Consider the following 57,671-nt stretch of genomic DNA (forward strand, 5'->3'; position numbering starts at 1 on the left):
ACTGGCATGGATCTCGCTGCTCTGCTTAAGGACATAGCTCGTCAGCGCCATAAAGCTGGCAGGCAAATGGATCGAGAAGATGATGTTGTGCTTGGCCTAGCCGACACGGATATCATTATCCGTGAGTTCGTCGATCACGCCTAGGTCAAGGACCGTGACGGCATCGGTGATCTTGCGAAGCATATCCCGTTTCTGCTTGCGTTCCGAGATGCCGCAGCCTCGGATAATCTCCGAGGCTCGGAAGCCCTGCACTCCCACTTGTACATTCATTGGGACACTTCAAACCGATCGTTTGAAAACGTTTCTCAAGCCGTTCTGTTAACCAGCTGCACAGAGGAGGGCTTCCCGACAATCGGCAAAAATGCTTTGGAAACAAAGAGTTTGGTGGCTCGGCTGACGACCAAAGGCCGTGATCGGCTTCCATGAGCGGATCCTGAACAAGGCAACGCCAGGTGCCGCCCGGTAAATCGTGCGCATCTATCTGTCAGATCGTAGGCAAGGCTCACTTAGCTTGCCTTTCTATAGCCGCGCTTAGCTATATCAATAACTTAGCAATTGCGCCGATGCGTGACTTTCGAGGTAAGAGGGGCAGATTAGAGAGCGAAAGATTCCTCCGGACCGGCATCCGTGCCTCACTTCGTGAATGACCGTGCTGCCCGGAGGCTCCGCCAAGCCCTTGTTCCAGAAAGCCCTGCGCCTGCTGGCCACCAAGCTCGAGCGCGTGGAGCAGGAGCTCTCAGACTTGCAGGCCCATAATCACATCCGGTCCCACAGGTGGTCGGAATGTTTGAACATCCGGATCTGCCGCAGGAGAAGATTGCTGGCCATCTCGAGCAGGTCGCGTTCCGCATCCTGCGCCCCGCTGCCCGGCTCGCATTCTCGCTGCACCATAACTGAGGCGCTTCCCGATTGATCTGTTCGCACTCCCAGAAAATGCCATTGTCGTGTGAGCTCTCTTGCTGAGGCAGGGGACTGGGACCGGGTTTGATGAGACGGCCCACACGCCGGGAGATTGCCGCACAGGAGCGCCAGATGCTGGACCGGCAGGCGCAGTTTCGCCGGGCGGCGGATGCCGTGACGGCCGCGCTCACTCGGGTGCCTGAGGTCGAGGCGGTGGCGTTGATCGGCTCGCTGGCCCGGCCGCTGTGGCGCGAGGTGCCACGGTTTCAGCCGTTCCGGCACTGGGGCATCCCGATCTGGCACGAATGCAAGGATGTCGATCTGGCCGTGTGGCTCGATCGCCTCGACCGGCTCGAGACCCTCAATCGGGCCCGCAGCATGGCCCTCCAGCAGCTGTTCAAGGACAAGCAGATCGGGGTGGCTCATCATCAGGTCGACATCTTCATTCTGCACGGGGAGGGGATCTATCGCGGCCGCCTCTGCCCCTTCTCGCAGTGCCCGAAGGGCAAGCAGGAGTGTCTGGTCCCGGGCTGCGGACGGGATCCGTTCCTGCAGCAGCACACCGGCTTTACCTTCTGGCCCGACACGCTGACACCGGACAGAATCATGCTCCTGTATGATCGCCGGCGCGGGATCCTGCGGCATGCCGCCGAGACACCGGCCGAGGGACAGGACGATCACGGCCAACTACCGACGACGTCTACTGCTTCTTGTGAAGGGCCCTCAGCCGTGGTCAGTGGGGAATGCGGCTGCTGTCAAACGGGCAGCGCGGATTGAACCATTGCGGAGTTCGCTCAACCACCATGCCTCGGATTCAGCTGCGTCTCACCCCGCGTGGCCACCTCCTGCTTGAGGAGGCCACCGACGCGCCCACCCTGGATGACACAGTGGCGGCACGGCTGGCCTGGGCCTTTGGCCGGAGCACCGGGGAGGGGCTGTTGCAGCTCGGCGCGGGTGAGGTCGGCCCATCCTTGCCGCCCATCCTCACCTGGTGGCGCGACTTCGCCGCACGCTATGTGGCGGCGGTCTGTCTTCGCGGGTCGGGTGGGGACGACGAGACGCCATCCGCCGCTCTCCTGTCCGCCATTGCCCCGCCGCCCGAGGCTGAGCTTACCACGCTCGTCCTGACGGCCCCGATGATGCCGGGGGCGGAATATCTGACCACAGAAATCATGCGTCGCCTGTGGGCCGATCTCGGCACCGCGCTTGCCGCGTCGTTCACTGCAGCCGGCCGTGATCTGCAAGCGTTCCTCAAAACGCTGAACCCGGCCTGGAATTTGGTCGGCCGGGTCCACTTCAATCTGGCCGAGAACCGCCGCGACCCGGAATGGCCGTTTGCTTTTCTCGCCACCTACACCACGCGTCTGTCGGCCCAGGCGCGGGCCCAGCATGTGCCGCTCAGCCAGGCCTTGCGCGACTACGCCGGCGCTGCCCATCGCGACAAGCTGCTGGCGCTGCTGGTGCCGGTGCAGCGGGCGGCGGAGCGCTGCGGCTGGCTCAAGGCCATGGTCGAGAGCGGGGAGATCTTTCATCCCTTGCGCTGGAGCCCAGCCGAGGCCGCACGGCTGCTGAACAGCGGGCCCGATCTGGAAAGCGCCGGCGTGGTCGTGCGCCTGCCCGCTCACTGGCACGCGGGCCGCCCGCCGCGCCCGCAGGTCACCGCCATGGTGGGCGCCCGTCCGCCCTCCGGGACAGGGCTCGACGCCCTGCTCGACTTCCACATGGAGATGAGCCTGGGAGGTGAACCGCTCACCGCCGAGGAAGTGGCCACCTTGCTCGCCGGCACCGAGACGCTGGTGCTGCTGCGGGGCCAGTGGATCGAGATCGATCGTCCGCGTCTGGAGCGTGCGATGCACCGCTTCCAAGAGGTGCAGGATCTCGCCGAGCGAGAGGGGCTCACCTTTGCCGCGGCCATGCGCCTGTTGGCCGGGACCGAGGCCACCGGGGATGACGAACCCGCCGCGGTTGCCGACTGGGCGCAGATCACGGCCGGAGCGTGGCTGACCGAGACGCTGCGGGCGCTGCGCAGCCCCGACGGTGCCGGGGTTGATCCCGGCCCGGCCCTGAAGGGACGGTTGCGCCCCTACCAGCAAGCCGGCGTCGCATGGCTTCACCTCCTCAGCGGCCTTGGGCTGGGTGCCTGCCTGGCCGACGACATGGGGCTGGGCAAGACGATCCAGGTCCTGTCGCTGCTGCTGATCCAGCAGCGGAAGGGAGCCGGAGGCAAGCCGAGCCTGTTGGTCGCGCCGGCGTCGCTGCTGGCCAACTGGGCGGCCGAGATCGAGCGCTTCGCCCCCACGTTGAACGCGAGGATCGTGCATCCCTCGGCGATGGCGGCCGAAGACCTCAATCAGACGACGGTGGAGGGACTGTCCAGCCTGGATCTGGTGATCACCAGCTATGGCGCGCTGCTGCGCCTGCCGGTGCTGAGCCAAACGTTCTGGCGTTTCGTGGTGCTGGACGAGGCGCAGGCGATCAAGAACCCCAACGCCAAGCAGACCCGGGCGGCCAAGGCCCTGCAGGCCGAGGCACGCATCGCCTTGACCGGAACACCGGTGGAAAACCATCTCGGCGATCTGTGGTCGATCTTCGACTTCATCAATCCCGGCCTGCTCGGCAGCGCGAAGGAGTTCGGCCGCTCCACCAAGGCCCTGGCCGCACGGCCGCACGACCCGTACGGCCCGCTGCGCGATCTGGTTCGGCCCTACATCCTGCGGCGGATGAAGACCGACAGAACCGTCATCGCCGACCTGCCGGACAAGACAGAGGTCAAGGCGCTGTGCCCGTTGAGCCGCAAGCAAGCCGCCCTCTATGCCGACACGGTGACGGGTCTGACTGAAGCATTGCAGGACGCGGAGGGGATGCGGCGCAAGGGCATCGTGCTGGCGACCCTGATGCGGCTGAAGCAGATCTGCAATCATCCCTCGCAATGGCTCAACGACGGCACCTGGGCCGAGGCAGACAGCGGCAAGTGGGCCCGCCTGCGCGCGATCGCCGAGGTGGTCGCCGCCCGCCAGGAGAAGATGCTGGTCTTCACCCAGTTCCGCGAGATGACGGCGCCATTGGCGGCCTACCTTGGGGGAATCTTCGGCCGCAGCGGGTTGGTCCTGCACGGCGACACCGCGGTCAAGAACCGCAGGGCCCTGGTGCAGACCTTCCAGGAGGATGAGACCGTGCCGTTCTTCCTCCTGTCCCTGAAGGCGGGCGGCTCGGGGCTGACGCTGACCGCGGCGTCGCACGTTGTCCACTTCGACCGGTGGTGGAACCCGGCCGTGGAGAACCAGGCCACCGACCGCGCCTTCCGGATCGGCCAGAAGACCAATGTGCTGGTCCACAAATTCGTCTGCCAGGGTACAGTGGAGGAGAAGATCGACGCGCTGATCGAGGCGAAGAAGGGTCTATCGGACGATCTGCTGGCTGGCGGAGACGAGATCAACCTGACCGAAATGAAGGATGAGGATCTGCTGCGGATGGTGGCTCTGGACCTGAAATCGGTCATGGCGGAGTGAGGCGGATGGCTCCAGGATTCGATGATGGATGGCCCCCGTACGTTCCGGTTGCGGAGCGGCGCAAGCAAGCCGCGCGCGAGGTGGAGAAGCTGCGCAAGAAAGGGCACCCGGTCGACCCCGTCATCCTCGAGGGGCGGATCATCGCCCGGACGTTCTGGGGCAGGGCATGGTGCGACAACCTGGAGAGTTATCAGGATCTCGACAACCGCCTGTCGCGTGGCCGGACCTATGTTCGCCATGGTGCGGTGATCGATCTTCAGATCTCGGCGCTGGAGATCAAGGCGAGGGTCAGCGGATCATCGATTTACAGGGTGTCGGCCTCGATCACGGCGCTGGCGCCAACGCTGTGGCGCTCGATCTGCGTCGATTGCGCCGGCGGCATCGACTCTCTGGTCGAACTGCTGCAAGGCCGGTTCTCCAAGGGTGTGATGGAGCGGCTCTGCCGCCAGGACGGAGGTTTGTTCCCCAAGCCGTCGGACATTCGGTTCTCGTGCACTTGCCCAGATGGGGCCTCGATGTGCAAGCACGTTGCCGCGGTGCTGTATGGCGTCGGCGCCCGGCTCGACGAGGCGCCTGAGCTTCTGTTCCGGCTGCGTGCGGTGGACGAGACGGATCTGATCGCCGATCTTGATCCGGCGCTGTCACTCTCGCGTCAGCCGCTCGATGTCGGAAAGGTCCTGGAGACCGACGATCTCTCGGCCCTGTTCGGCTTGGACCTGGCGGAGACTGGAGGCGCAATCTCATCTCATGGTGCAATCCCAGCCGTCGCCGAGTCAGTGACCCGCGCTGGACCGAAGCGGACGAGCCCACCGGTGGTGGGACGCAAGACAGCCAGTCGGTCTCGCCCGGGCCCCGCTGCGCCCAAAGCCAGCACGCGCGCCGCGTCGCCGGCAGGGCAGGCCTCCAAAACCGGCAGGGCCGAGAAGACGTCCCATTCCGCTGAGCCGAGCGCGCAAGGTCGTCCCCTTGACGGTTCCACATCTCAAGAGGCATCCAGGCGAAGCCACGAGGCCAAGGATGTGGAACGCAAGGGTAAGCGGGCAATGCCGAAACCCGAGATAGAACTGACCCCAGACGGATTCGTGAAGTGGTGGAAATGACCTCCCAACCCACCAGACCCAGGAGCGCTTGGGGTGCCCCTGATCACGGTGCAACGAACTCCCTCCACGCTTGGATCAAGGCGGCCGCATCCCCATATAAGTCCTATGCTGCACAAGGGATCTTCGCCTCGCACCCGCGACCTGTTCGAGGTCACACTCACTGTACCGACACCTCGGTCCGAACCGGCTCCTGTTTCGGCTGAGGTGTCGGGGCTTGCCGGGTTGTCTGATGCACAACTGGCCAAGCAACTTGGCCAACTCATAAATGAATTGCAGCGACGAATGGAGGCGGGCAGGGGGAGCCGGCCTGAGCTGAAGGATGCGGTCAGAGATGTCAGCGTATTCCTTGAGCGCCACAATCCGCACCCATCAACACGACGGGTCAAGTCCTCACGATCCGGCAAGGCCTCACCCGCGTTACAGGAGGGGCAGCGTAAGGCGGTGCGGGCTGCCCTCCTGGCGGGGGTGGCACCAGCACAAGTCGCCAAGCACTTTGGCCTGGCGCTTGCAGCCGTCCGAAAGGTGCTTGAGGAGGCCGCGTAAGCCTCCGAGCCGAGCAGGCATGCTCCAACCTCGGGTCACATCTGAGCATCCACTCCCCACCCTCATTTGTAACCGCTGCCTTTTAATCAGAGGGTCCTGGGTTCGAGTCCCAGCGCGCTCACCAAATCATTTCAAGCGCTTAGCTGCTGATGTGGTTTGGTCCCGCTTCCCAGAAAACCGGGTTGGGAAGCCTATGGGAAGCAAGCTCAACTAGGTGAGCGATTTCCTCCGCGATCGCATCGGTTCACCCGCAGCTCGAACTTTACTGCCAGAATCAACGAACGTCGGGAACCAGCCAAAGAGCGGACCTTTACACGGCCAAGCTGAATGGCCAAGTTTGATCCAATCCAGATCTTCAACGCTAATACGCAGATTGACTTAGGTAGTGCGAAGGCTTGAAGCTCCGAAAAGTGATCGAATAGCGCAAACGGTCCACGGCCGGAATGCTGTGCTCCCATTCCATTCGGGAGGGGCCCTGCAACAGATAGGCAGAGCGCGGCTCCGCGACCACTGATGCACGCTCCCACTTGAGACCTGCCTTGCGCCTGAAGCGGAACAAGCACGGTGATCCAAGCGAGATGCCGACCACCTCGGCGAACACGGGCTTGTCCCTGTGCCAGCCGATCCCAGCACCAGGGGCATATTCCGTCAGCAGGACGTGCTGCAGATCCGAGGCTTCCAAGCTGGCAATGCGGGCCGCTCGCTCCCGCAATTGGAGTAGGAATTCAGGCATGTCGTCCGTTCGCTGCAGTTCCATTCGGTTGAAGTCATACTGCCAGCCGAAGGACAGCACGCGCCGGTTGCCGCGGTAGCCCCGAAACTCGAACTCCTTGAAAGACAAGGTTGCAAACCTCCCTACAAGGTCGCTCTCCTCGTCTGCTGTGAGGAAGTCCGGTTGATAGCGGAAGCCGTTCGGCAGGGAAGGGGAAGCTTCAAAGAGATCCAATTGGCTCTGGTCCATAGGTCACTTCCCCGCTACGAGGCATCGAGTTCGCTGACTGATGAAGAACTCCAACCTTTGATCCGGCTCTCAACGCGCTTGCCGCCACATTCAGACGGCAGCAGGAGCACGCTGGTGACAGACGGCTCTTCGGGAACAAAACCTGGCCGGCGCTGGTTGGCGGCCAACGGCCCGACCAGACGGTGAATGGGGAGAGGGGACCAATGATCCGAGCCTCGGCTCAACGTGCATCAGAACGCTCGCAGCTGGTCTCTGCCTGATGACCACAGGCTCCGAGCGGCTGGCCGGCAAGGTGGCCATTGTGACCGGAGGCGGACGCGGCCTCGGCCGCTCCATCGTCCTCGGCCTCGTGCGTGCCGGCGCCAGCGTTGTTGCGACTGCCGCGCGTGAGACAGCGGAGGTCGAGCAGGTGGCACACGAAGCCCAGGAGATGGGCTATGCGGATCAGGTCGTTCCGCTCACGGCTGATGTAACGCGGGAGGAGGACTGTGTCCGAACGGTCGAGGCTGCTCTTTCGCGGTTTGGTCGTCTGGATGTTCTCGTGAACAACGCCGGGCGGGGCATGAAGTACGTCAGTGAGGCGTTCCTCACCGAGCCGACCCGGTTCTGGGAGGTTGCGCCTGAAACTTGGCGGATGGTGATCGACACGAATGTGAACGGGCCTTTCCTGATGGCCCGGGCTGCCGTGCCGAGCATGCTCCAGGCGGGCTGGGGCCGGATCATCAATATCTCGATGAACCATGAAACCATGCGCCGCCGGGGCTTCTCGCCCTATGGTCCGTCGAAAGCCGCGCTCGAATCCGAGACTGTCATCTGGGCTCAGGATCTCGCTGGAACAGGCGTGACCGTCAACGCCCTGCTGCCGGGCGGCGCCACGCTGACCGGCATGATCCCGCCAGGCGTCTCCAGCGCTGTGCGTGCGCACCTGCTGGATCCCGACATCGTCGTCCCGTCGCTGCTGTGGCTCGCCTCGACCGAGGCTGATGGGGTGACCGGCCGACGACTGGTCGCCAGCCAATGGCGTTCCGATCTCGATGAGGCCGCGGCCGCGGAGGCTGCCATGGAAGAGGCTGGATGGGGTCCGCCATAGGCTGGCTCTCACTAAGCAGAGGGGCGCTGCGGTGCTGACCGAAAGATGCGGCCTGAGCGAGAGTACCCGGTGCCGGATGCGTTCCTGTCGTCGCAACAAACTGGACAGTCGCCATGGATGTGCAAACTCTTTTCCAGCCGTTCAGCCTCAAATCCCTCAAGCTGAAGAACCGTATCGTCATGGCGCCCATGACGCGCTCGTTCTCGCCCAACGGAGTTCCGACACCCGACGTTGCGGCCTATTACGGCCGACGGGCCGGAGAGGTCGGGCTGATCGTGTCCGAGGGCACGGTGATCGACAGACCAGCCTCGTCGAACGACCCCAACGTGCCGCATTTCTACGGCGAGCAGGCGCTGGAGGGCTGGAGGAGCGTCATCGACGAGGTGCATGCGGCCGGCGGTGCCATGGCGCCGCAGATCTGGCACATGGGTGTCATGCACCCGCATGCCTCGGGATGGCAGCCTCCGGTGCCGTTCGAGGGCCCGTCCGGGTTCGTGATGCCCGGTGAGCGAACCGGCGTGGAAATGAGCGAGGCCGATATCGCTGAAACCATCGCCGCCTTCGGCCGCGCCGCAGGGGATGCCAAGCGGCTGGGCTTCGATGCCGTCGAGATCCATGGTGCTCACGGGTACCTGATCGATCAATTCCTGTGGGCCGGCCTGAACAAGCGCACCGATGGATGGGGTGGAGCAACTCTGCCCGAGCGAAGCCGCTTTGCCGTCGCGGTGGTGAAGGCGGTTCGTGAGGCTGTCGGTGAGGACTTCGTCGTGATCCTGCGACTGTCGCAGTGGAAGCAGCAGGACTTCGCTGTGAAGCTCGCCAAGACAACGGAGGAAATGGAGGCCTGGCTCACCCCACTCGCAGAGGCCGGGGTGGACATTTTCCACTGCTCGCAGCGGCGCTTCTGGCAGCCGGAGTTCGAGGGCTCGGACCTCAACTTTGCCGGCTGGGCCAAGAAGCTGACCGGCAAGGCGACGATCACGGTCGGATCAGTGGGCCTGTCGGGCGAGTTCATCGCTGCTTTCCAGGGCGAGAGCTCGCATCCCAGCTCTCTGGATGAACTGCTGCGCCGGTTCGGGCGAGGCGACTTCGATCTGGTGGCGGTGGGCCGCGCTATCCTGTCTGATCCGCAATGGCCAACGAAGATTCGCGAGAACCGCAGCGAGCAGCTGCGTGACTTCACGCGAGAGGCTCTTGCGAGCCTCTACTAGGCGTTGGCGGTTGAACATACCGCTCCCGCACGTCTGCGGGCACGAGGCAGCGGCTCTGCTCGCCCGAACGGTCAAACGACGGATCGAAACGGAAACCGGCCATGAAGGGGTTCACACTGCACGCACCGGGCGGATTGGATCGACTGGAGCTGACCGAGATGCCCGATCCCGGTGCTCCCGGGCCAGATGAGGTTCGGGTTCGGCTTCACGCGAGTTTGCTGAACTGCCACGACTATGACGTCGTGAGCGGACAGATGCGGATGCAGGACGGGCGTATTCCGATGTTGGGCGGGGCCGGCGTGGGCGAGGCGAGCCCCGCCGACAAGGCCCGCCGCTCTGACGAGCATCAGGATCGTCATTCAGGCTGCTTTGCCGAGGGATGTCAGCACGTGCCGGGCGACGAGTTCGGAGGATTGCGGGTTCTGGCCCGTGATCAGGTTACCGTCCTGAACCGCGAACGGCTGCCAGTCGGGCCCGCGCTCGAAGCGGCCGCCCAGCTCCTTCAGCCGGTCCTCCAGCAGGAACGGTACCACCTTCGTCAGCCCAACCGCTTCCTCCTCGGAGTTCGTGAAGGCGCTCACCCGGCGACCATCGACAATGGGTTGTCCATCCTGACGCCTGGCCTTTACCAGCCCGGCGGGACCATGGCAGACCGCAGCGACAACCTTGCCCTGATCGAACATCGACCCGATGACCCGAGCCAGCGTCTCGTCATTGGCCGCGTCCCACATTGGCCCATGCCCTCCTGGTAGGAACACTGCGTCGAACGAGCCTGGATCGACACTGCCAAGGGCAGGGGAGTTGCGGGCCGTCTGCATAGCCTTCTCGTCTGCCAGGAAGCGGTGAACCGAGGCCGGGACCTCCTGCTGCTCCTCCGGCTTCTCGCCCGGTCCCTCGCCGGCTTGGGCCGGGAGGCTGCGAGGATCCCACGGGATGGCACCGCCCTTGATCGAGACGAGCGTGACTTCCGCGCCTCCATCGAGCAAGGCGTAGTAGGGCGTGGCGAGTTCCTCCAGCCAGACACCGGTGCGATGGCCGGTGGATCCCATCTGGTCATGCGAGGTGGCGACAACGAGCACTTTGGGAGCGGGCATGGCGGTTCTCCGGGTGAAGGCGTTACGTCGTCAACTCGAAGCTGCGGGGAGAGGTTCTGAGGGGACGGAGGAAAGGCCACAACCTGGCCCGCCCCGCCTCGATGGGTCTTGCGAACTGGATTTCACTCCCCATATCAGGTTTACCCTAGCGGACATCGTATGTGGACTTCGAGGCGGCGGGCGTCACCGCCGGCTCCGATGCGGCCGTGCCAGGACGGATGTACTCCGGCCCGGTCTTGATCCTGTGCTCGCCTGACGATGCGAGCGCCCGTCTGGTACCCCATCAGCCCAGGCCCGTAGTGCGCGAGGCAGAGATGCGAAGGCATCCTGTCCGTTCGCCCCGGAGCCTGGGCTTTTCCATTTGGGCATGCTGTGGGCCGACAAAGTGACCGCAGATCCGAATGAATGCCCATGGCCGCTCCTGGCATACCCGAGACCAAAGCCGTGGGGTCGTTCACGTTTCAAAAATGCACCTTGCGAAGGGTAGTTTCCTGGACGTGGGCCAGAGCGTCGGTTTCATCGTCCAGAACGATGTGCAGCGAAGGATCTCGCTCTAAGTTGGGTCTGTGACTTCTGCCAGACGCTGCGAGTTTGCCTTCGCGCGAACCCGCACAGGTCGGAGAACCGCAGTCCAAGGGAGGCAGACATGAAGATCGGCATCATCGGCGCAGGCAACATCGGCGGCAACCTGACCCGTCGCTTCACCACGCTCGGGCACGAGGTCTCGGTGGCCAACTCCCGCGGACCTGAGACGCTCGCCTCATTGGTGCAGGAGACCGGCGCCAAGGCGGTTTCGGTCGCGGAGGCCGTCCGCGACCAAGCTGTCATCGTCGTCACGATCCCGGAAAAGAACATCCCCGACCTGCCAGCGGGATTGTTCGACGGTGTCGGTCCTGACGTCGTCGTCATCGACACCGGCAACTACTATCCGCAGCAGCGTGATGGTCGCATCGAGGAGATCGAGAATGGCATGCCGGAGAGCCGCTGGGTCGAGCGGCAGCTGGGCCGTCCGGTGATCAAGGCATTCAACAACATCTATGCCCGGCACCTGCTCGAGCGCGGTCAGCCGCGAGGCGCCCCCGGCCGTATTGCCCTGCCGGTTGCAGGGGACGATCCGAAGGCCAAGGCAGTCGTGCTTCAACTCGTCGACGAACTCGGGTTCGACGGCGTTGATGCCGGGGGACTGGACGAATCCTGGCGGCAGCAGCCGGGGACACCTGTGTACGGGACCGACCATGATGCCGAGGGCGTCCGACACGCCCTGGGGGAGGCCAGCCCGGAGCGTACGCCGGAATGGCGCGCCAAGTAAGGCTGCAAAGTCCGCTGCCTGTTTTCACGAGGGGGCGCCGCTGTGTCGTTGGGTCCGGCCCCCTATGCTTTCGCGAGTCGATAGGCGCCGCCCAGAAGATCAATGAGGTCGAGCAATCGTGCCACGTAAGGATCGCAGGCGGTAAAACCCGATCCTTCCCGCTCCGCTTGCCACTGACGTTTTAGGGCATCGATTAGGCGCAGCAGACGGCGCTGATGCAGCCCCAGCTTCCGCTGTGCCGGGTGGGCGAGGATGCTGGCAAAGGCTGCCGCGATGGAGCTGACCGCCAGGAGCCCACCGGCCACGCCGACCAGGACCGAAGAAGCGGCAGCCGGGAACACGCCCTACCACACCCTCCCCACGCTGGCTCCCAGCGGGAGAGAGGCGACCGCGGCCTGCTGCGTCAGCGCCGCCGCGAGGGCTGATCCGCGCGTCATGACGCTGGGGGTAGCCTGCTTCACGACGACGGCACCGGTCCCAACCGTGGGCAAAGCGGTGATAATCCCGGCGGCCCGCGTGCCGGCGTAGGTCTCCATGGCCGCTTCAAGCCGATGCCGGAAGAATTTTCTCGCGGGAGTTCTTTCGGTCTCGGCCACGTCTCATCATTCATCACTCTTGCCTGAAGCGCCCAGCCGGAAGTCCATTGGTCATATCAGCGCCTATTCCGCCGGGGTCAACAAGGGCATTCCCCCGCGGCTGAGGGTCTCGGCGCGATCCTGTCACGAAATCGAGGTCTGGTTGAGGAGGAGTCTGTGGTGGAATGTATTCTCGTTGACACCTGCACCCGCATTGGTCCTTATGCCGTGACGCAGATGGGGTGAGGGCTTGGTAAAGCCACGCGTTCACGTCTTCCATTTGCTCAACGTTCATCGGCACGTGAGCCGATCCGGTCGCAGCCTACCCGGTCAAAACAAGGAGCTCTGGTGAAGACTCTCATCATCTGTTCCGGCGGATTAGACTCCGTCACGCTCGCGCACAAGGTTGCGGCTGAGCAAACCCTCACGCGCCTCGTGTCCTTCGACTATGGCCAGCGCCACAGGAAGGAACTGGCCTCGGCCCATGCCTGCGCCGTGCGGCTGAGCGTGCCGCACGACATCATTGACATCTCCGCCATCGGGCGCCTCCTGACTGGATCAGCTCTCACCAGCGGAGAACCAGTGCCGGAGGGCCACTATGCGGAAGACACTATGCGGATCACTGTAGTGCCCAACCGCAACGCCATCATGCTGGCGATTGCCTTCGGCGTGGCAGCGGCCGAGCAGGCCGAGGCGGTGGCGGCCGCGGTGCATGGCGGCGACCACTTCATCTACCCGGATTGCCGTCCCGACTTCGTCGAGAGCTTCGACATCATGCAGCGCCATGCGCTGGAGGGTTTGGCGAACGTCACCCTCTACACGCCCTTCGTGCGGCAGAGCAAAGCCGACATCGTGCGTGAAGGTGCCCGGCTGGGTGTGCCCTTTGCTGATACCTGGTCCTGCTACCAGGGTGGTGAGCGGCATTGCGGGCGCTGCGGCACCTGTGTTGAGCGGCGAGAGGCGTTCCATCTCGCGGGCGTAGCGGATCCAACCTCGTACGAAGACCCGGACTACTGGATCGAGGCTTGCCGCGAGCATCAGGCCAATTTGGCCTCCTAGGTTCGGCTAAGGATCATCATCGTTTCTTTGGAAGTTACACACATGACCTCTGATCTTCGTCGCCGCATTGAGGGCATTGCATTCCTTGTGGGCTTTACCGCCTGCATCCCGGCCGCCAACTGGCTCGTCGGCCATGTCGGAACCGTCTGTGTTCCGGACGGCCCCTGCCTGATCCCCGTGGCGCCAGGTCTGGCGGCCCCCAGCGGTGTGCTGGTGGTCGGCCTTGCTCTCGTGCTGCGGGATCTGGTGCAGCGGCGTCTGGGGCGGTACTGGGCGCTGGCTGCCATCGGGGTAGGGGCAATCCTCTCGGTAGTCTTTGCCCCCCCGGCGCTTATCCTCGCCTCGACGGCAGCTTTTCTGCTGTCCGAACTGGCGGATCTGGGCGTCTACACGCCATTGCAGCAGCGGGGTCTGATCCTAGCGGTGCTCGCGAGCAGTGTTGTAGGGCTGGTTATCGACAGCGCGGTGTTCCTGTTCCTAGCCTTCGGGAGCCTTGAGTTCCTGCTGCCGCAGATCATCGGCAAAGCTTGGATGGCGCTGCTGAGCATCCCGGTCATGGCGTGGCTGCGCGAGCGCGACGCGCGGATCGGCATGCCTGTGTGCACCTGACCTGCACGAGGCACTGCGAGATCGAGGATAGGCCAAGTCGTCTTTGGCACTGGGTCGAACTAGCGCGAACGTCAGCTCAAGGAGGAAACACCAGACCTTCGGAAAGGGCCGCGGACTTCGCAGTGTAATCTCGAGGCGGCCCTTGATGATTGTCAGTTAACGAGCGCCGCATTCCGGACCTGTCGCTCCGGCAGCATCTGCCCGAGTGGCCAGCCTATTTCCAGTGACTATCCATCGCGAGGCTCCACGCGCAGAAGTGGAAGTTATTCCTCTGGCGGGAGCGTTGGATCACCCTAGATGTTCGCGGATCCGACATTTCATCAGGCTGTCCGATGCAGAAAGATGTTGAGCCCACTTCACCGACGGCTGTGCAGGAACGAATGGGATTTGTCCGTGTCCGTGGGGCCCGCGAGCACAATCTCAAGAACATCGATCTTGAGATCCCGCGCGATGCTCTGGTTGTTTTCACGGGCGTGTCCGGCTCCGGAAAGTCTTCGCTGGCCTTCGGAACCCTTTATGCCGAGGCGCAACGGCGATATCTCGAGTCGGTGTCGCCCTATGCCAGGCGACTGTTCCACCAGATGCCCGTTCCGGATGTCGACGATGTCGATGGTCTGCCGCCTGCCGTCGCGCTGCAGCAGCAGCGCGGTTCACCGACCACGCGCTCCTCGGTGGGCAGCGTCACAACCTTGTCCAACCTGCTGCGCATGCTCTACTCCCGGGCAGGTGACTATCCGCGTGGGCAGTCGATCCTCTATGCCGAGTCGTTCTCGCCCAATACGCCCGAGGGGGCCTGTCCCCAGTGCCATGGGCTCGGCCGGGTCTATGAGGTCACCGAGCGATCGATGGTGCCAGATGACACCCTGACCATTCGCGAGCGGGCAATAGCCGCCTGGCCGACCGCCTGGCATGGCCAGAACCTGCGCGATATTGCGACCACGCTCGGCTTCGACGTGGATCGGCCCTGGCGGGACCTGCCCAAGAAGGACCGGAACTGGCTTCTTTTCACCGATGAGCAGCCGACCGTTCCCGTCTATCCAGGGTACACTCAAGCGGAGGTTCGGCGCGCGCTCAAGCGCACGGAGGAGCCAGCCTATCAGGGCACATTCACGAGCGCCAAGCGCCACGTGCTGCACACCTTCGCCAACACGCAGAGTCCATTGATGAAACGGCGCGTAGCGCAGTACATGGTGAGCGCTGAATGCCCGCTCTGCCACGGCAAGCGCCTTCGGCCCGAGTCCCTGTCCGTCACGTTTGCGGGACTGGACATCGCCGACATCTCCAGTCTGCCACTCGTCCGTCTCGCCGATATCTTCCGACCCTATGCGGACGGAACCGCCTCGCGGCTGGCAGAGATCGAGGCGAAGCATCCGGAAAAGGCGGTGGTCGCTCAGCGCATCGCGCAGGATCTTGTCGCCCGGCTCAGTGTCATGCTCGATCTCGGGCTCGGCTATCTCGCCATCGACCGCAGCACCCCGACCCTTTCGCCCGGCGAGCTCCAGCGGCTGCGGCTGGCCACTCAGGTGCGCTCCAATCTCTTCGGCGTCGTCTATGTGCTCGACGAACCGTCGGCTGGGCTCCATCCGGCGGATACCGAGGCGCTGCTGAAGGCGCTCGGGCAACTGAAGGCATCCGGGAACTCGCAGTTCGTGGTCGAGCATAATCTCGATGTCATCCGTCATGCCGACTGGATCGTCGATGTCGGTCCTGGCGCGGGAGAGCAGGGCGGCCGCGTGATCTATAGCGGTCCCCCGGACGGACTCAGCCAGGTCGAGGCCTCGCTGACCCGGCGTTTCCTGTTCGGAGAAAGCTCTCTCCCACCCCGGAAGGTGCGCCCACCGAACGGCTGGCTGCGCCTCGCCGGGGTTACACGCAACAACCTGGACGGGCTCGACGTCGCATTTCCCCTGGGCGTGCTCACGACCGTGACAGGCGTATCCGGCTCAGGCAAGTCGAGCCTGGTGAGCCAGGCATTGGTCGAACTGGTGGCGGATCATCTTGGTCACGATATCCGCGAGCCGGAAGAAGAGGGCGAGGAACTGGAACGGGCAGCGACAACGGCCAGCGAGGGCCGGATCATCAGTGGCATGGAAGGCATCAAGCGCCTGGTGCGGGTCGATCAGAAGCCGATCGGGCGCACGCCACGTTCGAACCTGGCGACCTATACCGGCCTTTTCGATCATGTCCGCAAGCTGTTTGCCGCCACCAAGCAGGCCCGCGCCCGCCGCTACGATGCGGGACGCTTCTCGTTTAACGTCGCCAAGGGCCGCTGCCCGCATTGCGAGGGCGAAGGCTTCGTGATGGTCGAGCTGCTGTTCCTCCCGAGCGTCTACGCCCCATGCCCGACCTGCCACGGCACTCGGTACAATGCCGACACGCTTAAGATCAAATACCGGGACAAATCCATCGCCGACGTGCTCGGAATGACGGTCGATGCAGCCTGGGAGTTTTTCGCCGACGAGCCGCCTTTGCACCGGTCGCTCACGATCGTGCGCGAGGTGGGGCTGGGCTATCTGCGGCTGGGCCAACCCGCGACCGAGCTGTCCGGAGGAGAGGCGCAGCGGATCAAGCTTGCGACCGAGCTTCAACGGATCCAACGCGGCGATACGCTCTACGTCCTCGACGAGCCGACGACCGGACTGCATCCCGCCGATGTGGAGAGGCTCGTGGCTCAGCTCGATGGGCTGGTCGAAGCCGGCAACACGGTCATCGTGGTCGAGCACAACATGCGCGTTGCCGCGAGAAGCGACTGGATCATGGATCTCGGTCCGGGAGCCGGCGACGAGGGCGGGCAGGTGGTTGCATCGGGGCCGCCCGTCGAAGTAGCAAAAGCATCAGGCAGCCGTACGGCGCCTTATTTGTCGCGAACTCTCGTTTGATGCACTTCAAGCCATCAGACGCCTTGGACAAAGGCCGACCCAAAGCGTGACGTTTTCGCAATCCGACTTTGAGATCCAGCGCGATCATACCCCCAATTCATAGGCTTGGCCGAAGCGTGCTGTCATGTCGGTGAGCTTGAACGTTTCCTCGTGGCAAGTTCGGCCATCGCTCCCGCCACTCGCCGGATCAAAGACCTTGGTCCGCTTTAGGAAGCTGACGTTCAGCGAAAGTTCGGAACGTGAGTAATTGACTTCATGTGGACATTCACAATCTATACCTGAGGCAGCGACCGCGGCACACAGCCCGCCGCCTGCTCAAGTCTGGAGCTCACTGGAAGTTCGTCCATCGCGTACTCAGAGTACATGACAACGGTCGGGAGCATGCATCCTGTATCCCGATAGCTCCAGAGGCCTGAATGTTATTTTGGGGATCGCTCCCGGTTGGGACACGGAGGTGGCCGACCCGGCCGCGGTCGAGCGTATCATGGCTGGTCTCGAAACGCGCTACCGTCTCCTGCGCCGGAAAGAGCGCGAGATCGTGGCCTAGCACGAGATGGGCCGAGCCCCGGCTGCGTCTGACTCGGTGCATCGCAGTAACGAGCGGGCGGGAGCGCTGGAGCATAGTCCGGAAACAGACTGTCTAGGCACTAGGAGACCTGGATCAGGGCGTCAAAGGGTGCTGCGGGTATCTGCGATGTATCGTTGTAGGTATGATTGGCCAGGGAAGACGCGTAGGCGTAGTTCCTTTTGGCAAACTGCCCTCACAACCGTAAGGATCTGTCGGAGGGCCGCTCATGATCTGTTTCCAAAGAGAATGAAATGAGCACCGCGGAAGCCTTTCCCGACGGCGGCAGCATGGGTGAACGCGTGCGAACCCACGACTGGGCTGCTACGCCTCTCGGGCCAGCCGAGACTTGGCCGCAGTCGCTCCGCACTGCCTTAAGCATCATGCTGAGCTCCGCCTTTCCCACTTACCTAGCCTGGGGACAGGAACTGACGAGCTTCTACAATGACGCCTACATTCCGATCATGGGTGACAAGCCGAACAGCCTTGGGCGGCCGTTCCCTGAGGTCTGGTCGGAGGTGTGGGACACCATCGGTCCGATCACCGAGCGGGCCATGCGAGGGAAGGCCAGTTACTTTGACGACCGGTTGCGTCGCAAATTTGGAGCAGAGACGCGAAGATGGCCGACGCTCCGTTACAGGTCAGGCGGCAAGCAAATCGAACTGCTCTGCCAGTGAAGGCTGCGGACTGCAGGTATACTTCGCCTGTCCTTTCCGCATCATGTGTACCATCTCAATGCCATCCAAGATCGCCCGAGCGGACGCCATCGATTTGAATCCGAGCATCGGTCGAACCCGCCGCTTAATAGTGCGATGATCCTGTTCGATACGATTGTTGAGGTAGCGACTCTGCCGGATTCGGATTGGCTTCAGTCCGCGTCTTGACCGATCCTGGAGCCGGTCAGTGGTATCGCAAGATAGGATCGCCTCCTGGTTCGTTTGGCTGCCATCGATCACGATCTGCCCGGGCCGGCCGTGGCGCTTGAGCGCCTTGCGCAGGAAATGCTTGGCCGCCGTCAGATTGCGTCGTTCGCTGAACCAGAATTCCACCGTGTCGCCGTTGCTGTCGATGGCCCGATACAAATACCGCCATTGGCCACGCACCTTGATATAAGTTTCGTCGACATGCCACCTTCTGGTGACCGGGCGCTTGCGCCATGACGGCAAACGGACCTACGACGGCACCGTTGCATTAACCTTGGCCTTGTAGCGAACGATGGCTGAACGAGGAGCCATCCTGTTGTCGATCTTCAAGCCGCCTGGATCGAAGGCCTCCCCCGCGTCCTAGCCGTAGGATGGCAACTTGCAGCGCAAGAGGGACCGTTGAGATCCCGGTCAGTCCCCCTTCAGCACCTTATCGGCTTTGGCATTGACCTTCTTCTCGTCAGCCTTTGACATTTTTCCGGCCTTGACCTGCTGAGAGGCCCGCGCCTTCGCATTTCGCGCGTGAGCAGCGTCCTCGACGGGATACTTGTGCCCAGGGAGCGCGAACTTGCTGTCGGGCAACTTGTCGCGTTCCTTCGTGGTGAGTTTCGCCATTTGAGTCTCCTATGAGGACGGAAACGGCAGCCCTTGGCAAAGGTTCATGCTCACGATGCAACAGATGGGGTATTCGGCTTAGCGCCATCTTCATCGACTGTCGGAGGTGCTGCGCTTCAGGCTGATGGTACAACGTGGTCTGGATAGGACCAGCCACAAGCCTCAGTGGGAGAAGCGCAGCATGAAGCATTATGCCGGCCTCGATGTCTCGGTCAAAGAGACTTCTTTGTGCATTCTGGACGAGACGGGCAAGGTGTCGCGAACTGAAGGTGACCAGCCATCCAGACGACCTGGTTCAGGTGCTCCGGGATCCAGCCTGGCGGCTCGAGCGGGTCGGGCTCGAAGCCGGCCCATTGTCTCAATGGCTCTACAGCGGGCTGGCCGCGGCGGGATTGCCGGTCATCTGCATCGAGACACGCCACACCAAGGCGTTCCTGAAGGCGCAGGTGAACAAGACCGACCGCAACGATGCTCGCGGCATTGCTCAGATGATGCGCGTCAACCTGTTCCGGTCCGTCCATGTGAAGACCCTGGCGAGCCAGCACCGCAGGGCTCTGCTGACCGCCCGTAAGTTGCTGCAGGAGAAAGCCATTGCCATCGAGAATGACATCCGCGGGCTGCTGCGCAACTTCGGGCTCAAGGTCGGGGTCATTGGCAAGATCAGGTTCGAGGACCGGATCCGCGAGCTCGTGGCCGACCTACCGGAACTGGCTGAAATCATGGCCTGCCTGCTCGAAGCCCATCAGAGCCTGCGGGAGCGCTTTGCTACTCTTCACCGCAAAGTGTTGGCGACCGTCCGGGACGATGACGTCTGCCGGCGCTTGATGACCATTCCCGGTGTCGGTCCCGTGGTATCTCTGGCCTTTAGCGCCACGATCGACATTCCGGCGCGGTTCAAGAATTCCAAGGCCGTTGGCCCAGCTCTCGGGCTCACGCCGGTTCTCAACCAGTCCGGCGAGAGCAATCGGATCGGGCGCGTCTCTTTGTGCGGCGACGCCATGATGCGAGCGCTGCTCTATGAGGCCGCTCAGGTGCTGCTGACCCGGGTGCAGAAATGGTCCTGGCTGAAGGCCTGGGCCATGAATGTGGCCCGCCGGCGCGGCCTGCAAAAGGCCATCGTGGCTCTGGCACGCCGGTTGGCTGTGATCATGCACCGCCTCTGGAGCGACGGCACCGAGTTCCACTGGACGCGGGAGAGCACCGTGACAGCCGCCTGATCACTCACCGCAACAATCTATCACGCGAACAGAAGGATCGACGAGTTCCGCCAGCCGGTGGAGAGACGTCCCTCGCGGGACGATGGATGAGGTGAGTTCGCTAGGGCACTTGTGTCGGTCGCGTTTTGCGCGATCAGAACGCGCAACAGATTGGGCTGCCTCGTTCTTCTGATCCCATACTGGGAGAGCCACAGAGCTGATCCCGAAGAGAAGCAAGGGCCCGCAAGTGACGTCAAACATCGGGAATGTGGAAGGCCTGAAAGCGCTTGACCTCAAACCGCCGCATAGAGAAGCCTCCTATGCCGCACCCTGTGGGCCTTCCCAACCCCTCGAGGCGACACCCACACCCCACCAGCCGCGACCATCCCCACAATGAAAGCGTGAAGGGCTAATCCTCGGGGAGCCGTCCTCACTGACGGATGATGGTGCAGATGGTCAGGAAGGAACTCGCTGGCCGGGGATGGGTTAGGCCCTTGACTGTATCTCAATTGAGATACATATAGGGCGAGCTAGCAAGGAGCTTGATATGGCTGCTACCAAAATGATCCACGTCCGGGTCGATGACGACATTCGGGAAGAGGCTTCTGCCGTTCTCGGGTCGCTTGGCCTTTCCGTCTCTGAGGCCGTCCGGGTGTTCCTTCACCGGGTTGCCGCAACCCACAGCTTCCCGCTCGAGCTCAAGGTGCCCAACGAGGAGACCCAGGCCGCAATCGAGGAGGCTCGTGCGATGAGGAAGGCCCGCAAGGCGCGTTTTGCGACACCGGACGAGCTCTTCGAAAGCCTCGGCGGAAGCAAGAAGTAAGCGCCGAGAGGAGCCATCTTGAAGAAATCGAGCGACGAGAGGCGGGCACCGCTCCCGAGGGCATCGGACTACACCAAGCAATTCAAGAAGGACTGGGACCGATACTACAAGGCCGGAAAGGTGGACATGAACCGCGCCACCGAGCTGATGACGTTGCTCATCCTGAAGAAGCCGCTCGGCGCGGAATGGGCCGACCACGAGCTTTCCGGCGAATGGAAAGGGACGCGGGAGGCGCATATCGGAGGCGACTTCCTCCTCATGTACACCGCCGATGACGACTCTATCGAGTTCGTCAGGCTCGGGACGCACTCGGAGTTGTTCGGCCGATAGGCTCCAGCTCCCCAGGACGACCAAGGAACCCACCCTCGCGGTGGATTTTTCTTTTCATGAGAGTCTTCCCGTCGGTTCGCCATTGCGCCGACAGAGTTTTGCCTACACGCTTTCACTGTGGGGCTAGCCCACGAAGGAGGAGTGAGCGCATGAACCAGTCAGCGCAGGAGAAGTCGGACGGGTTCCCGTTCAAGGAGTTTGTGGTCTTACAGGTCTTGGCGGTGGCGTTCCCCCGCTATTCGCGGCCTTCGCACGGCAGCACGCCTGGTTCTTCGATCCCATCATGGCGTTCATGTCCGATCCGTTCGGCCTCACCACGGTCCTGAACCAGTTCGCCAGATCGTTCGAGGGCTCTGATGAGGTGGACGCCCCCAACGGCCTCGGTGTGCCACAGTGGAGGTGTTGAAGAGCACCACTTGAGGGAGGCGTCCATGAGAGAGGTTAGTACGATTGGGTTGGATCTGGCGAAGAGCGTGTTCCAGGTACACGGCGCCGATGCATCGGGAGCGGTCTTGTTCCGCAAGAAGCTGCGGCGGCACCAGGTGCTCACCTTCTTTGCTGGCCAACCGCCCTGCACGGTGGCCATGGAGGCCTGTGGCAGCGCCCACCATTGGGCCCGCGAGATCGGCCGCCTCGGGCATGCGGTCCGGCTGATCCCACCCGCTTATGTGAAGCCCTTTGTGAAGCGCCAGAAGAACGATGCGACGGATGCCGAGGCGATCTGCGAGGCGGCCCAGCGCCCGACCATGCGCTTTGTGGCGCCCAAGAGTGAGGAAGACCAGGCTGCAGCTCTCGTGTTCCGGGCCCGCGATCTCCTGGTCAGGCAACGCACCCAGATCATCAATGCCCTGCGGGGACATCTGACGGAATTCGGCATCGTGGTGGCGAAAGGACCCGCTCACGTTCCGCACCTCGTGCGAACTGTTGAGGATCTGGACGGACCAATCCCGGAACTCGCGCGACCAGTTCTCCAGATGATCTTCCCCCGATTGAGTGGACACCGGGTTAGCTCGCTGTCCGCTCGGCCTGTTCGGGCGTGAGATACCCGAGAGCCGAATGAATGCGCTGCCGATTGTAGTAGCCCTCGATGTAGCTGAACAGGTCGCGCCGCGCCTCTTCGCGGGTCGCCCAGCTCCGCTGATGGACCAGCTCGACCTTCAAGGAATGGAAGAACGACTCCATCGGGGCATTGTCGTAGCAGCAAGCCGTTCGGCTCATTGACGCCTTCGCCTTCATCAGAGCCAGTTGTTGGGCGTAGGCCTCGGCCGCGTATTGGACAGATTCAAACGGTCGTCGCAACATGGATTCTGTTGATCTCCCGCAGCCATTCGTCAAGCGCCTCTGCAGGGGTTTTCCAGCCCAACGTCTTTCTCGGCCTTGCGTTGAGGGCGGCCGCCACCGCCGCAATCTCCTCCGCGCTGTGCGCGCTCAGATCAGTGCCTTTCGGGAAGTACTGACGCAGCAGCCCGTTCGTGTTCTCGTTGGTACCACGCTGCCATGGGCTTTGCGGATCGCAAAAGTAGACCTGGACGCCCGCATCGATCTTGAGACGGGCATGCTGAGCCATCTCGGCGCCCTGATCCCAGGTCAGGGATCGGCGCAGCTCTTCGGGTAAGGTGATGATGGTGCGCGTGATTGCGTCGCGTACAGCCTCGGCCCCATGGCCAGCCAGCGCAGGCCCGTTCTTGATGCGCGGCCAATCACCGTGGCCTGCCAAACGGGGAAGATGAAGCAGCATCGTGAAGCGGGTTGTGCGCTCGACCAGAGTGCCAATCGCCGAGCTGCCAAGGCCCAGGATAAGGTCTCCTTCCCAATGACCTGGCACCGCCCGATCGGCCGCTTCGGCAGGACGCTGGCTGATCATGATCTCGGGTGAGACAAAACTCTTGCCGCGCCGGCGGACGCGTGCCCGCGGCACCCGCAACACCCGCCCGGTTCGCAAGCAGGCCGTGAGTTCGCGGCGCAGCGCTCCTTTGCCTTGGACGAAGAGGGCCTGATAGATCGCTTCGTGGCTGATGCGCATGGTCTCGTCGTCCGGAAAGTCGATCGGCAGGCGTCGGGCAATCTGCTCCGGGCTCCAGGCTCTGGCCCACCGCCGATCCTGTCGCTTGCCATGCCGGCGGCTCTTCCAGGCGACAGTAGGACCGGGAACGGAAACACCGTTCTGCCGCGCGGCGATCAGGCTGGAAGTTGAGCGGCAATCATCTTGAGAGGTGACGCCGCTGCCGCTCCGCAGGGAGGGCCGAGGCCCGACCGGAGGGGCGGCAGCGGCGACGGCACGATCCGTCAGGACCGCGCCGTCTGGCTGTCGTGGCCGACCGGATAAGGATTGGAGTTCTTCACGTCCAATGAGGAACACAGCCTTTGCCCGGCCGCCACATCACCGACTGCCAGATGAGACTCTACATGAAGCTTCGTCACACCGACACCACCCCGATCGCCGCCGCCAAGGCCGGCTTCAGTCCCTCCACCGGCTATCGCATCGACAAGGACCCGCGTCTGCCCTCGCAGAAGAAGGCCCCACGCGGGCGCCGGCGCCCCGATCCGCTTCAGGCCGTCTGGGACAGCGAGATCGTCCCGCTGCTGCAAGCCGCCCCGAGCCTGCGCCCCGTGGCTCTCTTCGAGGAGATCGTCCGCCGCCATCCCGAGCTCGGCACCGGCATCCGCCGCACCCTCGAGCGCCGTGTCCGCGCCTGGCGCGCCCTGCACGGCCCCGAGCAGGAGGTCATCTTCCGCCAGGTGCACGAGCTCGGACGCATGGGGCTGTCCGACTTCACCGACATGGCTGATCTGGCCATCACCATCGCCGGCCAGCCGCTCGATCACCGGCTCTATCACTTCCGGCTCGCCTATTCCGGCTTCGAGCATGCCCATGTGGTGCTCGGCGGCGAGAGCTATGTCGCTCTCGCCGAGGGGCTGCAGAACGCCCTCTGGGCCTTGGGTGGGGCTCCCCGCGAACACCGCAGCGACAGCCTCTCGGCTGCCTTCCGCAACCTCGATCGCGACGCCCGCGAGGACCTGACCCGGCGCTATGATGCCCTGTGCACCCATTACGGCATGGAGCCGAGCCGCAACAATACGGGCATTGCCCACGAGAACGGCGCCATCGAGAGCGTGCATGGACACCTCAAGAAGGTGATCGAGGATGCCCTGCTGCTGCGCGGCTCACGCGACTTTGCCGATCTTTTGGCCTACCGCCGCTTCATCGACGAGGTGATCGGTCGCCGCAATGCCCGCGTGGCGCCGCAGATCGCGGTCGAGCGCGCTGCCCTGCAGGAGCTGCCGGACCGGCGCACCGCCGATTACGAGGATGCCATCGTCACCGTGACCTCGACCAGCGGCTTCGTCCTGCGCAAGGTGTTCTACAGCGTGCCCTCGCGCCTGATCGGCCACCGGCTCCGCGTGCGGCTCTTTGATGATCGCCTCGAGGTTTATCTCGGCGGCACGCATCAGTTCACACTGCCGCGCGGGCGGGCTCATCCCGACGGCAAACACGGGCATGTGGTCGATTACCGGCACGTGATCCACTCGCTCAGACGCAAGCCCATGGCCCTGATGGGGCTGGTCTACCGCGACCAGCTGTTTCCCCGGCAAGCCTATACCCGCGCGTTTGAGGCGATGATGGGCCAGCTTCCCGTCCGGACCGCCTGCCGCACCATGGTCGACCTGCTCGCCTTGGCGCACGAGCGCGCCTGCGAGGCCGAACTCGCCGCGCGCCTCGATGCAGATCTCGATGCCGGCCGGCTGCCGGATCTCAAGAGCTTGCGCGTGCTCTTCAGTCCGGATGCCGGTGCGGTGCCCGACATTGTGGTCTCTCATGTGCCGCTCAGCGCCTACGAGGAACTCGCCCGCGTGCATCAGGGAGAGGTCGCATGACGAGTCCCGATGCCATCGATGTCGGTCGCCTGACCCTGGCGCTCAACGACCTGCGGCTTCCCGCCATCAAGACGATCTGGCCGGACTTCGCCGCCCGTGCCGACAAGGAAGGCTGGCCGGCGGCCCGCTTCCTGGCGGCTCTGGCCGAACACGAGATGGCCGAGCGCGCCAGCCGGCGCATCCAGCGCCATCTCGACGAGGCCCGTCTTCCGCCCGGCAAGACCCTCGACAGCTTCGACTTCTCCGCAGTGCCGATGATCAGCAAGGCGCAGGTGATGGCGCTGGCGGCCGGTGACAGCTGGCTCGAGAAGGGCGCCAATTTGCTGATGTTCGGCCCGCCGGGCGGGGGCAAGTCGCATCTGGCGGCCGCTCTGGGCCTGGCCCTGGTGGAGAATGGCTGGCGGGTGCTGTTCACCCGCACCACCGATCTGGTGCAGAAGCTGCAGACGGCTCGGCGGGATCTGCAGCTCGAGGCGGCGATTGCCAAACTCGACAAGTATCATCTGCTGATCCTCGATGACCTCGCCTATGTCAGCAAGGATCAGGCCGAAACCAGCGTCATCTTTGAACTGATCGGCGCCCGGTACGAGCGTCGCTCGCTCTTGATAACGGCCAATCAGCCCTTTGGAGCCTGGAACTCGGTCTTTCCGGATCAAGCGATGACGCTCGCCGCGGTGGATCGCCTGGTGCACCACGCGACGATCTTCGAGATGAATGTCGAGAGCTATCGCCGCAGAGCCGCTATTGAGCGCAAGCGTGGACCAGGTCGTCCGCCGACGCGCGCGACAATCAAAACCTCATCCTGATTGACGCCCACAGCGACAATCAAGAAAGCGCTTGCATCTCTGTCGCGGCGCGACAATCATCGTTATGCCGCGACAGCAAATCACCATTCTGATCGCCGCGCTCCTCTGATCCAGATCGTCGCGCAATAAACATAGGTCTCATCCACTCGCCACGACCCGGAACGAGATCCCTGGAAGCGGCGGACCCTCTTCTCGATTTCTGGCGCGTAGCGCTGCACCCATCGGAAGATCGTGCTTGGATGGACGCTGACACCGCGCTCAGACATCATTTCGGCTAGATCGCGATAGCTGATCCCGTACTTGCAGTACCACCGCACGCACAGCAGGATGATCTCAACTGGAAAGCGGCGGCGTTTGAACAGAGACAACAGGGTGGCTCCTCAGATGGCCGCCACTCCCTATACCGCCAAGGTTAATGCAACATGGGGTTATTCCGGGCCTGGTGCCCTTCGACGGCAAAGTAAGGTCTGATGCGATCAGGCCAAACTGGAAGCCAACGGAGAGTATCCTCATGAAGCAGTATGTCGGGTTGGACGTCTCGCTCGAGCAGACCGCCGTCTGTATTGTCGACGAGCAAGGGAAGGCACTCTGGCGTGGCAAATGCGCCTCGACGCCAGAGGCCATTGCCGCAGTCATCAAAGCGAGAGCCCCGTATGTGGAGCGGATTGGCCTGGAAAGCGGCCCGTTGTCGACCTGGCACTGGCATGAGTTGAAGAAGCGCGGCTTGCCTGTGATCTGCCTGGATGCGCGCCATGCCAAGGCAGCGCTGTCGCTGCAGGTGAACAAGACCGACCCGAATGATGCGCTTGGGTTGGCGCAGATCGTGCGCACGGGCTGGTACCGGGAGGTCACGGTCAAGAGCCTCGACAGCCAAGTGATCCGCAGCTTTCTCAGCTCACGCGCCCGTCTGGTCGAGGTGCGTGTGGACCTGATCAACCAGATCCGAGGCATGCTCAAGCCCTTTGGTCTGGTCGCTGGCAAGGGAGGCCGTCAGTCCTTCATCGACCGCGTGCGCGAACTGGTGGCCGATGGGCCCCTGAAGGATGCGGTTGAGGCCCTCCTGACAGCCTTGCAGGAGGTCAGCCGGCAAATCGGCATCCTCTCCCGTCGCCTCAGGGGGCTGGCGCGCCAGGATCAGGCGGCCCGACGCCTGATGACGGCTCCCGGTGTCGGCTCTCTGGTCGCGTTGGCCTATATCAGTGTCATCGACACACCAGACCGGTTCTCGAGCTCGTCCAGTGTAGGGGCTTACCTGGGCCTGACCCCACGACGGTATCAGTCAGGCGAGATCGACCGGAGCGGTCGGATCTCCAAGTGCGGCGATCCGCTCCTCCGAACCTACCTCTTTGAGGCGGCGGGCATCATTCTCAACCGGGTCTCGCGCTGGTCGCCGATCAAGGCCTGGGGGACGCGGCTTGCCAGGAAGGTCGGTGGAAAGAAGGCCATGGTGGCGGTCGCCCGTAAGCTGTCGGTCATCCTCCACAGGATGTGGCACGATGGCACCGACTTCCGCTGGTCCAACAAGGAGGGGCTGCCGGCATGAGATTGTAGCTCACGAGATCCGCCGCCTGGCGGAGTGATGTCCCTTGTCGGGACGAGGCAGCAGCCATCGCGTGGGCACCGTTGCGGCCTGAGACCTGAACCTCAGGGAGCAGATTGACCGCGTATGCAACATGGCGAGGCTGAGGCTTCCGACCCCATCATGCGGCGGTGTCTGCCGACCGCGGAGAGAACCATGACCCGACAGGTGACATCAGCCGAACTGACGGAAAGGGCCGCTCAAAGGGCTTGACCAGAATCCCCGGAATAAGAGAACGGTGCCGTCGCGGCGGCATAAGCCGTCGCAGCTGAGGGGCTGTTGGGGCGTGGGAAGATCGAAGGAGAGAGATGGCGCAACGGTCACGAGACGGGATCAGGAAAACCAACTTTGCGACAGGTGCTTCAAGCACGTGGTTCTGATTTGGACCTGATCCGCGAACTTCCATCCGGGTCTGCGGCGTATTGAGTCAGTCCGCAGGCGTTCTTGTAAACGTTGATACATTCAGCGCCACACTCTCAACAGCAAGATGGACAAGGGTTGGCTCTGTCAAAGGCCTGATGACAAAATGTTCCATCGGAGCGGCTTCAGGAGCGCACGAAATCAAAACTAAGTTACCTTTAGCGAGATCGTCTTCGTAGATAGGTAGAGGCAAGAAAGCTACGCCTATATTTGCAGAAACAAGCCTCTTCGCAATTACAAATGTGTTGCAAATGATTGGTTTTTTGATTCTTAGCTGATTAGACGTTGCCCACTCAAGAAGGGTGCCACGGAAATTTTGCTCTCTAGATGTTACCACAAGAGGCAAATCTCCAATATCCTTCGCCGTCACTTGGCGTGGAACATCTAAGTCCGGACTACACATCCACCGGAATGGGATTTCGCCAACCGAAGTGTGTGCAAAGCGCGCCTTGGACATCGAACATGGAGCCAATATCACATCCAAGTTGCCACTATAAAGCTTTTCTTCAAGTATATGGGAAAGAGCAACCTCTACTTCTACCTGGATTCCGGGAAAATCCTTTCCAAGATTATGGATCAGGTCAGCCAGCCAGGTCATGGCAATCGTTTCGACTACGCCGAGTCTAACGTAGCCGGAGACCGTCCCTTGCCCTTGCTTAAAGCCCGTCATCTTCTCAGCTGCGTCGAGCATCTGTTCTGCGATGGGTAACAGGTGAAAACCATCCGAGGTGAGCTTTGCGGCTCTCTGCGATCTATCAAAGAGCTTCGTTCCGAGGCCTGCCTCAAGCTCCTGTATTCGCATTGAAACAGCAGAGTGCGTTGCATTGAGCTTCTGGGCAGCCTTTGTAAAACTGCCGAGACGCGCAGCCCAATAGAATGTCTCAACTTGTTTGAGGCGCATAGCACATCTCACTTGGCACATGAAAAGTCCGAGCGTGGCGACGAGATGTTGAACGAGCGTTGATTAAGACGCTCCAATCAAGCAGCCACACTACCTTTAAACTCAACATGCATTATGAATCAATCGAGCCTCCGATCTCGGGTGCCCGCCCACGCGGTGCCGCGTACCACTGAGCCACAGGGAAGGCACTCCTTCGCTCAAGTAACAAAACCGTTGATTGTGTTGCATTACTTGGTTGAGTGGTTCCGGTTCGCTTAGCGGTCCTCGAGCTATTCCCCGGTTTCATGGTTTGGATAGGTTGCAATCCATCCAGTGGGAAAATACCCGCGCGCAGCTATCCCATCCGGCGGCGAGAATGAAAGCGCTGCCAGGCAGGCAATCACTCATGCGTACGTGGCTGAGAGGCAGATAACCCAAAGTTCGGCCACCGTTCGAGGTAGCGTTCAGAATCCGTGACCTCGGTTGGGAAGGGCGGGGGATCGAAAATCTTCCATTCGATCCCCAAATCAACCGCGATCGGACACGGCGACCACGCCGAGCGACGCGCGATCCAAATACCTGACGCCGTCGAATAGGCGACGTTAGACAGCCGCTTCCTTCAGAATGCTCCCGGCAGCGGAGGCAAATATTCTGCCGCCGAGAATGATATCGTCGTCTGACGTATTCTCCGTCCAATGGTGACTGATCCCACCAATGCTGGGAACGAAGAGCATGCTCGCTGAGAGACGTTTTGCGAAAATCTGGGCATCGTGCATCGCACCGCTCGGCATGCGAACTGCCTTGCCCGGAGCAAACCGCTCGGCTGCGGCTTCAAGGTGATTCTGGAGCGATGGATCCATAACTTTGGGCACGGCCTTATCCACGATGTGAAGCTCGTACTCACAGGGGCCCGCCGCATTCAGCTTCTCAATCAGACCGACGAGCTCACGCTCAAACCGCTCCAACTGCACAAGACTTTCGTCCCGGAACTGGAACAACATTTCGGCTCCTCCTGGGATGATGGACGGAGCCCCCGGGTCGAGTTCGATTTTGCCGACGGTCCAGACAGACCGCTCGCCCGCAATTTGCGGAAACCGCTCCTCAATCATCGCGAACAGTCGCATAAGAGCGACACCGGCGTCCTTTCGAGCCACCATGCGGGTTGCGCCGGCATGATTTTGTTGCCCTTTGACGGTGATTCTGTATTGCCAAAGTCCAACGATACTGGTGACGATCCCAGCCTTCAGATCGTGACTGTCCAGATAGTCTCCTTGTTCGATATGAGCTTCAAGGTATCCGACATACCTTGAAGGATCGATCAGCTCACGCGGACGTCCTTCAAGACCTACCCGACGCAGCGCGTCGCGAAGCGGCTCTCGAGTGTCCTTATTCCGCGCCACGTCGATCTCATGGTCTGCAAGATCGTCGCAGAATGAGCGGCTTCCGAGAAACTGGAGGTAGTGGCATTCTTCGTCAGACCAAGCCCCGACATCAACAGCAAATGGTAAGCCTTGTTCGTGGATGCTCTGCGCCAATTCCAATCCGTAAATAACTCCTAGAATCCCATCGAGCCAGCCAGCATAATTTTGCGATTCTGAGTGAGATCCGACCAAAAGGACCGGCCCGTTATTGCTCGACCTGCCAATGACATTCGCAACGCCGTCGATGGAGGCGGAAAGCCCGGCTTGTTCCATCCGTTGGATCAACCACGCGCGTGCGTCCATGTCCTGAGAGGAAAACGTCGGCCGATGAACCCCTGTTTTATAAGCGCCGAATTGCGCAACCTCCCGTAACGTCGCAATGAGTCTGTCGCCATTGATCTGGACCATGTCAGATGCTTCCCAAATTAAGTCGTAATGTCCTTAGCCCGGCGCACCTTGTTGCTCGATGGCGCCGCTGCTAGAATGTTTTGACCAGCACTCGCTGACAAACGGAATATTCTGACACCCTGAGTTCAATAGATTTGATCATTCCTACGAACCGACAGTCCTTCGCCAAAGACAAGTCCGAACGCCATAAGCGGTCCGCTGATCGAGCACCCGCAGACGTGCTGATTGAAGCAGTGACTGCCGCAGATCGCCCTCCAAGATTGGCGCGACGCCATTAGCATTGCGAAGGAAGCCCGCTCTTAGAATCTGACGGCACTTTCACCCACCAAATGCCGGAACCCGCAGCGGCCACGCTGCGGAGGAGACCCTTACTCTGCTTAGGGAGCGAACGACATTGCTCTCTGATCTGGCAGGGGCAAGAGCACCAGTCCTGCATGCGCCAGGCGCTGAATCTCGTTCAAAGAGGCGGGGACTCTTCACAAATTTAGACACTTCCAGTTCAAATCAATTCACTTGTCCAAGTTTCTTTCTAGCATCATCGTTCGAGGTAGGCGCCGGTAAGAAATAACCATGGAGCGCTCGGTCAAAGGTGGGAAAATATGGACAAGCACGTCAAACACGCCGTACTATCTGCGATATGCCTCGCTGCATTCTGTGTTGGATCCTCTAGTGCAAATGCGCTCGATCTAGAGACGATCAAGGCTGAAATTGCCGCTCACCAAAAGATTCCAGAGTTCTCGGCGCCGGGCGAAGCCTTCGATGCCAAGCAATGCATGAAGGACAAAAAGATCCTTTCGGTCCCATTCTCGAACAGCATCGCATTCGTCAACACGGTTATGGGGGCTATGGAGACGGCCTCCAAGAAGGTTGGCTTCCAGTTCAACCAGTATAAGAACTCGGGGCAGCGTTCTCAGTGGATCCAGGGCATTCAGCACGGTGTGAACCAGAAGTATGACCTTATCGACCTGTTTGCGCCTGACCTCCTGGCACTCGTTCCCCAAGCTGCGGAAGCTCGGAAGGCTGGCATTCCGGTCGTCGCCTCGCACGACGGCGGCTTCGATCAAAAGCGCCCGGAGCCATTTTTCTCGGTGCCAGCCGACTATGAAAAGGCCGGTGAACTCGAGGCCATGTGGGCCATTGCCAAAACCGAAGGCAAAGCCAACGTTCTGGTGATCACGGCCCTCGATTCCTTCTCGTCCGAAGCGATTGTGAAGGGCGTGAAGAAGACGTTCGAGAAGTGTGAGACCTGCAAAGTCGAATATGTGAACGTGGCCGTCGGGGATTGGGCATCGCGCATTCAGCCGCTTGTTCAGGCTGCTCTTTTGCGCAATCCGGAGATGAACTTCATCATTCCGACTTACGACGACATGGCTCGATATGTGGTTCCTGCCGTTGAGCTCACCCAATCAAGCAACCGGGTGAAGATTGCGACGTTCAACGGGACGCCAGCCATTCTCGATCTCGTCCGTCAGGGCAAAATCGATATGGATATTGGTGAGAACCTCGACTGGATCGGGCATGCCGTCATAGACGCGGAAATGCGAATTCTCTGCGGTCTTCCGCACGTCAAGAATCCCAAAATTCCCCTCTATATCTTCGATAAAACGAACGTGGAGAGCGCCGGCGTCCCGGCGAAAGCGTCTGCCGGCTATGGTGACGCCTACGTCGATGGCTACAACAAGCTGTGGAAGCTCCAGTGATGATATTGTCGAAACCGACGGGCGAGGAGCATCCTCGCCCTAACCTGATCATCAAGGGTCTCAGCAAATCCTTCGGCGGGGCCCAGGCTCTTTCAAACGTCGATCTTACCGTAAATTACGGTGAGATCCATGGCCTGTTGGGACAAAACGGTTCCGGCAAATCGACCCTCATTAAGATCCTGAGTGGCTTTCATGCTCCTGACGGCGGCGGCTCCATCGAGTTGGGTGGACGTCAAGTCCCGCTTCCAGTTCCACCCGGGGAGTTCAGCTCGTACGGAATTGCTGTTGTCCACCAAACCCTCAGTCTCGTCCCAAGTTTGTCCGTGACAGAGAACTTGTTCGTCAATCGCTTGGTGCGGCGGTCGAACTGGGCAATCGACTGGACGAAAGCACGGCGCGACACTCGGGACTTACTCGACAAGTATGGTCTTGATATCCATCCGGAATCGCTGATTGCGGACATTCCCCCTGTCGAGAAAGCTCTTGTCGCCATTATCCGCGCGTTCGATGAGTTAGGACAGACGACCCAATCAAGGAATGGCTTGCTAATTCTCGACGAACCAACACCCTTCCTGTCAGCCGCCGATGTTGATCGCCTTTTTGGACTTGTCAGGGCGGTGGCTCAGCAGGGAGCGAGCGTAATCTTCGTGTCCCATGACATCGATGAGGTGAAAACCCTAACCGATCGAGCGACCGTCTTGCGGAACGGTCGCGTTGCCGCGACGCTTGACACCAAATCCAGCTCCCGCGACGAGTTCATTCGAGCGATCATTGGCCGCAGCGTCGAGTTCGGTCAGCACGCCGCAGTGCAACGCTCCGGGCCTCCGGTTTTCACGATCAAGGGGCTGACCGCACCAGGCTTGGCGCCACTCTCGTTAGAGGCAACCCGAGGCGAGGTAATCGGTTTAACGGGCCTCATTGGATCGGGTTATGACAAAGTTCCCTACCTTATTTATGGTGCGGAGCAGGCATCAGGCGGCGAGCTTACGCTCCATGGCACGCGCGCGCCTCTACAAACGTTGACACCCGCTGGCGCAATGTCTTTAGGCATCGCCCTTATTCCTGCGGACCGCCAGAAAGACGGCATCGTTCCGAGCTTTTCTGTCGCCGAAAATCTTGCGCTGCCAGTTCTTGGCACCACGATACCGGCGTGGGCCGTTACCAGCAGGCGAGTTGCGGCGAACGCCGAACCGTTGATTGGCGACTACGATGTACGCCCCGCGGACATGAACCTTCCACTGAGCGCCTTGAGTGGTGGTAATCAGCAAAAAGTCGTCCTCGCCAAGTGGCTGCAGACTCGACCACCCCTCATCTTGCTCGACGAACCGACACAAGGCGTCGACATCGGAGCGCGCGAGCAGATCTTTGGTATGATTGCAAAGGTGGCTCAGGATGGGGCCTGCGTCGTCTGCGCAAGCTCGGATCATGAACAGTTGGCCGCAATCTGCGACCGGGTTTTGGTTTTTGCGCGCGGTCAAGTCGTCAAGAAACTCACCGCCGGCGAGCTTACGAAAGACCAGATTACCGAGAGCTGCTTCCACAGCCTCGAGCTCGACTTGCGCCGTGCCTCCTAGGCAAAATGAATTGGAACTTTGCGATGACAGATATAGCGATAAGAGTTAACTCGATGCCGAGCCATAGACGGAAAAACGCCCTTATCCAGCTTGAACGCTTTGGATTGGTCATCGTTTGGGCTGCCATTACGGCATTGTTTGCAATTTTGCTCCCCAATATCTTTCTGACCTGGCCCAATTTCTCAAGCATGTTTGGTTCCCAGGCTGTGCTGGTGATCCTGACACTTGGGCTGATCATCCCGCTGACTTCTGGCGACATGGACGTTTCAGTGGCGCAGGTCATGACACTATCTGCGATGGTGTTTGCGGTGCTGAACGTAGATCATGGATGGTCGATCTGGCCGGCACTGCTTGCTGCAATTTCAGTTGGCATCGCTGTCGGGATCGTGAACGCGTTTTTCATTCTGTTCTTCAGGATCCACTCGCTGATCGTGACGCTGGGAACAGGTACCTTCCTGCATGGCGTTACTCTCTGGATCAGTGACTCTCGGACGATCAGCGGAATCGATCAGCGCGTGGTCGACGCAGTTCTCACTGTTCGACTGTTCGGCATATCCCTGAGCTTCTATTACGCAATCGTGCTCTGTCTGCTCCTCACGTACCTCCTGGGCTTCACGTCGATCGGGAGAAAGGCGCTGTTTGTCGGGAAAGGCCGGGACGTTGCCCGACTGAGCGGCATTGCCGTTGATCGCGTACGGTTCGTCTCTCTCCTGGCTTCCGGCGCGATCGCTGCGGCCGCAGGGATTGTCTTTGTCGGCACATCTGGAGCAGCGGACCCGAACTCCGGCACGGCATTGCTCCTGCCAGCATTTGCTGCGGCTTACTTGGGCGCGACGACGATCTCTCCCGGTAGGTTCAATCCCATTGGAACCTTCATCGCCGTGTACGCACTTGTGACAGGGATTTCGGGCTTATCTCTGATGGGCATCGACACGTTCGTGCAGGATCTCTTCTACGGCGGAGCCTTGGTGATCGCTGTTGCTCTGTCCCAGCTGGTTCGCGGCCGGCAGGAATCTCTGACCTGATACGCGTAGTCCCTAGATCCCTGACGTCCAACCGACTTTCTCCGTTAAGAAGAGTTTCGATATGATCGACCGCCTGCAAGTGAACGCTCGTATGAGCCAGATCGTCACCTTCCCCTTGTCCGGCACAATGGTGATGTTGGCTGGCCAAGTTGCAACCACCAGGGAGGCTGATACCGAGGTGCAGACGCGGGAGGTGCTCGACAAGATCGACAGTCTTCTGTCCGAAGCGGGAGCGACCAAGGAACAGGTCGTCTCGGCCTGGATATGGCTCAAGGATATAGCGGACTTCGAGATCATGAATTCCGTCTGGGATCAATGGGTCGTCCCGGGGCATGCGCCGGCCCGCGCGTGTGTCGAGGCGAGGCTTGCGCATCCAGACCTAAAGGTGGAGATCCAGGTATTTGCGGTTAAGGCGTAGGCCTTGGAAAATCACATGGTAGATTCAACCTACGAACGGTACAGCGCCGGCGAGCTGATTGCCTTCGGCGCCGGCCTGATGCACCGCGTCGGAGTTCCAGAAGACAGGGCGGATCGAACAGTATCGATACTCGTTGAGGGTGATCTCCTCGGCCACACGACTCATGGGCTGGCCCTCCTGCCGGCGTACCTCGACGAAGTGGTGAAGGGGTCGATGGCGACGGACGTGGATGTCGAGGTCATCAACGACTTCGGAGCAAGTGCCGTGTGGGATGGCAATCGCCTGCCAGGCCCTTGGCTTGTCTCGACCGGGATCGAGCTTGGGCTTGAGCGCGTCAAGCAACATGGCTCCTTTGCGCTCGCTATCCGCCGTAGTCATCATATTGGATGCCTGGCCGCATATCTCACTCTGGCGACCGACCAGGGTTGTGTCGTGATCGTCTCGAGTTCAGATCCGTCTGTTGAGAGCGTCGCGCCGTTCGGTGGAACGGCTCGCATGATTACGCCGAACCCAATTGCCGCAGGCTTCCCTACGAGTGGCCAGCCGATCCTTCTCGATATCAGCATGTCGACGACGACAAATGCGATGGTAACGAGAGCCCATAGGGAAGGCCGAGACCTTCCGTTCCCATGGCTTCTCGACGCACGGGGCAACGCTACGTCCGATCCATCGGTATTCTTCGCTGAGCCCCCCGGCAGCATTCTGCCCCTCGGGGGAAAGGATCTCGGTTACAAGGGCTTTGGATTAGGTCTTCTGATCGAAGCTCTGACATCCGGCTTAGCAGGTCGCGGGCGTGCGGATCCCAAAGAAGGGTGGGGCGCTTCGGTGTTTATCCAGCTTTTTTGCCCAGAGTTCTTTGGGGGAAGCGAAGCGTTTCGGCGGCAAATGGACTTTCTGGTGACGACTGCGCATGCAAGTCCCACCGCAACCGGTCATGAACGGGTTCGGCTTCCCGGCGAGCGTGCCCTTGAACACCGGCATGAACAGTTGCGAGACGGCGTAGCATTGCACCCGAGCATCATGCCGGCCTTACATTCCTGGGCGGGTCGGCTCGGCGTCGAATCCCCAGTCCCCGTTACTATGTGACCATACGTTATTGTTTATGTCCCGCGAGGGCACTCATCGGAGATGGAAGATCATGGATACGATCATCAAGAACGGAATCGTTGTGACGGCCGCGAGCCAGTCCCGGGCCGACGTCGGCATTAAGGACGGAAAGATCGTCGTGATAGCCGAGTCTCTGGGGCAGGGGGAGGCTGATAATGTCGTGGACGCCACTGGCTGTTACGTGGTTCCGGGCGGGGTCGACGTTCATACCCATCTCGATACGCCAGTCTTCAACTCAGTGACCGCCGATGATTTCCGTACCGGCACCATTGCTGCGGCGTGCGGTGGCACAACAACGATTGTCGATTTCTGCCAGCAGGAGATTGGACAGTCGCTTACAGGCGCCTTGGACGACTGGCATGCAAAGGCACGGGATAAGGCCTGTATCGACTATGGATTCCACGTCATTGTCGTCGATCTCAACGAGGGCGTCGAAGAGGAATTGCTGCGACTGCCCAAGGAGGGGGTGACCAGCTTCAAGCTGTTCATGGCCTATAAGGGCATGTTGGGGATTGACGATAGCGCGCTCGTGAGGGCCCTCGACGCGGCAAAACAGGGCGGAGCCCTCGTCATGGTGCACGCCGAAAATGGCGACGCCGCCGATTATCTACGGAAGAACGCGCTTGCGGCAGGGCTTACGGAGCCAAAGTACCATGCCGCTACGCGTCCGCCGCGAGTAGAAGCTGAGGCGACGGCACGAGCCATTGCATTGGCCGAGATTGTGGGAACGTCGATCTATATCGTCCACCTGACGTGCGAGGAGGCACTGGACGAGGTGCTTCGTGGTCGCCTTCGCGGTGTCGATGTGCTGGCGGAAACTTGTACGCAGTACCTGTACACTACGAAAGAGGACCTTGCCCGCCCAGACTTCGAGGGGGCGAAGTTCGTCTTCACGCCGCCGGCTCGGTCTGTAAAGGACCAGGAGATTCTATGGCGGGCATTGTCCCTTGGTGCTCTGCAAACCGTGTCGTCGGACCACTCGACGTGGAACTTTGTCGGTCAGAAGGACATGGGGCGCGACGACTTCACAAAGATTCCGAATGGAGGCCCCGGAATCGAAGAGCGGCTGATGATGGTCTACCAAGGCGTCAACGAAGGCAGACTGAGTATGCCGCAGTTTGTCGATTTGGTCGCAACAAAGCCAGCGCGGGTGTTTGGCCTATTCCCGCAGAAGGGGACGATTTCCGTCGGGAGTGACGCTGACCTGGTCATCTGGGATCCCTCGGCAACTGTTGAGCTCGGGTCACAAACGCTTCACCACAATGTGGACTACTCTCTTTACGAGGGCAGGAAGATCCAGGGCGCGCCGCGAGACGTTTTCCTGCGAGGCGAAAAGATCGTGACGGATCGCCAGTATGTCGGGCGTGTTGGTTCCGGACAGTTTCTCAAGCGCAAGCAGTTCCGTGGCTCTGGCTCCATGTGACAAGAATTGTTCCGTACGGATGTAGAATGAGTGGGTACCATGAGCGACAGACAATTGTATCGCGATCACGCCGACCATTGTTTACCGGCTGACGGCTGTCAGGGAGCCCTTGCCGGGCGCGTCTGGCGCCCCGGCATCGGGCCGTCGATCGTGGCGATCCGCCAGGACGGGGTATTCGACATCTCCTCTTCCGCCTCCACCATGAGCGCGCTCGCCGCCATGGACGATCCCGCGCGGGTGGTGAAGACCGCCGAGGGCGAGCGGATCGGCTTGCTGGAGGAGATCGCAGCGAATACGTCGCCCGACAGGCGGAACGCCTTGAAACCCTGGCTTCTCGCCCCCATCGACCTTCAGGTCGTCAAGGCGGCCGGCGTGACCTTCGCGGTTTCCATGCTGGAGCGTGTCATCGAGGAGCGGGCAAGGGGCGATGCCAGCGCTGCGGCGGCCATTCGGGCCGAGGTTCTGCGCCTCGTCGGCGACGATCTGAGCCGGCTCAAGCCTGGGTCGCCCGAGGCTATGGCCCTGAAGGAGGTTCTCGTCGCGCAAGGGGCCTGGAGCCAGTATCTCGAAGTAGGCATCGGTCCCGACGCGGAGGTCTTCACCAAGGCTCCGACCCTCTCGTCCGTCGGGGCGTTCATGGATGCGGGCCTGCATCCCAAATCCACCTGGAACAACCCTGAGCCCGAGGTGGTGATCATCGTCACGGCCGAAGGCAGGATCGTCGGCGCGACGCTGGGCAACGACGTGAACCTACGCGATTTCGAGGGCCGCTCGGCGCTGCTCCTCTCGAAGGCGAAGGACAACAACGCGTCCTGCTCGGTCGGTCCGTTCATTCGGCTTTTCGACGAGACCTTCTCCCTCGACGATGTCCGCCGGACCGACGTGACGCTGACTGTCGAGGGCGAGGACGGTTTCAAGCTCGAAGGCTCGTCGTCGATCACGAAGATCAGCCGCGATCCCGAGGATCTCGTTGCGCAGACACTCGGCGCTCACCATCAATATCCGGACGGGTTCGCCCTGTTCCTTGGGACGATGTTCGCTCCCACACAGGACCGTGACGATGCCGGCATGGGCTTCACGCACAAGCGCGGCGATATCGTTACCATTGCCGCTCCCAAGCTTGGGGCACTTGTGAATCGCATGAAGCCGAGCTCCGAATGCGAGCCTTGGACCTTCGGCATCGGCGCTCTCATGTCCAACCTGGCCCAGCGGGGCCTCATCAATACCAGACAAGCAGGTTAGTGATGACAAAGAACTATATTGCAGGCGAGTGGCTGTCGGCGACGGAAGCCTCGGCCAACGTCAATCCATCGAACACCAATGATGTGGTCGGTGAGTATTGCCGCGCTTCGGCCGCCGAGGCCGAGCGCGCCATTGCTGCTGCTTACGATGCCTTCCCGGCCTGGTCGCGTTCCACGATCCAGCAGCGCCACGACCTCCTCAAGGCCGTCGGCGACGAGATCCTGGCCCGCAAGGACGAGCTTGGCCGCCTGCTCTCCCGCGAGGAAGGCAAGACCCTGCCCGAGGGCATCGGCGAGGTCACCCGCGCTGCTCAGATCTTCCTGTTCTTCTCCGGCGAGTGCCTGCGCATGGCCGGCGACAAGCTGGCCTCCGTGCGCCCGGCCGTCGATGTCGAGATCACCCGCGAGCCGGTCGGCGTGGTCGGCCTGATCACGCCCTGGAACTTCCCGATCGCGATCCCGGCCTGGAAGATCGCGCCGGCGCTCGCCTACGGCAACACGGTGGTGTTCAAGCCGGCCGATCTCGTGCCTGGCTCGGCCCATGCGCTGTCCGAGATCATCATCCGGGCCGGCGTGCCGGCAGGCGCGTTCAACCTCGTCATGGGCCGTGGTTCGGTGGTCGGTGAGGCCATGCTGAAGAGCCCGAAGGTCTCCGCCATCTCCTTCACCGGTTCGGTGCCGACGGGCCGCAAGGTGGCGCAGACCTGCATCACGGCCGACCCGATGAAGAAGGTTCAGCTCGAGATGGGCGGCAAGAACCCGATGGTGGTGCTGGACGACGCCGACCTGAAGGTGGCGGTTGAATGCGCAGTCAACAGTGCCTTCTTCTCCACCGGCCAGCGCTGCACCGCGTCCTCGCGCCTGATCGTGACCGAGGGCATCCATGACAGGTTCGTGGCCGCCATGCAGGCGCGCATGCAGGGGCTGGTGATCGACGATGCGCTCAAGAGCGGCACCCAGATCGGCCCGGTGGTCGACCAGAGCCAGCTCGATCAGGATCTGAAGTACATCAAGATCGGCCAGGACGAGGGCGCCCGGCTGGTGGCCGGCGGGGAACTTCTGAAGCGCGACACGCCCGGCTTTTATCTCGCGCCGGCCTTGTTCACCGAGGTCGACAACGGGATGCGGGTGGCGCGCGAGGAGATCTTCGGGCCGGTGGCGACGGTGATCAGGGCCAAGGATTATGACGAGGCGCTGGCGATCGCCAACGACACGCCGTTCGGGCTGTCGTCGGGCATCTGCACCACGAGCCTGAAGCATGCCGGCCACTTCAAGCGCCATGCCGAGGCCGGCATGGTGATGGTCAACCTGCCGACCGCGGGCGTCGACTATCACGTGCCGTTCGGCGGCCGGAAGGGTTCGTCCTATGGTCCACGCGAGCAGGGTCGCTATGCGCAGGAGTTCTACACCACAGTGAAGACCGCCTACACCTTCGACGGCAACGGACCTTACGTGCCGAAAACGAAATCAAGTGAGTGAGGCCGAGCATACATCCCTCGTTGAGTTGCACGATCAGCTGAGACCAAACAGAGCAGAATTTTAGTCATGCGAATATTGCTTACTGGAGCGGCAGGCTTTGTCGGCTGCGCTACGGCTAGGGCCCTTCGGGACGAGGGGCACGACGTTCTGGGCATCGACGTACGCGTAAGCGATAACGGCGGTATCACAGAAATCTGTGACTTGCGGAATATCCACGGCCTGTACCGAGTTGGCCGTAACTTCTCCCCTGAGGCCATTATCCACTGCGGCGGGGTGTCAGGGCCAATGCTGTTCCGCGACGACCCGACGTCAATCACGGAACCGAACATCTCCGGGACGGTCAACCTCCTCGAATTTGGCAGAAGCCAAGGCATCGACAGATTTATCTTTTGCTCCTCGATTGCCGTATATGGACGGCAGCGGAACCCAGTAGCGCCGCTGTCGGAGGAAGTTTCACTCCACCCGACCTCCGTTTACGCCGCGACGAAGGTGGCAGGAGAAGCGATTACGAACTCTTACGGTCTCAGCTTTGGAATACCAGCCGTAAGCCTGAGGATCGGAAAAGTTTACGGACCGGGCCGCGAGACGGACTGCGAAATTCGCGAAATGATCCTGAATGCTATTAACGGCAAACGGACCGAACTCCCGTACGGAGCAAAGACGCCACAACATTATATTTTCATCGAGGATGTTGTCAGGGGAATAACAACAGCTCTGTCAGCTCGCTCCTATTCGCAACCTTCCTACAATGTTGTGGGGGCAGAAACGGTCACTCTCGCTGAGGTTGCCAAGATCGTCGAAGAACTCATCCCGTCCTCGATAATCACAGTCGGCGAAGAGAACCCGCCCTTGGACGATATTCTGCCGCCACTCAGCTATGACGCCGCTCGCCGAGACTTCGGCTTCAAAGCAAACGTCAGGTTGAAGGATGGCATCGGGAAATACTCCAAGTGGCTTTCAGAGGCTCGGGGAGCCTCGCGTGCCAGCCGACTACATGGTTAGGAGAAATCCCAAAATTGGATGGACAAAATGGGAAGATTAAAGGGCAAGTCCGCGCTCGTAATTGGGGCTAGTACTGGCATCGGCGCGGCCGTCGCAAAGCTTATGCTTGCCGAAGGGGCTAATGTCGCAGTAGCTGACTTGGCCGTAGGAGGCGCGGGACCTGATTGTCTGAACACATCATCGACCAACGTACTCCAGATGCAATGCGACGTTACCGAAGAAAGCAGCGTTGCGGACGCAATCGACAAGACTGTGTCTTCATTCGGGAAAATGGATATTCTTGTCAATAATGCGGGGGTCGCCGGCTCAGGCAATACGTTCGTTGATGTGTCATGGCCTGAATGGCACAAGATAATCGACACCAACTTACAGGGTGTTGCTCATGGGTTAAAGCAAGCTCTTCCTCACATGGTCGGGCGAAAATACGGCCGTATAATAAATACGGCCTCCCAGCTTGCCCATAAACCTGCGCCAAGGAATGCAGCCTACTGCGCAGCAAAGGCTGCGGTTGTAGCACTGACAGCCTCTGTGGCTCAGGAAGTCGCCGAGTTTGGGGTAACGGTCAACTGTGTCTGCCCGGGGCCGACCGATACTCCCATGTGGCGCGCAAGTGACGAAAAGTGGAAGGCGTGGAAGATTTCAAACCTCCCAATCAAAAGGATTGCGACCCCTGAGGAAGTGGCTTGGTCCTATATCTTCCTGGCATCCGATGAAGCGAGCTTCATGGTCGGACAGAGTATTTCCCCGAACGGGGGAGACGTAATGTGGTGACCACAGCAACTGGACCATTGCGGGGATCGCACCCAGGATCAACCGGAAAGCTGGAGAGCATGAGGATCCGTGGGGGTACTGTCAACTTGACGCCGAGGAGACAACATAGGTAACTGGCTCCTTCCAGCTTAGCGTGCGCACGCTGCACCGGTCACATCACGCCAGGTGTTGATACCGGAGTGAAACGGTTCCGTCGCAAATCCGGAGGGCTTCGTTGCATTAACCTTGGCAGTGTAATGAGGTGCGGCCTATCAAGGAGCCGCCCTGTTGTCTCTGTTCAAGCGCCGCCGTTTTCCGGTGGAGATCATCCTGCTATGCGTGCGCTGGTACTGCAAATATGGCATCAGCTACCGCGATCTGGCCGAGATGATGCAGGAGCGTGGTGTCGAGGTTGACCCAAGCACCATCTTCCGCTGGGTTCAGCGCTATGCTCCAGAGATCGACAAGCGGGTGCGCCGATACCAAGGGCACCGGTCCGGTTCATGGCGTGTGGACGAGACATACGTCCGGGTCGGCGGCAAATGGAAATACCTGTTCCGAGCTGTCGACAAGCACGGCCAGCTGATCGACTTCATGCTCTCAGACCGCCGGAACACCCAAGCGGCTTATCGTTTCCTGCGCAAAGCTCGGAAGACAGTGGGCAACCATCCGCCATCCTCGATCGCAACGGACAAACTGGCATCGTACCCGAAGGCAATCCAACGCCTGCAGGATGAAGGGCTGCTGCCCAAGGAGATCGTGCATCGGACATCGAAGTACTTGAACAACATCATCGAGGCAGATCATGGAGCGCTCAAGCGGATGATCCGTACGCATCCGGGCAGGGCCGCCTTGTGGGATTGAGGCACATGGAAGACCACTGGCTCTATCGACGTCGATATGGACGGTGTTGTAGCCATGGACATTATCAGGGATCGTGGGCCGGTCAGCCGCCTGGATGTGGTCGACACTGGCCGTCGTCGCCGGTTCAGCGATGAAGCAAAGCTTGCGATTGTGGCCGAGAGCTATCGCGGGCCAAAGCAGGTCTCGGCCACGGCGCGCCGGCACGGGATCACCCGCTTTCAATTGAACAGCTGGCGCAAGGCTCACAGAGAAGGACGGCTTGGCGCTGGTTCCTGGGAGGGGTTTGTGCCCGCCCTGGTCGTTCCGGACGCTCGCACGCCCTTGGAGCCTTCCGTGCCGACGACGCCGGTCCAGCATCCCCCACGCGGCCTCGGTCGGATGGACGTTGTCACCGCGAACGGGCGGCATGTGATCGTCGACCGGGATGTCGACGTCGATGCGCTGCTGCGGATCATCCGGGGCCTCGAGGCGCTGCGATGATCCCCATCCCAACCGGCGTTCGGGTCTGGCTGGCGACGGGCTATACCGATATGAGACGGGGCTTTCCATCGTTGGCCCTGCAGGTGCAGGAAGTCTTAAAACATGACCCGCTCAGTGGTCATTTATTTTGCTTCCGGGGCCGCAGAGGCGATCTGATCAAAGTGATTTGGCACGATTCCCAGGGGGCATGCCTGTTTACGAAGCGCCTCGAGCGCGGCCGGTTCATCTGGCCGTCAGCCGCCGATGGCGTGGTGACAATCTCGCCGGCGCAGCTGTCTTATTTGCTGTCCGGAATCGACTGGCGTGCCCCTCAGGAAACCTGGCGTCCGACACGGGTCGGGTAGCATTATTTGATTGAAAAGACAGGGAAATTCTGATCGAATGGTGTCATGCCTTCAAAGCCTGACGATCGTCCAGAAGACCTTGCAAGCGCCTATCTGGCGCTGCTGTCCGAGCGTGAGGTGTTGCAGGCTGAACGGGATGTCGTTGTCGCCGAGAGGGACAGGGCTGTGGCGCAAGCCGCCAAGGCCCAAGCCCTGTTGTCCGACAGCGAGGCCCTGATCGCCCGTCTGGAACTGGCGATCGAAAAGCTGAAGCGCGAACTGCGCGGCCAGCGCTCCGAGCGCGCGGCGCGGCTGATCGACCAGCTGGAATTGCAACTCGAAGAACTGGTGATGGCCGCGACCGAGGATGAGGTTGCGGCACAGGCCGCCGCCAGGAACTCAAACGGGCGCTCTTTTGTGCGCAGGCGGCCAGTCCGAAAGCCCTGGCCGGAGGATATCGAGCGCGAACGCGTGGTGCTTGATCCCCCGGCGACCTGTGCCTGCTGCGGTGGCTCGCGCCTGGCGAAACTGGGCGAGGACATCACCGAGACGCTGGAGGAGATCCCGCGTCGGTTCAAGGTGATCGAGACGGTGCGGGAAAAGTTCAGCTGCCGGGACTGTGAGGCGATCAGCCAGCCGCCGGCGCCGTTCCATGCCACGCCGCGCGGCTTCATCGGCCCTCATCTGCTGGCGACGATCCTCTTCGACAAGTTTGGCATGCACAGTCCGCTCAATCGCCAGAGCGCCCGGTTTACATGCGAAGGCATCGCGTTGTCGACCTCGACACTGGCCGATCAGGTTGGGTTTGGAACCTCCGCTCTCAGGCCGGTCTTCGATCTGATCGAGAAGCATGTCTTTGCGGCCAAGCGCCTTCACGGCGACGATACGACCATCCCTATCCGAGCCAAAAGCAAGTGCACGACCGGACGGATCTGGACTTACGTGCGGGACGACCAGCCGTTTGGTGGGCCTGCGCCGCCAGCCGCGGTCTACTACGCCTCAGGTGACCGCCGCGGCGAACATCCGCAGAAACACCTGGCCGGGTATGGCGGCATTCTGCAGAGTGACTGTTACAATGGCTTCGAGCCGATCAGTGTTGCCGAACAGAAAACAGTGCCGATTACCTTTGCCTTCTGCCACGCGCATGCGCGACGGAAATTCTTTGAACTGGCCGATATCGAGAAAAGGGCTCGGGATCGCAAAAGAAACGGCAAGCCGATCTCCCCGATCGCGTTGGAGGCCGTCAAGCGGTTCGACGCGCTGTTTGACGTCGAGCGTCAGATCAACGGCTTGAGCGCCGCGGAACGACTGGCGGTGCGGCAGGAGAAAAGCAAGCCGCTGTTTGATGACATGCACGAGTGGCTGAAGCGGGAGCGTGCCACGCCACGCTCACCCGATCGTCCGAGGTGATCGGCGCCATCGACTACATGCTGAAGCGCTGGGATGGCTTTGCCCGCTTCCTGGAGGATGGCCGGGCTTGTCTGACGAACAATGTCGCCGAACGGGCCTTGAGAGGGATCGCCGTAGGGCGCCGCAACTGGACCTTCGCCGGTTCCCAGCGCGGGGCGGATCGTGCCGCCGTCATGCTCACCCTCATCACGACCTGTCGTCTCAACGATGTCGATCCAAAAGCCTGGCTCGCCGACGTGCTGGCCCGGATCGCCGATCTTCCTGTCGCCCGCCTGCACGAATTGCTTCCCTGGGAATGGAAAAGTCGACGGCTGGCCGAGAACCCGGCTTCTCAGTTGGCCGCGTGACAGAAAAGGGACCGACGAGTGGGATATCGCAACTCAACGCTGTACACGCTGAAATACGTGGCTGACATGCTCGGTGAAGACGAGGACTTCCTGCACGAGTGCTCCATCGAGATGTTCCCGGAAGACGGCCGCCTCAGTGCCTACGACACCTACCCAGCCTCCGAATTGACAGAGCACATTGTCCTCTTCACCGAGGATGGCATCGAGAACCTCAAGTACATCATCGAGGCTCGCAGGACCGTCGCATCACAAAAAGCCGCCCCTTAAACCTGCACCAACGTTAGCCACGATCCCATCGACGCGCGAGGCCTGATCCTGCGGTCTTCCTCGGATGCGTACGATGATCCGGCCGACCCGCGGCTTCCAAAGCATGAGAACGGCACGTGCGACAATCAAGGGCTTCGAGATAATGCGAATGATCCGTCGCGGCCACTGCGCCTTGAGGCAGCCCGGAGTGACAGGCGAAATCCGTCTCGTCAGCAAGCTCTTCAGCCTCGCCGCCTGAAGAAAGCGAGCGGGCGGGTTCGTCACGCCTTTTACAAGTTAATGCAACAGTGCCCTCTGTAGGACTAGCCATATGCTCACTTCACTTAATCGTGCCGCAGCCAGCCTCTTGGCAGGGGGCCTACCAGCCGCCTTCGCTAAAGGCCGCCCCCGTCATTCCAGTGAGGAGCAAACTTTTTGATGAGAGCCGCCTCTTCTGTTGCGCACAATGACACATCAGGCTCGTCAAGTATTTCTCTCCGTTCCGAATGTCTTGACCATACCGAGATGCATGCTTTTTTTAACAGAAGCTCTCTAATTGCATGCCCCTTCTTACTAAGTACTGGCTCAAAATTTTTATCCGCAGCATAGCGGATCACAAATTTATGCGTTCTACTCCTGTGAAATATATTACTACGAGTCATTCCAACATACTTTACTTCCAATGAATCATCATGACGACACAACGTCCACAGATATACGCAGCCAAGTTTAGGGACTAGTTGCTGGTCGTCATCAATCTTTACTGCAATGACACTCTTTGCATTTGTCATCTCAAGCCTTCCTACTTGAGAGAACCCCCAGTTGATCAGTTGAGATTCCGTTACTAAACTTTGTATCCGCGTCATAGTATTTCTTGCATGTAGCCGTACGTTAATCTTTTAGCTAATCGCCTCAACCGCCCGAGACCGTTTGAACTCAGACCCCCTAAGCCACAGGGGGCTTGCCATATTTCTGTAGGACGTCGTTGATCGCCTCGGTCATCACATCCTGTAAGGTTCTCTCTTGATCGATTGCCACCCGCTTTAACTCTTTCCAGGCTTCTGGATTCGCGCGCACCAGGATGCCCTTGCGTCCGTCAGGTTGAGAAGTGCGGCGACCCGCTTCCCCTTGATCTGCTGTCATTGCGGCAGAAGGGGAAATGGTTTTCGCTGCTAACTTCCTGGAGGCCTGTTTAGGCGCCGGCAATGGGCGCTTTGCCATAGGACTATTCCTTATGTTCTGGGATGACATATGCCCGATCCGCCCTTTCGGCTTGTGAATGCAATGACGTTCATTGTGCGGTCGGCTCCCGCTTGTCGCCTGGGTAAGTGGTGAAGCATCGGCTCGGCTTACTCATGCCGCCCAAGCCGCAATATTCAACCGTTCCATTCCAGCTATCGATCACATAGAAAAAGCCTGCGCTACCCCCGCTTGGAACTGTCACAACATAGCGCCCTGTCAGGGCTATGGCGGCCGCGATGAGGGAGCCGGCCAATATGATAGATACAGTGATATACCCCAACGGCGATTCCTCCGCGTGAATGTGCCACCGTGCGCGGATAGGAGTTAACGGCGTTTTAAACGCACGAAAGCATCTTGATAGCAACGTACCTTTGCATCAGGCTAGTTGGCCGGGGCCTTCTCTGCCGCTACCCTTGCTCTGGCCTCCTCGGCTGCCTCCGCCTTCCGCTCAGCAACATGGACCATCGTCTGATCATGGTTTTCCTTCAGAGTGTCAGCCCATGCAATGGTGACTTCGAGAAGATGGGAGGCCGGAAGCTGATACTTGTTTCGCAACTCCGTTGCTAGCATCCAAGCTCGATAGCCACATTTACCTGCCTGTTCGCTCGCCTCGGTGAGGACTCCATCCTGGGGTCAGCGCAAGATCTGCGCCTACTGATACGCTAAGGGAGTACGTAGCAGGAACGCGGTTCGTAAATGTGATCGGCAGACCATAGCAAAGACCGAATATGGCTTGTTTCTGGTTATCGAAGCCGTTGTCCAAGAGAGATAACTGATGGAGGAGGGGATGAGGCCTTCAGAGAGGCGTTCGCAAGAGAGTAGAGTTGTCGCGATCGGTTCGACAAAATGAAATAGCACAATGCCTTCAACTGGGTACCTGATCAACCCGAGTATCATCCTGCCTCACCCGGCATGGTTATACTCCTTGGTGGGGCGCGGACTGGACCACTCCGGCAGGCTCTGTCGCAAATCCTGATTGAGTTTGCAGAGATGAAGCAAACGTCGCTCCGCGTTATTGAGCGAGTCGCTCGAACTGCTCGGCAAGCGAGAGGTCGGAACTACAGGCATACTTCGCCTGTCCTTTACGCATCATGTGAACCATCTCGATCCCACTCAGGATCACGCGGGCACTGTCAACCGACTTGAATCCAAGCATCGGTCGCACGCGGCGTTTGACGGCGCGGTGATCCTGCTCGATGCGGTTGTTGAGGTATTGACTCTGCCGGACCGTGATCGGCTTGAGCTTCCGTCTTGACCGGTCCTGCAGCCGGCTCTCGGCATCGCACGACAGGATGGCTTCCCGATTGGTCTGGCTGCCGTCGATGACGATCCGCTCAGGCCGGCTGTGCCGCTTGAGTGCCTTACGCAGAAACCGCTTGGCGGCAGTGAGATTGCGCCGCTCACTGAACCGGAACTCAACCGTGTCGCCATTGCTGTTGTCGCTTTGCCCCTAAAGGCGAGACAAGGAACTCAATAAAATCAATGGCAATCCTTTGCCGCTAAATGTGAGATTTTGCCTTTAAAATCGAGATTTTCCCCCTAAAAGTGAAACATCGTTTACAGGGGCGTGCGGCTGGCTGCGATGGAGATGGAACGGGACCTGACAGAGTTCGCCAAGGTCGCCTTGCTCCGGACCTATCACAAGGAAGTCCGTTTGCTCGCCACCGTCGATCGTATCGCGCGCCAGATACCGCACCGCGTTCACACGCAGGGATCAAAGAGCAGCGAACAAACCTGATCGGCACCGCGCCTTTAAGGGCAAAGAATGTCGCTTTTCGACACCCAACGCGACGAATCTCAAAGTTAAAGGCAAAGTGACAGCTGCTGGCGAAGAATGGTGAGCACCGGACATCGAAAAATTTGAATAACGTCATGGAGGCCGACCACGGTGCGCTCAAGCGCGTGATCCGGCCGACCCGCGGCTTCCAAAAGATGAGAACAGCCTCTGCGGGCCTGAAGGGCTTCGAAGCGACACGCGTGATCCGTCGCGGACATCGCGTCCTGACACAGTCCGGCACGACGGGCGAGACCCGTCTTGTGAATCAGCTCTACGGCCTTGCGGCCTGAGGGACCCGGTCAGCTGGGCTCGTCATGCCCACACCAAGTTTAATGCAACAAAGCCCCAGAACCTCATGCTCTCCTTATAGGCTGCCCATCCTCCGCAGCCTTTTTGCGGCCTCGAGCTTGACAACCGATATATCCAATGGTCAAATGCCATTATACGATACCGCTTCCTAAATATTAGAAACAACACAATGAGAAGCGGCGGCTGCGTGAGAGCTTGTCTTCATGCGCGGCGGGGTCTGTGAGAAGGAGGAAGTGATGGCAGATTGTTGGAATTCGAACGTCGTGCGCGACGTCGCCAACATCGTCTATCCCCATACGAACCTGTCGCGTCATCCGGACGGAGGGCCCCTCACTCTCGTGAGACGGTCAGGGAGTCGATGTCGAGGACGGCCAAGGCATGCGTTATCCTGCAGGGATGTCAGGCCTGTGGACGGCGTCCCTGGGCTTCAGCGAAAGGCGCCTCATCGACTTTGCCGTTCGGCAATTCGAGAGGCTGCCCTACTGCCACCTTTTCAATCGTCACTCGACCGAACCTGCGATTGATCTTTCGGAGAAGCTGCTCGCGATCGCCCCTACGGGAATGAGCAAGGTCCTCTACGCTAACGACAGACCGGAGGCGAATGATTAGGCGGTGAAGCTGGTCTGGTACTACAACAATGCCGCCGACCATCCAAACAAGAAGAAGATCATTTCCCGCCTGCGGGGTCACCACAGTGTCACTGTAGCGTCGGCAGCCTCACGGGACTGCCGGCGAGCCATGTAGATTTTGGTTTGCCGAGGAGATGACGCAGTCACGGTTGATGACCGGCTTCGATCTGCAAGACTGGCCGTACTTTTAGCAAGAAACAAGGAGATCTAAAATGAAGAGGGAGCTAGTTTCTGTGCTGTGTGGAGGCGTGGCGCTGCTGCTGACGACCTTCTCGCCTGCGAACGCCAAAACGCCCGACGACACCCTGATCATGGCGCACGCTATCGACGGGGTCGTCAGCTTCGATCCTGCCGAGGTGTTCGAGTTCGCCGGCGGCGAGTTCAGCAACAACATCTATCTGCGCCTGGTCGTCAGCGATGAGACCGACTTTACGAAGATCAAGGGTGGCGCTGCCGAGAAATGGGAGATCTCGGCGGATGGCAAGACCTACACGTTCAAGATGCGTCCCAACCTGACATTCGCCACCAGCGGCAAGCCCCTCACTGCGAGGGACGCGGCATTCTCGTTGCAGCGGGTCGTCAAGCTCTCGAAAAGCCCCGCCTTCATCCTGAATCAGTTAGGGTGGTCCGCGGAGAATGTGGACCAGATGGTGCGGGCAGTGGACGACGGGACGCTCCAGCTCCAGATTTCGGAGGCGCTTGCCCCATCGCTCGTACTGAATGCTCTCTCGGCCGGCGTGGCCGCCGTCGTAGACCGCGAAACGGTCATGAGCCATGAGAAGAACGGCGATCTCGGGCACGAGTGGCTGCGCAAGAACACCGCGGGCGCAGGAGCTTATCGTCTCGTGGATTGGCGCCCGAGCGAGGTTGTCGTTCTCGACAGCAACAAGACCTTCTACCGCGGCGCTCCGCCAATGAACCGCATCATCATCCGGCATATCCCCGAGGCCACTACCCAGCGCCTCATGCTGGAGAAGGGCGACGTGGACGTCGCCCGCCAGCTCGGCTCGGAACAACTTGAGGCTTTGTCGAGCAACAAGGATGTGAAGATCGAGATTGAGGACAAGGCGACGGTGTTCTATCTCGGCCTTAATCAGGCGGTTCCCGAACTCGCCAAGCCGCAGGTCAAGGAGGCGCTTCGGTGGCTTATCGACTATGACGGGATCGCGGAGGTGTTGCTGAAGCGGCAATATCGCGTCCATCAGGCGATCCTCGGCAAGGGCGGCTTCGCGGCCTTGAGCGATCGACCTTACAAGTTCGACGTCGGGAAGGCCAAGGCGCTTCTGGCGGAGGCGGGCTACCCGAACGGCTTCAAGATGACGCTCGACGTGTACGCCTCATCGCCGTACAAGGAAATTGCGGAGGCAGTACAGGCTAATTTCGCGAAGGCTGGGATAGAAGTTTCTCTCATCGCATCCGATCGTCGCCAGACACTCACCCAGTACCGCGCGCGCAGCCACCAAGCCGTCCTCATGTACTGGTCGCCCGACTATGGCGATCCGCACTCGACCGTTGATTTTTTCGTTAACAATCCCGACAACTCCCCAGAGGGAAAGACAAAGACGGCGGCGTGGCGCAATGTCTGGAAAGATCCGACTCTGGAAGAGCTCTCCAGAGTAGCCGTGCGCGATCCGGATACCGAGAACCGCGCTAAGTCATATCTGCAGATCCAGCGAACGATGCAGAAGGAAAGCCCAATGATCGTCATGTTCCAGCAGACCGAGCCGGTGGCCATGCGTACCAACGTGACCGGCTGGATCTCCGGACCGACCTTCGACACTTATATCTTCTGGAAAATCAAAAAATGAAGTGAATGACTACGAGCCGGGGAATGTCGCTGCGAGCGCTCCCCCGGCTCGAGATGCTGTGAAACGGCAAGCAGAAGACGGGCGGCTCAACGCCGCTGTCGCCGCATTCAGCTTCAAGATGGGTCTGTTCGCGATGACCGATCTCGCTCGCTCCGACGTGAGTTGGTGCATGGCGGGAAGCTGCTTGGATCCGATCTGTGGCGGCGCGAAAACCAACTGGCCGTGCAGTCACGCGCCTCAGAACGCGATTGACGGAAGGGAAGAGGCTCCATGCTCAATGGTTACATCTACGACGGTTTGCGCAGCCCCTTCGGCCGCCATGCCGGCGCGCTCGCCGACATTCGGCCGGACGACCTGGCCGCAAGGGTCGTTCGCGCCCTGGTTGCGCGCTCCGCCTCGCTGGCGGAGCGTATCGAGGATGTGGTGCTCGGCAATGTCTGCCAGTCGGGCGAGGACAGCCGCAATATCGCGCGCTTCGCCGGCCTGCTCGGCGGGGTCCGCGAAGAAGCGGGCGGACTTACGGTCAACAGGCTCTGCGGCTCGGGCATGGCCGCAGCGCTGGACGCTGCCCGCTCGGTGACCCTGGGCGAGGCCGACCTCTATCTTGCCGGCGGCGTCGAAAGCATGAGCCGCGCACCCTTCGTTCTCGCCAAATCGCCGGCGCCATGGCATCGCCAGCCGGAAATCTATGATTCCACCATCGGCACGCGTTTTCCCAACAAGGCTTTCGCCAGGGCCTTCGGCGACTACACCATGCCGCAGACCGCCGACAATCTGGCCCGCGACTATGAGATCGGCCGAGCGGAGTCCGATGCCTTCGCCCATGCCAGCCAGCAAAAGTACGAGCGCGCCCGCGCGGCTGGCTTCTTCAAGGAAGAAATCCTGCCCATAGAGCATGCAGGCCGAAAGGGCGCGACGGATATCGTCGCGGCGGACGAGCATCCTCGGCCCGACACCACGCTGGAGAAAATGGCCACGCTAAAGCCGATCTTCGAAGGCGGCGTGGTGACGGCCGCCAATGCCTCTGGCGTCAATGACGGGGCGGCCGCCCTGTTGATCGGATCGCGAACGCTCGGCCCCAAGCCGCGCGCGCGCATCGTTTCAGGCGCGATCGCCGGCGTACCGCCGCGCATTATGGGCATCGGGCCTGGTTTCGCCGTGCCCAAGGCCCTGGAGCGCGCCGGGCTGACGCTGGCCGACATGGATGTGATTGAGATCAACGAGGCCTTTGCCTCACAGGTGCTCGCCTGCTGCAAGCAACTCGGCCTCGACCCCGCCGACAGCCGCCTGAACCCCAATGGTGGAGCGATCGCCATTGGGCACCCGCTGGGCGCCTCGGGCGCGCGCATCATCCTGACGGCAATGCGCCAGCTCGAGCGGACGGGCGGCCGCTATGCCTGCCTGTCAATGTGCGTCGGCGTCGGCCAGGGCATCGCCATGATCATCGAACGCGTGGCCTGAAGACCGGATCGAACTGGAGGTCAGCATGGCTGAACAGACACAAGATGTCGTTTCAATTGAGATCGAGGGAAAGATCGGGCTCGTGCGCATTGGCAATCCGCCCGTCAATGCGCTCGGCGCGGCCGTCCGGCAAGGATTGGCGCAGGCGCTGGAAACGCTCGGGCGTGACCCGCAGGTTCAGGTCGTGGCGCTCTATGGGGCGGGCCGCGCCTTCTCGGCCGGTGCGGATATAAGGGAGTTCGGCAAGCCGCCGGTCGATCCCAGGCTTCCGGATGTCTGCGATCGCATCGAGGCCTGCGAGAAGCCGGTCATCGCCGTGGTGCATGGCACCACGTTTGGCGGGGGGCTGGAACTGGCGCTTGCCGCCCATGCGCGCATCGGCCTTGCCGATGCGCGCATGGGCTTGCCGGAAGTTACGCTCGGCCTGCTCCCGGGCGCGGGCGGCACGCAGCGCCTGCCCCGGCTGATCGCGCTCGAAGCCGCCATCGACATCATTTCCACAGGGCGCCAAGTGCCGGCAGAAGAAGCTCTGTCGCTCGGCATTCTCGACCGTCTTTCGCAGGCCGGACCGCGTCAGGCCGCGATCGAGGCCGCACAGGCCGTCCTCGACGGCTCGCTGCCGACACGGCACACGGGAGAAATCGTCGTCACGCCCGATCCGGCGATGATCGCGGCGGCCACTGCCAGACTCGGGAAGAAGCGCCCCGCCCTTGCCGCGCCGATCAAGGCAGTCGAGGCGATCTCGCATGCGGGCAGGCCGCTTCGAGAGGGGCTGAAAGCGGAACGCGCCCTCTTTATGGAGCTGATGGACAGTCCCGACCGCCAAGGTCTCATTCATTCCTTCAACGCCGAGCGTGCCGTCAAGCGGATTCCCGAAGCTGGCGCGCCGCCGCGGCCTGTCGCAAGTGCCGGCGTCATCGGAGGCGGCGCCATGGGCGTAGGGATCGCCACCGCGCTGCTGCAGGCGGGCATCCCCGTTACTCTCGTTGAAACGAACGTCGAGGTCGTCGATCAGGCCAGGGCTAAGGTGATCGGCAATCTCGACGGCGCGGTGAAGCGTGGCAGACTCACCGCGGCAGACCGCGACTGGCTCGCCGGGACGTTCGGCACGACCACGCGGCTGGAGGAACTCGCTCCGGTCGATCTGGTGATCGAGGCGGTGTTCGAGGACATCGCCGTCAAGACCGGCCTGTTCGGCCAGCTCGACCGCATCTGCAAGGCGGGTGCGATCCTTGCGACCAACACATCCTATCTCGACGTGAACACCATCGCCGCAGCGACGGCGCGGCCGCAGGACGTGATCGGCCTGCATTTCTTCTCCCCCGCCCATGTCATGCGGCTGCTGGAAGTGGTCGTCGCCGACAAGACCGCGCCTGAAATGGTCGCGACGGCCTTCGATCTGGCTTCGCGCATGAAGAAGGTGGCGGTGCGCTCGGGCGTTTGCGACGGCTTCATCGGCAACCGCATTCTTGCCCATTACCGCAAGGCGGCCGATTATATGCTCCTCGACGGCGCATCATTTGCCGAGATCGATCACGCGCTCGAGGAATTCGGCTTCGCGATGGGTCCCTTCGCCGTCGCCGACCTTGCCGGCCTCGATATCGGCTGGGCCACGCGCAAGCGCAAGGCGCCGACCCGGCCGCCCGAGGAGCGCTATGTGGCGATTGCCGATCGCATCTGCGAGGCCGGCTGGTTCGGCCGCAAGTCCGGACGCGGTTATTATCTCTATGACGATGCCGGGACGCGCGTGCCCAATCCGGACGCCCTGGCGATCGTGGCGGCCGAGCGTGCGACCGCCGGCGTCAAGGCCCGTGCCTTCACGCAGGAGGAAATCGTCGCCCGCTACATGACGGCGATGATTTCGGAAGCTACCAGCGTGGTCGAGGACGGCATCGCACTGCGTCCGATCGACGTAGATGCCGTGTTGCTGTTCGGCTACGGCTTCCCCCGCCATCTTGGCGGACCGCTCAACCATGCCGATCGCATCGGCGCGCGGCTGCTGGTCGAGCGCATTGAGGCTTATGCGCGCGAGGACGGCCATTACTGGCAGGTGCCCCGCCTCCTGCGGCAACTCGCAGAGAACGGCGGTCGCTTTGACGATCTTAACAAGGCCAACCTCGACGGTAGATAATGCCATGGATCTGGAATTCACAGCCGAGGAGCGCGCCTTCTGCGTGGAAGTCCGAAGCTTCCTGAGGCAAAACCTGCCTGCCGACATCGCTGCCAAAGTCGCGGCCGGCGAGGAGCTCGCCAAGGCCGATATCGAGCGCTGGCACGCAATCCTCAACGACCGCGGCTGGCTGGCCGCGACCTGGCCTAAGGACCATGGCGGCCCTGGCTGGAGTGCCGTCCAGCGCCACATATTCTCCGAGGAATGCGCCTTGCACGACGCTCCGCGGCTGGTGCCCTTCGGCCTCACCATGCTGGGACCGGTTCTGATCCGCTTCGGCACGCAAGCGCAGAAGCACGAACTCCTGCCACGCATCCTCGACGGTCGCGACTGGTGGTGCCAGGGCTACTCCGAGCCCGATGCCGGCTCGGACCTGGCAAGCCTTCGCACCCGCGCGGTCCGGGACGGCGACGTCTATGTCGTGAAAGGCCAGAAAACCTGGACTACGCTCGGCCAGCACGCCAACCGCATCTTCTGCCTTGTCCGCACCTCCGTGGAAGGCAAGCCGCAGGCAGGTATCAGCTTCCTGCTGATCGATCTTGACACCCCCGGCGTCGAGATGCGGCCAATCCGGCTGATCGATGGGAGTTATGAGGTCAACGAGGTTTTCTTCACCGATGTTCGGGTGCCGGTGGCAAACCGCGTCGGCGAGGAAAACCAGGGCTGGGCGATTGCCAAATATCTGTTGACCCACGAGCGCACCAACATTGCCGGCATCGGTCATGCGGCGAGGGATCTGGCGCGGTATCACACGCTTGCCGCGACCATCCGGCGCGACGGGCGCAGCCTTGCAGACAATCCGCTTCATGCCGTGCGCGCGGCGGAAATCGAGGCGGATCTCGAAGCCCTGCGCATCACCAATTTGCGCCTGCTCGCCACCGCGCGCGACGGGGCGGCGGCGGGCATCGGCAGCTCGCTGCTGAAGATCAAAGGCACGCAGATCCGCCAGGAGTTGCAGTCCCTGATCCGCTCGGCGCTCGGGCCGCTCGCGGCGGCGGATGCGAATGGCCTTGCCGACGAGGAGCTTGCAGTTCCGCCCGATGCGGCGCGCGCGGCCGCGGTCTTTTTCAACCACCGCAAACTGTCGATCTTCGGCGGATCCAACGAAATCCAGCGTAATATCGTGGCCAAGCGACTGTTCGGGGATTAACCGCATGGACTTCACCCTCTCCGAAGGGCACCGGCTTTTGTCCAGCAGCCTGCGCCGCTATTTCTCGGACACCTATGCCATCGGGCAGCGCAATGCGCAGGCCCATGCAGCGCCCTACCACGCGCCAAGTGTCTGGTCAGACCTGGCGGCTCTCGGCGTCACTGGCGGTTTCGTCGATGAAGCGCAAGGAGGTTTCGGCGGCGCAGCCGAGGACGTGACCGTGATTTTCGAGGAGGTTGGGCGCGCGCTCTGCCCGGAACCGCTCCTCGGCACCTTGATGGGCGTCCGGCTGCTTGCCTGTTTCGGCCGACATGATCTGGTTGAGGCGATCGTCTCCGGCCAGAGCCGGGCAGCCCTTGCCGTGTTCGAGCCGCAGGCAGCCTGCGATCTCGGCTCCATCGAGGCGCAAGCACGCCAAGTCGAGGACGGATGGCTGCTTTCAGGCCGTAAATCCGCCGTCTACGGCGCGCCGAGCGCGGAGCTCGTGCTGGTCGCGGCGCGCATTGATGCCGAATTCGGCCTGTTTCTGCTTCGCGATCCCGCTTTGATTTCGGCCGCCATGATCGATGGCGGCGGCGTGGCCGACATCGTCATGGGCGAACTGCCGGCGGAGCGCCTTGGCGAAACGGCCATGCCCGTGCTCGAGGATGCGCTCGACCTTGGGCGCATTGCGCTTTGCGCCGAAGCGGTGGGCGCGATGGACCGGCTGATCGAAATGACGATCGGCCATGTCCGACAGCGACGGCAGTTCGGCCGCGCGCTTATGTCGTTCCAGGCGCTCCGCCACCGCGTGGTCGATATGGTGATGGAACTGGAGCAGTGCCGGTCCATCACCATCCGCGCTGTTGCCAGCTTCGGTACGCCCGAGCAGGCGCGCCATACGGCAATGGCCAAGAACCTCATCGGCCGAACGGGCGTTAGGATCGCCGAGGAAGCGATCCAGCTGCATGGTGGCATCGGCATGACCTGGGATTATCCCGGGTCGCATTACGCCAAGCGGCTGGTCATGATCGACCACCAGCTCGGCGACCGCCACGACCACGCATTGCGCCTTG

At 61.2% G+C, this 57,671-nt stretch carries 44 protein-coding genes and 10 pseudogenes (2 of these 54 cut by a window edge); 41 read left to right on the top strand and 13 right to left on the bottom strand.

Translation table 11 applies throughout. The features are described 5' to 3' along the window. The 4 genes from RE429_RS29150 to RE429_RS29165 all read left to right on the top strand — a co-directional run. Positions 1–144, top strand: partial view of a hypothetical protein gene (locus RE429_RS29150; RefSeq protein ID WP_414476307.1) — the 3' portion only. The gene continues 60 nt to the left of window position 1, outside the view; only the last 144 of its 204 coding nucleotides appear in the window; its start codon lies off the left edge, out of view; its stop codon occupies positions 142–144. Positions 145–987: 843 nt separating this feature from the next. After that, positions 988–1,677 carry a hypothetical protein gene (locus RE429_RS29155; RefSeq protein ID WP_414476308.1) on the top strand — a complete coding sequence of 230 codons (690 nt, stop codon included), beginning with the start codon at positions 988–990 and terminating at the stop codon, positions 1,675–1,677. A 26-nt stretch (positions 1,678–1,703) separates the two neighbouring features. Then, positions 1,704–4,409 (top strand): DEAD/DEAH box helicase, encoded by a 2,706-nt coding sequence (locus tag RE429_RS29160; RefSeq protein WP_414476309.1) that lies wholly within the window; start codon positions 1,704–1,706, stop codon positions 4,407–4,409. 5 nt (positions 4,410–4,414) lie between these two features. After that, complete coding sequence (locus RE429_RS29165; RefSeq protein ID WP_414476310.1) at positions 4,415–5,509, top strand: SWIM zinc finger family protein; 1,095 nt, start codon at positions 4,415–4,417, stop codon at positions 5,507–5,509. A 904-nt stretch (positions 5,510–6,413) separates the two neighbouring features. Here RE429_RS29165 and RE429_RS29170 read toward each other — a convergent pair. Further along, positions 6,414–7,013, bottom strand: a complete 600-nt coding sequence (locus RE429_RS29170; RefSeq protein ID WP_414476311.1) for an alpha-ketoglutarate-dependent dioxygenase AlkB — start codon at positions 7,011–7,013, stop codon at positions 6,414–6,416. A gap of 259 nt (positions 7,014–7,272) precedes the next feature. Here RE429_RS29170 and RE429_RS29175 point away from each other — a divergent pair, with 259 nt between their 5' ends. The 3 genes and pseudogenes from RE429_RS29175 to RE429_RS29185 form a co-directional block, all read left to right on the top strand. After that, positions 7,273–8,103 carry an SDR family NAD(P)-dependent oxidoreductase gene (locus tag RE429_RS29175; protein WP_414476312.1) on the top strand — a complete coding sequence of 277 codons (831 nt, stop codon included), beginning with the start codon at positions 7,273–7,275 and terminating at the stop codon, positions 8,101–8,103. A gap of 113 nt (positions 8,104–8,216) precedes the next feature. After that, entirely contained in the window at positions 8,217–9,314 is a 1,098-nt protein-coding gene (locus tag RE429_RS29180; RefSeq protein ID WP_414476313.1) for an NADH:flavin oxidoreductase, read from the top strand. A 101-nt stretch (positions 9,315–9,415) separates the two neighbouring features. Further along, a pseudogene (locus RE429_RS29185) lies at positions 9,416–9,625 on the top strand (NAD(P)-dependent alcohol dehydrogenase); the annotation flags it as partial. A 48-nt stretch (positions 9,626–9,673) separates the two neighbouring features. Here RE429_RS29185 and RE429_RS29190 read toward each other — a convergent pair. Continuing rightward, on the bottom strand, positions 9,674–10,408 hold the full coding sequence (locus RE429_RS29190; protein WP_414476314.1) for a type 1 glutamine amidotransferase domain-containing protein: 735 nt from the start codon (positions 10,406–10,408) through the stop codon (positions 9,674–9,676). Between the two features lie 646 nt (positions 10,409–11,054). Here RE429_RS29190 and RE429_RS29195 point away from each other — a divergent pair. Continuing rightward, positions 11,055–11,717 (top strand): NADPH-dependent F420 reductase, encoded by a 663-nt coding sequence (locus tag RE429_RS29195; RefSeq protein WP_414476315.1) that lies wholly within the window; start codon positions 11,055–11,057, stop codon positions 11,715–11,717. Between the two features lie 62 nt (positions 11,718–11,779). Here RE429_RS29195 and RE429_RS29200 read toward each other — a convergent pair. After that, positions 11,780–12,253, bottom strand: a pseudogene (locus RE429_RS29200) (DUF6635 family protein). Positions 12,254–12,640: 387 nt separating this feature from the next. Between RE429_RS29200 and queC the strand changes: the two are divergent. From queC to RE429_RS29220, 4 genes are all read left to right on the top strand, one after another. Then, positions 12,641–13,351, top strand: coding sequence for a 7-cyano-7-deazaguanine synthase QueC (gene queC / locus RE429_RS29205; RefSeq protein WP_414476316.1), 711 nt, complete (start codon positions 12,641–12,643; stop codon positions 13,349–13,351). Positions 13,352–13,393: 42 nt separating this feature from the next. After that, positions 13,394–13,960 (top strand): VUT family protein, encoded by a 567-nt coding sequence (locus RE429_RS29210; protein WP_414476317.1) that lies wholly within the window; start codon positions 13,394–13,396, stop codon positions 13,958–13,960. Between the two features lie 380 nt (positions 13,961–14,340). After that, entirely contained in the window at positions 14,341–16,839 is a 2,499-nt protein-coding gene (gene uvrA, locus RE429_RS29215; RefSeq protein WP_414476318.1) for an excinuclease ABC subunit UvrA, read from the top strand. Between the two features lie 819 nt (positions 16,840–17,658). Further along, a complete protein-coding gene (locus tag RE429_RS29220) occupies positions 17,659–18,081 on the top strand; it encodes a hypothetical protein (protein ID WP_414476319.1) in 423 nt (140 codons plus the stop codon). Here RE429_RS29220 and RE429_RS29225 read toward each other — a convergent pair. Together RE429_RS29225 and RE429_RS29230 are read right to left on the bottom strand one after the other, a co-directional pair. Continuing rightward, positions 18,046–18,558 (bottom strand): annotated as a pseudogene (locus RE429_RS29225) (IS6 family transposase); the annotation flags it as partial. The gene RE429_RS29220 and the pseudogene RE429_RS29225 sit on opposite strands and share 36 nt — an antisense overlap. Positions 18,559–18,738: 180 nt before the next feature. Then, a complete protein-coding gene (locus RE429_RS29230; protein ID WP_414476320.1) occupies positions 18,739–18,942 on the bottom strand; it encodes a hypothetical protein in 204 nt (67 codons plus the stop codon). A gap of 181 nt (positions 18,943–19,123) precedes the next feature. Here RE429_RS29230 and RE429_RS29235 point away from each other — a divergent pair. The 4 genes and pseudogenes from RE429_RS29235 to RE429_RS29250 all read left to right on the top strand — a co-directional run. Continuing rightward, positions 19,124–20,159 (top strand): annotated as a pseudogene (locus tag RE429_RS29235) (IS110 family transposase). Between the two features lie 526 nt (positions 20,160–20,685). Further along, entirely contained in the window at positions 20,686–20,961 is a 276-nt protein-coding gene (locus RE429_RS29240) for a type II toxin-antitoxin system RelB/DinJ family antitoxin (RefSeq protein ID WP_414476321.1), read from the top strand. A gap of 18 nt (positions 20,962–20,979) precedes the next feature. Beyond that, positions 20,980–21,291 (top strand): type II toxin-antitoxin system YafQ family toxin, encoded by a 312-nt coding sequence (locus RE429_RS29245; RefSeq protein WP_414476323.1) that lies wholly within the window; start codon positions 20,980–20,982, stop codon positions 21,289–21,291. 431 nt (positions 21,292–21,722) lie between these two features. Then, a pseudogene (locus RE429_RS29250) lies at positions 21,723–22,271 on the top strand (IS110 family transposase); the annotation flags it as partial. Between the two features lie 25 nt (positions 22,272–22,296). On the opposite strand, the pseudogene RE429_RS29255 reads toward RE429_RS29250, so the two are convergent. Next, positions 22,297–22,566, bottom strand: a pseudogene (locus tag RE429_RS29255) (IS3 family transposase); the annotation flags it as partial. Positions 22,567–22,573: 7 nt separating this feature from the next. Then, positions 22,574–23,455 (bottom strand): annotated as a pseudogene (locus tag RE429_RS29260) (IS30 family transposase); the annotation flags it as partial. Positions 23,456–23,685: 230 nt separating this feature from the next. Between RE429_RS29260 and istA the strand changes: the two are divergent. Continuing rightward, positions 23,686–25,167, top strand: a complete 1,482-nt coding sequence (gene istA / locus RE429_RS29265) for an IS21 family transposase (RefSeq protein WP_414476324.1) — start codon at positions 23,686–23,688, stop codon at positions 25,165–25,167. After that, positions 25,164–25,973 (top strand): IS21-like element helper ATPase IstB, encoded by an 810-nt coding sequence (istB, locus tag RE429_RS29270; RefSeq protein WP_414476325.1) that lies wholly within the window; start codon positions 25,164–25,166, stop codon positions 25,971–25,973. The genes istA and istB overlap by 4 nt, the downstream gene beginning before the upstream one ends. Before the next feature lie 110 nt (positions 25,974–26,083). Here istB and RE429_RS29275 read toward each other — a convergent pair. Next, positions 26,084–26,341: pseudogene (locus tag RE429_RS29275) on the bottom strand (IS6 family transposase); the annotation flags it as partial. 143 nt (positions 26,342–26,484) lie between these two features. Here RE429_RS29275 and RE429_RS29280 point away from each other — a divergent pair. Further along, a complete protein-coding gene (locus tag RE429_RS29280) occupies positions 26,485–27,516 on the top strand; it encodes an IS110 family transposase (protein ID WP_414476485.1) in 1,032 nt (343 codons plus the stop codon). 463 nt (positions 27,517–27,979) lie between these two features. Here the strand turns inward: RE429_RS29280 and RE429_RS29285 are convergent, their stop codons facing one another. After that, positions 27,980–28,873, bottom strand: coding sequence for a LysR family transcriptional regulator (locus RE429_RS29285; protein WP_414476326.1), 894 nt, complete (start codon positions 28,871–28,873; stop codon positions 27,980–27,982). A gap of 581 nt (positions 28,874–29,454) precedes the next feature. Continuing rightward, positions 29,455–30,681 (bottom strand): hydantoinase/carbamoylase family amidase, encoded by a 1,227-nt coding sequence (locus tag RE429_RS29290; protein WP_414476327.1) that lies wholly within the window; start codon positions 30,679–30,681, stop codon positions 29,455–29,457. 599 nt (positions 30,682–31,280) lie between these two features. Here RE429_RS29290 and RE429_RS29295 point away from each other — a divergent pair. From RE429_RS29295 to RE429_RS29370, 16 genes and pseudogenes are all read left to right on the top strand, one after another. After that, a complete protein-coding gene (locus tag RE429_RS29295) occupies positions 31,281–32,381 on the top strand; it encodes a sugar ABC transporter substrate-binding protein (protein WP_414476328.1) in 1,101 nt (366 codons plus the stop codon). Next, on the top strand, positions 32,381–33,955 hold the full coding sequence (locus RE429_RS29300) for a sugar ABC transporter ATP-binding protein (protein ID WP_414476329.1): 1,575 nt from the start codon (positions 32,381–32,383) through the stop codon (positions 33,953–33,955). Before RE429_RS29295 ends, RE429_RS29300 begins: the two co-directional genes overlap by 1 nt. Before the next feature lie 53 nt (positions 33,956–34,008). Then, on the top strand, positions 34,009–34,980 hold the full coding sequence (locus RE429_RS29305; RefSeq protein WP_414476330.1) for an ABC transporter permease: 972 nt from the start codon (positions 34,009–34,011) through the stop codon (positions 34,978–34,980). Between the two features lie 61 nt (positions 34,981–35,041). Then, positions 35,042–35,398, top strand: a complete 357-nt coding sequence (locus RE429_RS29310) for a RidA family protein (protein WP_414476331.1) — start codon at positions 35,042–35,044, stop codon at positions 35,396–35,398. Positions 35,399–35,413: 15 nt separating this feature from the next. Then, on the top strand, positions 35,414–36,484 hold the full coding sequence (locus tag RE429_RS29315) for an Ldh family oxidoreductase (RefSeq protein ID WP_414476332.1): 1,071 nt from the start codon (positions 35,414–35,416) through the stop codon (positions 36,482–36,484). 52 nt (positions 36,485–36,536) lie between these two features. Continuing rightward, on the top strand, positions 36,537–37,928 hold the full coding sequence (hydA, locus tag RE429_RS29320) for a dihydropyrimidinase (RefSeq protein WP_414476333.1): 1,392 nt from the start codon (positions 36,537–36,539) through the stop codon (positions 37,926–37,928). Positions 37,929–37,967: 39 nt separating this feature from the next. Further along, positions 37,968–39,170 carry a fumarylacetoacetate hydrolase family protein gene (locus RE429_RS29325; RefSeq protein WP_414476334.1) on the top strand — a complete coding sequence of 401 codons (1,203 nt, stop codon included), beginning with the start codon at positions 37,968–37,970 and terminating at the stop codon, positions 39,168–39,170. Between the two features lie 2 nt (positions 39,171–39,172). Further along, positions 39,173–40,648, top strand: a complete 1,476-nt coding sequence (locus RE429_RS29330) for an aldehyde dehydrogenase family protein (protein ID WP_414476336.1) — start codon at positions 39,173–39,175, stop codon at positions 40,646–40,648. Positions 40,649–40,714: 66 nt separating this feature from the next. Then, entirely contained in the window at positions 40,715–41,650 is a 936-nt protein-coding gene (locus tag RE429_RS29335; protein ID WP_414476337.1) for an NAD-dependent epimerase/dehydratase family protein, read from the top strand. 18 nt (positions 41,651–41,668) lie between these two features. Next, on the top strand, positions 41,669–42,421 hold the full coding sequence (locus RE429_RS29340; protein WP_414476338.1) for an SDR family NAD(P)-dependent oxidoreductase: 753 nt from the start codon (positions 41,669–41,671) through the stop codon (positions 42,419–42,421). A gap of 267 nt (positions 42,422–42,688) precedes the next feature. Continuing rightward, positions 42,689–43,264 (top strand): IS6 family transposase, encoded by a 576-nt coding sequence (locus RE429_RS29345; RefSeq protein WP_414476339.1) that lies wholly within the window; start codon positions 42,689–42,691, stop codon positions 43,262–43,264. A gap of 54 nt (positions 43,265–43,318) precedes the next feature. Beyond that, the gene (gene tnpA, locus RE429_RS29350) at positions 43,319–43,744 is read left to right on the top strand and encodes an IS66-like element accessory protein TnpA (RefSeq protein WP_414476486.1); all 426 of its coding nucleotides are present in this window, start codon (positions 43,319–43,321) and stop codon (positions 43,742–43,744) included. Then, a complete protein-coding gene (gene tnpB, locus RE429_RS29355; protein WP_414470660.1) occupies positions 43,741–44,088 on the top strand; it encodes an IS66 family insertion sequence element accessory protein TnpB in 348 nt (115 codons plus the stop codon). The genes tnpA and tnpB overlap by 4 nt, the downstream gene beginning before the upstream one ends. Before the next feature lie 45 nt (positions 44,089–44,133). Then, positions 44,134–45,824, top strand: a pseudogene (tnpC, locus tag RE429_RS29360) (IS66 family transposase). A gap of 18 nt (positions 45,825–45,842) precedes the next feature. Further along, on the top strand, positions 45,843–46,091 hold the full coding sequence (locus tag RE429_RS29365) for a hypothetical protein (protein WP_414476102.1): 249 nt from the start codon (positions 45,843–45,845) through the stop codon (positions 46,089–46,091). Positions 46,092–46,194: 103 nt separating this feature from the next. Further along, entirely contained in the window at positions 46,195–46,329 is a 135-nt protein-coding gene (locus RE429_RS29370; protein WP_414476487.1) for a hypothetical protein, read from the top strand. A gap of 136 nt (positions 46,330–46,465) precedes the next feature. Here RE429_RS29370 and RE429_RS29375 read toward each other — a convergent pair whose 3' ends face one another. From RE429_RS29375 to RE429_RS29385, 3 genes and pseudogenes are all read right to left on the bottom strand, one after another. Further along, positions 46,466–46,861 carry a hypothetical protein gene (locus RE429_RS29375; protein WP_414476340.1) on the bottom strand — a complete coding sequence of 132 codons (396 nt, stop codon included), beginning with the start codon at positions 46,859–46,861 and terminating at the stop codon, positions 46,466–46,468. A gap of 154 nt (positions 46,862–47,015) precedes the next feature. Continuing rightward, positions 47,016–47,291, bottom strand: coding sequence for a ribbon-helix-helix domain-containing protein (locus RE429_RS29380; RefSeq protein WP_414476341.1), 276 nt, complete (start codon positions 47,289–47,291; stop codon positions 47,016–47,018). A 1,033-nt stretch (positions 47,292–48,324) separates the two neighbouring features. Continuing rightward, positions 48,325–48,750 (bottom strand): annotated as a pseudogene (locus RE429_RS29385) (DDE-type integrase/transposase/recombinase); the annotation flags it as partial. A 434-nt stretch (positions 48,751–49,184) separates the two neighbouring features. On the opposite strand from RE429_RS29385, the gene RE429_RS29390 reads away from it, so the two are divergent. The 6 genes from RE429_RS29390 to RE429_RS29415 all read left to right on the top strand — a co-directional run. Then, a complete protein-coding gene (locus RE429_RS29390) occupies positions 49,185–49,379 on the top strand; it encodes a DDE-type integrase/transposase/recombinase (protein WP_414476342.1) in 195 nt (64 codons plus the stop codon). Between the two features lie 896 nt (positions 49,380–50,275). Further along, a complete protein-coding gene (locus RE429_RS29395) occupies positions 50,276–51,835 on the top strand; it encodes an ABC transporter substrate-binding protein (protein ID WP_414476343.1) in 1,560 nt (519 codons plus the stop codon). Between the two features lie 270 nt (positions 51,836–52,105). Further along, complete coding sequence (locus tag RE429_RS29400) at positions 52,106–53,296, top strand: acetyl-CoA C-acyltransferase (RefSeq protein ID WP_414476344.1); 1,191 nt, start codon at positions 52,106–52,108, stop codon at positions 53,294–53,296. Between the two features lie 25 nt (positions 53,297–53,321). Then, a complete protein-coding gene (locus tag RE429_RS29405) occupies positions 53,322–55,427 on the top strand; it encodes a 3-hydroxyacyl-CoA dehydrogenase NAD-binding domain-containing protein (RefSeq protein WP_414476345.1) in 2,106 nt (701 codons plus the stop codon). 4 nt (positions 55,428–55,431) lie between these two features. Next, positions 55,432–56,616, top strand: a complete 1,185-nt coding sequence (locus tag RE429_RS29410) for an acyl-CoA dehydrogenase family protein (RefSeq protein WP_414476346.1) — start codon at positions 55,432–55,434, stop codon at positions 56,614–56,616. Between the two features lie 4 nt (positions 56,617–56,620). Next, positions 56,621–57,671, top strand: the 5' portion of a protein-coding gene (locus RE429_RS29415) for an acyl-CoA dehydrogenase family protein (protein ID WP_414476488.1). It continues 29 nt past the right edge of the window; 1,051 of the gene's 1,080 nt are visible here — the first part of the coding sequence; the start codon lies at positions 56,621–56,623; its stop codon lies off the right edge, out of view.

It is taken from the genome of Microvirga sp. M2, assembly GCF_047497095.1.
Taxonomy (GTDB): domain Bacteria; phylum Pseudomonadota; class Alphaproteobacteria; order Rhizobiales; family Beijerinckiaceae; genus Microvirga.

What these genes read in the sequence shown, in the direction of transcription:
- RE429_RS29155 (WP_414476308.1), top strand. Translation starts at nt 988, where the DNA reads ATGAGACGGCCCACACGCCGGGAGATTGCCGCACAGGAGCGCCAGATG.
- RE429_RS29160 (WP_414476309.1), top strand. Translation starts at nt 1,704, where the DNA reads ATGCCTCGGATTCAGCTGCGTCTCACCCCGCGTGGCCACCTCCTGCTT.
- RE429_RS29165 (WP_414476310.1), top strand. Translation starts at nt 4,415, where the DNA reads ATGGCTCCAGGATTCGATGATGGATGGCCCCCGTACGTTCCGGTTGCG.
- RE429_RS29170 (WP_414476311.1), bottom strand. Translation starts at nt 7,013, where the DNA reads ATGGACCAGAGCCAATTGGATCTCTTTGAAGCTTCCCCTTCCCTGCCG.
- RE429_RS29175 (WP_414476312.1), top strand. Translation starts at nt 7,273, where the DNA reads ATGACCACAGGCTCCGAGCGGCTGGCCGGCAAGGTGGCCATTGTGACC.
- RE429_RS29180 (WP_414476313.1), top strand. Translation starts at nt 8,217, where the DNA reads ATGGATGTGCAAACTCTTTTCCAGCCGTTCAGCCTCAAATCCCTCAAG.
- RE429_RS29190 (WP_414476314.1), bottom strand. Translation starts at nt 10,408, where the DNA reads ATGCCCGCTCCCAAAGTGCTCGTTGTCGCCACCTCGCATGACCAGATG.
- RE429_RS29195 (WP_414476315.1), top strand. Translation starts at nt 11,055, where the DNA reads ATGAAGATCGGCATCATCGGCGCAGGCAACATCGGCGGCAACCTGACC.
- RE429_RS29210 (WP_414476317.1), top strand. Translation starts at nt 13,394, where the DNA reads ATGACCTCTGATCTTCGTCGCCGCATTGAGGGCATTGCATTCCTTGTG.
- uvrA (WP_414476318.1), top strand. Translation starts at nt 14,341, where the DNA reads ATGGGATTTGTCCGTGTCCGTGGGGCCCGCGAGCACAATCTCAAGAAC.
- RE429_RS29220 (WP_414476319.1), top strand. Translation starts at nt 17,659, where the DNA reads ATGAGCACCGCGGAAGCCTTTCCCGACGGCGGCAGCATGGGTGAACGC.
- RE429_RS29230 (WP_414476320.1), bottom strand. Translation starts at nt 18,942, where the DNA reads ATGGCGAAACTCACCACGAAGGAACGCGACAAGTTGCCCGACAGCAAG.
- RE429_RS29240 (WP_414476321.1), top strand. Translation starts at nt 20,686, where the DNA reads ATGGCTGCTACCAAAATGATCCACGTCCGGGTCGATGACGACATTCGG.
- istA (WP_414476324.1), top strand. Translation starts at nt 23,686, where the DNA reads ATGAGACTCTACATGAAGCTTCGTCACACCGACACCACCCCGATCGCC.
- istB (WP_414476325.1), top strand. Translation starts at nt 25,164, where the DNA reads ATGACGAGTCCCGATGCCATCGATGTCGGTCGCCTGACCCTGGCGCTC.
- RE429_RS29280 (WP_414476485.1), top strand. Translation starts at nt 26,485, where the DNA reads ATGAAGCAGTATGTCGGGTTGGACGTCTCGCTCGAGCAGACCGCCGTC.
- RE429_RS29285 (WP_414476326.1), bottom strand. Translation starts at nt 28,873, where the DNA reads ATGCGCCTCAAACAAGTTGAGACATTCTATTGGGCTGCGCGTCTCGGC.
- RE429_RS29290 (WP_414476327.1), bottom strand. Translation starts at nt 30,681, where the DNA reads ATGGTCCAGATCAATGGCGACAGACTCATTGCGACGTTACGGGAGGTT.
- RE429_RS29295 (WP_414476328.1), top strand. Translation starts at nt 31,281, where the DNA reads ATGGACAAGCACGTCAAACACGCCGTACTATCTGCGATATGCCTCGCT.
- RE429_RS29300 (WP_414476329.1), top strand. Translation starts at nt 32,381, where the DNA reads ATGATATTGTCGAAACCGACGGGCGAGGAGCATCCTCGCCCTAACCTG.
- RE429_RS29305 (WP_414476330.1), top strand. Translation starts at nt 34,009, where the DNA reads ATGCCGAGCCATAGACGGAAAAACGCCCTTATCCAGCTTGAACGCTTT.
- RE429_RS29310 (WP_414476331.1), top strand. Translation starts at nt 35,042, where the DNA reads ATGATCGACCGCCTGCAAGTGAACGCTCGTATGAGCCAGATCGTCACC.
- RE429_RS29315 (WP_414476332.1), top strand. Translation starts at nt 35,414, where the DNA reads ATGGTAGATTCAACCTACGAACGGTACAGCGCCGGCGAGCTGATTGCC.
- hydA (WP_414476333.1), top strand. Translation starts at nt 36,537, where the DNA reads ATGGATACGATCATCAAGAACGGAATCGTTGTGACGGCCGCGAGCCAG.
- RE429_RS29325 (WP_414476334.1), top strand. Translation starts at nt 37,968, where the DNA reads ATGAGCGACAGACAATTGTATCGCGATCACGCCGACCATTGTTTACCG.
- RE429_RS29330 (WP_414476336.1), top strand. Translation starts at nt 39,173, where the DNA reads ATGACAAAGAACTATATTGCAGGCGAGTGGCTGTCGGCGACGGAAGCC.
- RE429_RS29335 (WP_414476337.1), top strand. Translation starts at nt 40,715, where the DNA reads ATGCGAATATTGCTTACTGGAGCGGCAGGCTTTGTCGGCTGCGCTACG.
- RE429_RS29340 (WP_414476338.1), top strand. Translation starts at nt 41,669, where the DNA reads ATGGACAAAATGGGAAGATTAAAGGGCAAGTCCGCGCTCGTAATTGGG.
- tnpA (WP_414476486.1), top strand. Translation starts at nt 43,319, where the DNA reads ATGGACATTATCAGGGATCGTGGGCCGGTCAGCCGCCTGGATGTGGTC.
- tnpB (WP_414470660.1), top strand. Translation starts at nt 43,741, where the DNA reads ATGATCCCCATCCCAACCGGCGTTCGGGTCTGGCTGGCGACGGGCTAT.
- RE429_RS29370 (WP_414476487.1), top strand. Translation starts at nt 46,195, where the DNA reads ATGAGAACGGCACGTGCGACAATCAAGGGCTTCGAGATAATGCGAATG.
- RE429_RS29375 (WP_414476340.1), bottom strand. Translation starts at nt 46,861, where the DNA reads ATGACAAATGCAAAGAGTGTCATTGCAGTAAAGATTGATGACGACCAG.
- RE429_RS29380 (WP_414476341.1), bottom strand. Translation starts at nt 47,291, where the DNA reads ATGGCAAAGCGCCCATTGCCGGCGCCTAAACAGGCCTCCAGGAAGTTA.
- RE429_RS29390 (WP_414476342.1), top strand. Translation starts at nt 49,185, where the DNA reads ATGGAGGCCGACCACGGTGCGCTCAAGCGCGTGATCCGGCCGACCCGC.
- RE429_RS29400 (WP_414476344.1), top strand. Translation starts at nt 52,106, where the DNA reads ATGCTCAATGGTTACATCTACGACGGTTTGCGCAGCCCCTTCGGCCGC.
- RE429_RS29405 (WP_414476345.1), top strand. Translation starts at nt 53,322, where the DNA reads ATGGCTGAACAGACACAAGATGTCGTTTCAATTGAGATCGAGGGAAAG.
- RE429_RS29410 (WP_414476346.1), top strand. Translation starts at nt 55,432, where the DNA reads ATGGATCTGGAATTCACAGCCGAGGAGCGCGCCTTCTGCGTGGAAGTC.